Source organism: Streptomyces sp. NBC_01012, from assembly GCF_045162755.1.
Taxonomy (GTDB): domain Bacteria; phylum Actinomycetota; class Actinomycetes; order Streptomycetales; family Streptomycetaceae; genus Streptomyces.
On sequence record NZ_CP108688.1, the window covers coordinates 7,653,765 to 7,709,192 of the forward strand.

Genomic DNA, 55,428 nt, shown 5'->3' on the forward strand with positions numbered 1-55,428 from the left:
CCGGATCGGGGGCGGGGAGATTTGACGGAGTGAGTCCTCACTCATTGACGGAGTGAGGACTCACTCCGTACTCTCGGGACCATGACAGCACCCGAGGGGAATCAGACCACCACCCGCCGCCGCGCTCCCGCCATGTCGCCGGAGCAGCGTCGCGCGATGATCATCCAGACCGCGATCCCACTGGTCGCCGAGTACGGTGCCGCGGTGACGACGGCGAAGATCGCCCGTGCCGCGGGCATCGGAGAGGGCACGATCTTCCGGGTCTTCGCCGACAAGGAGGAGCTGCTGCAGGCCTGCATGGCCGAGGCGCTCTCGCCCGAGCACGCGGTCCGGGAACTCGACGCGATCGACATGGCCCAGCCGCTGCCCGACCGGCTCGCGGAGGCCGCCGAGGCGCTGCAGGCGCATATGGCCAGGATGGGCGCGATCGCCGGCTCGCTCGGGCATCGCGGCGGCGGCAAGCATCCCGGCACGGTGCGCGGCGCGGGCCGCAACGAGTCGACCATCCGTCTCCGCGCGGCACTCGCGGAGCTGCTGGAGCCCGACAGGGCCACCCTGCGCAGGCCGCCCGAGCAGATCGCCGCCCTCTTCTTCGGGCTGCTCTTCACCCAGCCGCGTACGGAGGACGAGCCCGATCTGACCTCGCAGGAGCTGGTGGAGGTCTTCCTGCACGGGGCGCTCTCGGGGGATGCAGAGTGACTGGGCGGAGAAGGCGTCTGGCGATCACGGCCCTTGCCGTCCTGGCGCCCGTCCTGGTGTGGCTGGTCGCGGACCCATTACTCGGGCACCGACTGCGGATCGCCGACGGCGAGCAGACGCTGGACATCGGCGCCGTGCCCGTGGTGATCGTCGCACTGCTCGCGTCGTTCCTCGGCTGGGCGGTGCTGGCTGTGCTGGAGCGGTACTGGATGCGGCGCGCTCGCGCCGTATGGACCGGGGCCGCCGTGGCCGTACTGGCCATGTCCTTCCTGCCGTTGACCGGCGACGGCATGGACAGCGGCACCCGGGCCGTCCTGGGCCTCTTGCACCTGGCGGTGGCGGCGGTGCTGATCCCGGGCCTGCGCGCCAAGGGTGCCGCCGTGGCGACACCGCCGGCCTCCGGCCCACCGCGAACGGCGCCAGGTGGGGTCGGCCCCTGGACGACGCGAGGGGCGCCCTGAAGCGACCGGTCTGCTACGCGGGACCTGGGGCGTGACCCCTGTTCTTGCCAACCTGCTCAGCGCGGCCCCAACTGCCTTGGAGAACCCAGCCTTTGTGGACGTGCGGTGTGGGTAGGCCGGCTCAGCTGAAGGCGCGGCGGTAGGCGTGGGGGCTGACGCCGGTGGTCTTCTTGAACCGGTCGCGGAAAGCGGTGGGCGAGCCGAATCCGACCTGGGCGCCGATGCGTTCGACGGAATGGTGCGTGGTCTCCAGGAGATGCTGTGCCTGGCGGATGCGTGCGCGGTGGAGCCACTGGAGCGGGGTGGTGCCGGTCTGTTCGCGGAAGCGCCGTATCAGGGTCCGGGTGCTCGTTCCCGCCTGAGCGGCGATGTCGGCGAGGGTGAGATCGGAGCCCAGGTTGTCCTGCAACCACGCCAGCAGCGGCTCGAGTACCGAGCCCCGAGGGGCGGGCGCGTGATCGTGGACGATGAACTGTGCTTGTCCGCCTTCGCGTTCCAGAGGCATGACGGACAGCCGGGCGGCGTCGGCTGCGACGGCTGAGCCGTAGTCACGGCGGATCATGTGCAGGCACAGGTCCAGGCCCGCGGCGGCGCCGGCGGAGGTGAGGATCTGGCCGTTGTCGACGTACAGGACGTCCGCGTCCACCTCGACGTCCGGGTGGGCAGCGGCGAGGAGGTCGGCCGCGACCCAGTGGGTCGTGGCGCGCAGGCCGTCCAGGAGACCGCTGGCGGCCAGGGGGAAGGTGCCGGAGCAGATGGAGGCGATGCGTGTGCCGTTCGCGGCGGCGGTGCGCAGCACGTCGCGGACGGCGGGATCGAGCGGAGCCGCGGGGTCGGCGGTACCGGGCACAATGATCGTGTCCGCGCCCTTGAGCCCGTCCAGCCCCCAGGGCACGCGGATGGTGAAGGTGCCGGCGTCGATCTCCGGCCGTTGGCCGCAGACGCGGATCTGGTAGCCGGGCCGCCCGTCCGGGAGGCGGGTGCGGGAGAAGACCTCGATCGGGGTGGCCAGATCGAAGGGGATCACCCGGTCCAGGGCGAGCAGGGCAATGGTGTGCATGGCCAGAAGATACCCGGCCTCTGTGGTCATGGTCCGGTCTCCAGGCCATGGATTTTCTGGTCTGGGCAGCTCAGGGGCCTGTCCAGACCGGTCCATGCGCCTGGCGATATCCCGTTGGAGGTTGTCACTAATGCCACTGTGGAGCCGGTCGGGACGCGTCTAGCGTCGGTGGCGAACCCGGCAGGGGCCGGATGTCCACCGCCCGCGAAGGAACTTCTTCATGCATGCCCAGATCGTCCTGTTCGACGGCTTCGATCCGCTCGATGTCATCGCCCCGTACGAAGTGCTGTACGCCGGCGGCACCGCCTCCGGCGGCGGCATGAGCGTGGAGCTGGTCTCCGCCGAAGGGGCGCGTGAGGTGGTCAGCGGCACCGGGGGCCTGGTGCTGCGGGCCACTGCCGCCCTGGACCCCGTACGTGCCGGCCTAATCCTGGTCCCCGGTGCCTCGGGCCGGGTGGGAGAACCCGGGGAGGTCCCCGACCACGATGCGGGAGCCGGGGAACGGCAGCAGGACGAGTTCATCCCCGTACTGCTGGGCCGCGCGCTGACAACCGAGCTTCCCGCCCTGCTGAAGGCGGCGAGGGACAACCCCGAGGTGACGCTCGGCGCGGTGTGCGGCGGCTCTCTCGTCCTGGCCATGGCCGGTCTGCTGGAGGGCCGTTACGCCACCACCCACCACATGGGCCTGGACATGCTCGATGCCACGGGCGTCCACGCGGTGAACGCCCGCGTCGTCGACGACGGCGACCTCATCACCGCGGCCGGCGTCACCTCCGGCCTCGACCTGGGCCTGTACCTGCTGGAGCGCATGCTCGGCCCCCGGATCGCCCACGCCGTCGAAGAACTGTTCGCCCATGAGCGCCGCGGCACGGTCTGGCGTCATGAAGGCCCCGTGCCCGCCGGCCTCTGACCACGCATCCCGCCCCGCACCTCCCACTTCACCCCCTCTCATTCCTAAGGAAGAACAGCACCATGGCCGCAGAAGGCGTCTGGGACCTGTCCGTCTCCACCCCGATAGGCAGGATCGAAGCCGTGATCGAACTTGCCCGGCAGGACGGTGTCCTGACCGGGACAGCACACGGGGCAGGAGAGAACGTCCCACTCAGCGACATCACCCTCGACGGTGACCGACTCACCTGGAACCAGGCCGTCACCAAGCCCCTGCGCCTGAACCTGGCCTTCGCGGTGACCATCGACGGCGACACACTGACCGGCACATCCAAGGCCGGACGCCTTCCGGCATCGAAGGTCACCGGCCGACGCCGTGCTGTCCCGGCGGTCGGGGACCACCGAGCATGACGAAACTTCTGCTCTCCCTGCACGTCCTGGCAGCGGTACTCGCCGTAGGACCGGTCACGGTCGCCGCGAGCATGTTCCCCAAGACGCTGCGTCGCGCTCACAGCGGCGCACCGGAGGACAGCGAGGCGCTCGCCGGCCTGCGCACCTTGCACCGCATCTGCCGGGTCTACGCAGGCATCGGCGTCGCGGTTCCCGTCTTCGGGTTCGCCACGGCCAGCAGCCTCGACGTCCTCGGCAGCGGATGGCTGATCACCTCGATCGTCCTGACCACCGCAGCGGCCGCCATTCTGGGCCTGCTGATCCTTCCCGCCCAGGACAACGCCCTCACCGCCGCACAGACCCCCGGGGCCGCCCCCGGCACCGGCCCCGTTGTCCACTCCGCTGCCCGACTCGCCATGCTCACCGGCGTATTCAACCTCCTGTGGGCAACCGTGACCGTTCTGATGATCGTCCGCCCCGGCTCCACCACGGGAGCGTGACCGTGCACCTTCGCCCTCTGCGCATCGCCGCACACGTCGAGCTGATCTCGTTGGCCGTCATGCTGGCCAACCTCGCCACCGCCCATCTGAAGCCCATCACCTCCTTGATGGGCCCCACCCATGGCTGCGCCTACCTGTTCGTGGTGATCGCGACCTGGCGCCTGACGCCGACCACGACCACCACCAGGGCCGTGGCCGTGATCCCTGGCATCGGGGGTCTGCTCGCACTGCGCCGGCTCAGGTTGCTCAGCCGGCGCGACGATCCCTGCGGCGGTCCTCGGACCCAGGGAGGTGACGGCGGCTCCTCCGATTACGGCGGGCACGCCGTTTCCCGGTAGCCGATGGTGTTCGCCGGGGTGAAGTCCGCGCTGCGCCCGTGCGGCTCGGCGATCCGGGCGAACGTCAGGTCCACGCCCGTAGTTCCTGCCCGCGGGGGTCGTCGAGCTGTGTCCACTGGCTGTCGATGTGCATCGTGGCGCGGCGCTCCGCGTCGTACGGGTCCCAGCCGGGGTCGCCGGTGGTGGCGAAGCGGATCCAGGTCCCGTGCATGCGTGCGGCGAGCTCCGCGGGGGGCTCTCCGGGACCGAGCAGGGCGTTCGATCCCCGCAGCTGGGGGAGCCGGGCGAGATCGAAGACGAACGGGAGCTCCACTGCATGGGTGGCGCCGAGCTCGCCGTCCAGGGCCGTCGAGCGCCAGGCGAACTCGTAGGCGAAGGTGGCGGATCCGGGGTGGGCGGCGTGCGTGTCGGCCAGGGCGCGGCTGCCCGCACCGAACAGCGCATCGCCCATGATGGCGGAGCGGAGCTCGCCGAAGGACGCGTCGGGGCGCGATCTGCGGTAGGTCTCGACGAGCTGTGCCGGGTCGGGGTGTGAGCGCGCCGCCGCGTTCGCGACGTCGTCGGCGGTCGAGGCGGCGTACTTGTCCACGGGGACCAGATAGAGATTTCCCTCCTCGGTGTTGGTTCCGATGAGCAGGTCGACACCGGCGCCGGTGCCTGCGGCCACGGAGTCGGCGGGCTGGGTGTCCAGGACCAGACTGAAGGGGCTGAGGCCGATCAGCGGATCGTGGTGTGTTCCGGTCCGCAGATCGATACCCGCGAGCTGGGAGGCGGCCTCGACCAGGCGTGCGTCCGTGATGGCGGCGAAGGCGTCGACATGGGGCTCGATGCCCAGGGCCTCGGCCGCCGCACCGGTGACGCGGGCGGCCTGTTCGGTCGTGAACGCGCCGCGACCGCTTCCGCTCTGTACGACCGCCCGCCGGAAGAGGCCCGTGGCCTCAGGGGTGGCGAGCACCCCGCCGACCACGGTCGCCCCGGCCGACTGGCCGAAGAGCGTCACGTTGTGCGGGTCACCGCCGAACGCGGCGATGTTCTCCTGGACCCAGCGCAGAGCGGCGATCACGTCCAACAGCCCGCGGTTCGCCGGGGCGCCGGGTACGTCGAGGAACCCGGTGATGCCGAGGCGGTAGTTGAGGGTGACGAGGACCACGCCGTCACGGGCGAAGGCGGAGCCCTCGTACAGGGGCGAGCGTGTCGATCCGGCGACGAATCCGCCCCCGTGGACGAACACCATGACGGGCGTGTCGCCGCTCGCCGCCTCGGGCGTCCAGACATTGACCGTGAGGTAGTCCTCCCCACGGCTCCAGCCGGTGCCGAAGTACGGGGACATGTCCACGCTTCCGAGTGCACGCTCGGACTGGGGCGCGGTGGGGCCCGGCATGGTGGCGTCCCGTACGCCGTCCCAGGGCTCGTGCGGCTGTGGCGGGGCGAACCGGGCGGCGAGGAGGGGAGGGGCGGCGTACGGGATGTTGAGGAAGGTGGTGATGCCGTCGTCCCCGCGCAGACCGCGGACGGCGCCCTGCGCGGTGGTCACGACGGAGTCGCGATGGTGGTTCATGGTGCTGCCTTCCGCGGGCCTCGGCCCTGCTCGGTATTGGACCCTGCTCGGTGCTCGGAGTCGCCGGATGCTGCGAGTACTGCTCGGTGTTCAGTCCTGCTCGGTGTACGAGGTGAAGGGGGCCCAGCCCTTGACGGCGAAGCCGCTGCCACGGCGCGCCACTTCGGCGGCGCCGTGGCCGCCCAGATGCGCGGGGACGACAAGGGCGTTGTTGTCCGCCGCCCACCCCAGGACCTTGCGACGGGTGGCGCGGGCGCCCGCGGGGTCCTCGCAGAAGCAGCTGTTGGCGTCCGGTTCGAGGATCTGCACCGGGCTGTGCAGCATGTCGCCGACGAACACCGCGCGGTCCGTCCCGGAAGTGAGAGTCAGCACGGAGGAACCGGGAGTGTGACCAGGAGCCGCGTCCAGACGCAGGCCCGCGTCGATCCGGTGGCTCTTCTCCCACAACAACGTCCGGCCGGCCTGGTGCACCGGGGCCACACTGTCCTCGAATACATTCTGATTGCCGCGACCGAGCAGTGGTTTGTGGCCGTTCTCGGGATTCCAGAAATCGAAGTCGTCCTTCGGCATCAGATATGTGGCGTTGGGAAACGTCGGTACCCAGCTCCGCCCGTCCAGACGGGTGTTCCAGCCGACGTGATCGACGTGGAGATGCGTATTGATCACGATGTCCACGTCCTCAGGCTGGACGCCGGCGCGCGCGAGATTGGCCAGAAAGTCCGTCTTCAGGTGGCTCCAGACCGGCGAGTACGGGCGTTCCTTGTGATTGCCGACGCCGGTGTCGACGAGAATGGTCCTGCCCTCGCTGCGCAGCAGCCACGTCTGGATCGCGGACTTCACGGTATTGGATCCGGAGTCCAGGAAATGCGGAGCAAGCCAGTCTGCGTCTTCTTCCCACACTCCCTTCGTACTGTCAGGGAAGAAGGTGTCGGGCGTCATTTCGACAGAACCGTAGTATTCCCGGATTCGGGTGATGGTGATGTTGCCGAGCTCGATCTGTGTCGTTGCCATCTGTTCCATCTCGATCTGTTGCATGGGGATTTCTCAAGAATCCGAAGACCTCTCCCGGAAAGATACGAGCGGCCACGAGCGCGCGGTATCCGTCATGTGACTGCACCGGCCCGTGAGCGGACCGGATGCCGGACCTGGCCCGCTTGTAGCCTGGGGGGTCGGCAAGGCGCAGAGCTCCCGCTCGACGAGCCACAATTCTCTGGAGACTCCGTGGAAGGTCACACAGGCAGCGGAATCGGCGCGGTCACGGGAGCGGAGCCGAAACAGCTGCCCGTGCCGGACGGCGAAGGGCCGATCGTCGGCCGGGCCACCGAGCTCGCACACCTCCTTCGGACCCTGGACACGGCATCACCCGACCGGTCTCTGCTGCTGCTCGGTGACATGGGCACAGGGAAGAGCGCGCTGCTGGACGTGGTGGTGGGGCGGGCCGAAGCGAGCGGCGCCCGCGTACTGCGAGCAGTCGGCAGCGAGTCGGAGTCGAGCCTGGCGTTCGCCGCCCTGCACCAGCTGCTGCGGCCGGTACGGGCCGAGACGGAAGGGCTGCCGGAGAGGCAACGGGCCGCTCTGCACAGCGCCTTCGGCACGGGGCCTGCCGCAGCGGAGGAAGCGGACCTCATGCTGATCGGTGTCGCTGTGCTGGGCCTGCTCTCGGCAGTGGCGGACCGACGGGCCGTGGTCGTGGTGCTGGACGACGCGCAGTGGTTCGATCGCTCCTCCCTGGACGCGTTGTCCTTCGTGGCCCGACGGCTGGCGGACGATCCGGTCACGATGCTGATCGCAGCCCGAGCCGGCGATCACCTGCCGGGGTTCGACCAACAGGTGCCGACGCTCACTCTGGGACCGCTTGACGAACCCGCGGCATCCCGGCTGCTCGACCTCCAGCCGCGGCGCCCGACCGCGCGGATGAGAACTCGAATCCTCGAAGAGGCCGACGGCAACCCGCTGGCGCTGACCGAACTGACCAGGGCGGTCACCGCACACGAAGCAGCCACGGGATCGCCTGGATCCCCTTCCACGGGTCCTCTGCCCCTCACGGATCGCTTGGAGCGGATTTTCGCGACCCGCCTGAACCGGCTGCCGGTCTCGACCACGCGGCCCCTGCTGCTCCTGGCCGCCATGGACACCGTCGATTCCACGCTCTCCGCCCCGGCCGTGCTGCCCAGCCCCCAGGACGGCGTATGGGCACCCGCGGAAGAGGCCGGGCTGGTGGTCCGGCGTACCGGCCAGGGACTCCGCTTCAGCCACCCGCTGGTCCGGTCCGCCGTGTACCACTCCGCGCCCGTCGCCGCCCGGTGCGAGGCCCACCTCGCCCTCGCCGAGCTCCTGCGTGACGAGCCTGACCGGCGCGCCTGGCACCGCGCCGCCGCGGCCGTACGTCCGGACGGTGACGTAGCGGCGGAACTCGACCGGACCGCCGGCCGGGCCCGCCGCCGCGGTGGCCACGCGGCAGCGGCCAAGGCCCTGCAGCGTGCCGCGGAGCTCGCACCGCTGCGCGAGGACAGTGCCCGGCTGTTGGTCGAAGCCGCCGCCGAGGCGGTACTCACCGGTGACCTCTCCTGGGCCGAGGAACTGGCCGCCGCGGTACGCGCGCGTACCGAGGACGCCTCGCTCCTCACCGAGGTCGCCGCACAGGTCGGACGGCTGGCCGCATTGACCGTGCGCCACTCCGTGGTCTTCTCCCGACTGGCCGACGCGGCCGAGGAGCTGGGGTCCGCGCAGCCTGCCACCGCGCTGGACTTCCTGGCCGGCGCCGCTGTCGTCCGCTTCTACTCCGGAGACGAGATCCAGCGCCGCCGCATCGAGGCAGTCCTGGAGCACCTCCCGGAGGGAGCGTCACAGCCATGGCCACGCGCCTGGGTACGTGCCGTGTCCGACCCCTTCGGACACAGAGCCGAGCTGCTCACCCTGCTCCCGCGGGCCGCCTCCGAGGCGCGACGCCACCCCGGCCGGCTCATGGCATACGCGATCACGGCCTGGCTGCTGGACGAGACCCCGGGCGCCGTCCGCGCCTTCGACGAAGCCTTCGACCGTTGGGGGATGCGGGGGCCGCTACCGGACGGGCTCAGCGGCGCGGCCGCCTGGAGCTATGTGGAACAAGGCCGGTGGGGGCGCGCCAGGGAAGCCTGCATCCGCAGCGGCGCGCTCGGTTCCAGGGCCGGCCTCGACCACGTCGTGGCATGTGCGGCCGCCGTGGACGCCACCGTGCTCGCCTACCAGGGGGACGTCTCCTCGGCCCGCGCACGCGCCGAGGAGGCACTCTCACTGATCGACCCGCTGGAGAGCCGTTCGGTATCGGTCTACGCCCGTCGTGCGCTCGGCGCCGCGGCCCTCGCGGAAGGCGCACACGAGGTGGCGTACCGCCAACTCCGCGCAGTCTTCACACCGGACGGCGCACCCGTGCACTACCACGCCTCGTACCCGGCCCTCGCGGATCTGGCCGCCGCCGCCGTGCGTGGCGGCCACCGTGACGAGGCCGCCACGATCGTGGAGCGGTCCGCGCACTCGCTCGGCGGCAACGCCTCGCCCCGGCTGCGCGCGCTGATCGAGCGGGCCCGGGGTCTGTTGGCCGACCCCGAGGACGCCGAGCCGCACTTCCGCGCGGCCCTGGCCGATCCGGCACTGGACCACTGGCCCTTCGAACGGGCGCAGGCCCGGCTGGACCTCGCGGAGTGGCTGCGTCGCCGTCGTCGTGTCGCGGAGGCCAGAGCACCACTCACCGAGGCACTGGAGGCCTTCCGTCGTCTGGGCGCCCGCCCGTGGATCGAACGAGCCAGGACCGAAGCGCGCGCCGCCGGCCTCGACATCACGGACTCCATCCCCGACGCACTCGCCGAACTCTCCCCGCAACAACAGCAGATCATCCGGTTCGCCGCCCGCGGACTGACCAACCGCGAGATCGGCGAGAGGCTCTTCCTCTCCCCACGCACGGTCGGCTCGCACCTCTACCGCAGTTTCCCCAAGCTGGGCATCACCGCCCGCGCCCAGCTACGCGACCTCGTCGAGGGCAGTTGTGAGGGCGAGGCCCCTGTCGCGAGGGGCGGCTGACGGCGCGTATCCCGGGCACACCCCGCCAGGGGAGGGCGTCCTGACGGTCAGTTGATGATGGGGGAGGCGATGACGACCGCGATGTCCGCGGGATCGACGGCGGTTCGGTAGATGTGGGGGGCGTCCCCGGCGAAGGCCAGCAGATCACCCGCGCTCAGATGCTGGGGGGCGTCGGCGGGGCCTGCGGTGACCTGGCCGGAGGCGACGAGAAGGTGCTCAACGGTGCCTGTCGCGTGCGGGACGCCGTTCAGTTCGGTGTCACGGGGGATGCGCAGCCGCCAGATCTCCAGACTGTTGCCGCTGCTGATCCTCCGCAGCAGCTCCCGTCCGACCTCTCCCTCCACCGCGGTGGTGCCCGGTACGAGTACCGGGCCGGGTTCGGTGTCCCGGGTCAGCAGGTCGGTCAGTGGGATCCGCAGCGCGACCGCGAGCGCGTCGAGCGTCTCGATCGTGGGGTTGCCCTTTCCGGCCTCCAGCTGCGACAGCGTCGCCTTGCTCAGACCCGCGCGCCGGGCCAGCTCCGAACCGCTCATGCCCCGCTGTTCGCGGCGTCGCCTGATCTGCACGCCCACGGCGGCCGCGGTGCTGCTGGCGGGCCGCCGGTCGCCCGGTGTGCCTGCCATCATCACAGGGGCCTGTGCGAGGCGGTGTACGAGACGCGGATACGGCCCTTCTTGACCTTCAGCGTCGGCAGCGTCACCTCCGCGAGGTCGGCGAGGCTGCGCACATGGGTCCCACCGCAGGGTGCCGCGTGCAGGGTGCCCAGATGCACGGTCCGCTGACCTTGCTCGTCCTGCTCGGCGGTGACAGGAAGGTCTTCGGCAATGGCCGCGGCGACCGTTTCGCGCAGGGCGGTGGTCAGTTCCTCCCGGCCCTGCGGGTCGGCCTGCCGGGCGTCCGCCCGGTCCGCGGTGAACTCGATCCGCGCCTGACCCGGGAAGTGGATGCTCCCCACACAGGTCCACCCCTGGGCCCGGCCCGCCGCCTCGATCAGGTGCCCGGCCGTGTGCAGTGCCGCATGGGCGGTACGCGCCGCCAGGTCGATCCGGGCCTTCACCGGCTGCCCCTCGGTGAAGACCGGCAGCGAGGTTCCCTCCGGTGCCCGAGCCACGATCAGTCCGGACTCGTGATCCCGCACCGGAACGACCTCGCTCCCGTCCAGCCAGCCCCGGTCCGCGGGCTGACCACCACCCTGAGGGTGGAACAAACAGTCCTCGACCGCTACCCACGGCGCGCCGTCCCTGCTGCCCACGGCGAGCACCTGCGTGTCGACGTGTTCCTGGTAGGTGTCCCTGAGATACGCGCTGACCTGCATTCCAGGCTCCATTTCACAAGACGTTTCGTTCATCATAACGAACGCCCTGTGTGGCCGGTCCCGACATGGTCAAAGGCACCGGGATGAAGCATTTCCCAGATCTTCCGTCACGGGCAGGCACTCCGCGAGCAGGTCGACGACATCGCGCCAGGCTCGCCGCGCGTGCTGCGGGTGGTAGCCGACGCCGGGCGGCGTGGGGTGGTCGACCGGCGGGTGGTGGAAGGCGTGCAGGGCGCCGCCGTAGACCGTGAGGCGCCAGTCGACGCCCGCGGCCTGCATCTCGGCGGTGAACGCGTTCCGTCGCGCGGGCGGCATGATCGGGTCTTCCGACCCGACCCCGGCCCACACCGGGCAGCGAATGCGCGCCGACTCGCCCGGTCGGCCCGTGGTTGTCGCGTTGACGGTCCCGATCGCGCGCAGGCTCACGCCGGCGCGCCCGAGTTCAAGCCCGACGGCGCCCCCGGTGCCGTAGCCGACGGCGGCGATCCGGTCGGGATCGGTCCGCGGTTCGACGCGCAGTACGTCGAGCGCCGCATGGCCGATGCCCCGCATCCGGTCGGGATCAGCGAGCAGCGGCAGGCAGCGGGCCAGCATCTCCTCGGGGTCGCCCAGATAGCGCCCGCCGTGAAGGTCGAAGGCCAGCGCGACATAGCCCAGTTCGGCGAGGGCATCGGCCCGGCGGCGCTCGACATCGCTGAGCCCCATGCCCTCCGGTCCGACCAGCACCGCGGGCCTGCGGCCGACACCGGCCGGGAGCGCGAGGTGCCCGGTCATCGTCAGACCATCGGCCGGATACTCGACCGTACGCGTCGAAATCGTCGTCATGGGGCTGGACTGTAGTGACGGTCGAGCCCGGTCCGGCTGGTGTTCTGCCACCGGCAGAGCAGCAGCGCGGGTATCCCTCCGAATTGTGGCGAGGGCTCACGAGAACCGTCACGCCCCTCGTTCCCGCGGCAACGTCGTCGCATGACCTGCCGAGGGAACGGCGCCGGCGGCCGACCCCCGCAGCAGGATTCCGGGGCAGCATGCCTGCCCGCAGCCCCCGGGAGCCCGAGCCGCGTTCTACCGGGCGGTGTCGTCGGGGTACGCGGCGGTCGCCTGGATCTCGACGAGGAGCTCCGGACCGGCGAGACCGCTGACCCCGATGATGGTCCAGGCAGGGTAGGGCGCCTCGATGAGGCGCTGCTTGGCCGCGAGGAAGCCGGACATGTTCTCGCGGATGTCGACGTGGTAGCTGGTCACGTCCACCAGGTCACTGAGATCGAGGTTCTCCAACCTGAGGATCTCCTCGAGACGCCGGACGGCGAGCTCGGTCTGCTCCTCGGCGGTCTCACCGGGGACGCCGTCGGGCCGGCGGCCGATCTGGCCCGAGATGAACAGGTGCCCGTGCGAACGGATCGCGGGGGCGTGGCCGAAACGCCCGAAAGCGCTGGTGGTCCCTCCGAAGACCGGGGAATTGTCGGGGACCTCTACGGGGTGGCTGGGCATGGCGGTGTGTCCTTTTCTCTGGTTCTGTGCTGACTTCGCCGACCGCGTGACCGACTGGAGGCGGGCCGGGCAGGGGTCGATCAGTTGCCCCATCGGGAGGAGCCGCAGGCGTGCTCCATCCGGGTCCGGCCGAAGGCCTCGCGTTCGCGCAGGAATTCACCGGGCAGCGCGTAACGCGGACCGTTCTTGGGGTTCTTGGCGGCTTGCGCGACGATCGCGTCGGTGAGTGAGCGGATCATCTCCAACCGTGGGTAGGCGGCGTGGACGATGTCGGCCTGCTCGTCGCCCAGGGCGTCGGCGTAGGTGTTGCCCATAGGGCCGCCGAAATCGAGCGCGACGCCTTCGCGTACGAGCACACACAGCGTGCCGCGGCGCTCAGCGATGCCCGAGGAGGTGTGCAGGGCGATGGCCTGCCAGACCTCGTCGGCGTCCGATTGCGACCGTCCGTGTTCGACGAGGAACGCGGCGGCCCGGTCGGCGCCCTCGACCTCGAACCGCTGGGTGTGCGGGCCGTCCGACGCCACGCCGAGGTCGTGCATCGTGCACGCGGCGAACAGCAGGTCGTCTTCGTAGTCCTGGCCGACGGCCAGTCCGAGATGTGCGGCCACGAGCCGGGCGAACAGGTAGGTGCGAATGCTGTGGTTGAACACCGAGGGCGATTCCACCGGTTTGATTAGCTGTAGGACAGCACCCGTGAGCGGTGTGCCGGGCAGCGCGACCAGGTCGGTGGCCGCATCGGCGGCCCCCTGGTCATGGGTTCTGCTGGTCTTGATGGGTGATCCGGTCATGTCCACCAGGCTGGCACCCGCGCCCCTGACCAGGTGAGTGGCAACCTTGACCGCTATCGATAGAATCTTGCCATGACAACACACCGAGTCGCGATCCTGGCGTTGGACGGGGTCACGCCACTCGACCTGGCGATCCCGGCGCAGATCTTCAGCACCCGCCCCGAGACCCCCTACGAGGTGACCGTCTGCGGGCCCGGCTCCAAGGTGACGACCACCGCAGGTTTCTCCCTCGTGACCGAGGGGGGCCTGGACCACCTGCGCGCAGCCGACACGGTGATCGTGCCGGGATATGAGCCGGGTGGTGAGCCGCTGGTTCGGCCGTCGGACGAGGTCCTCGACGTGCTGGTGCAGGCGCGCGAGCGGGGTCGGCGAGTGGTGTCGATCTGCACGGGCGCCTTCGCGCTGGCAGCGGCGGGCATTCTGGACGGACTGCATGCAACGACCCACTGGCAGCACATCGACGAGCTCGAACAGGACTTCCCGGCCGTCACGGTCGACCGCGACGTGCTCTACGTCGACGAGGGGGACGTGCTCACATCGGCCGGAGTGTGCTGCGGAATCGATCTGTGTCTGCACCTCGTACGGCGCGACCTGGGGGCGCTCGTGGCCAACCGGATCGCCCGAGGTCTGGTGGCCGCGCCGCACCGCGACGGCGGGCAGGCCCAGTACATCCCGGCTCCGGTCACCGTGGCCGGGGACACGTCGCTCTCCGAGACCCGGGGCTGGGCGCTGTGCCACCTCGACGAACCGCTCACGCTTCGGGACCTCGCCCGGCACGGAGGCGTCTCACCACGCACCTTCATGCGCCGATTCGGCGCGGAGACTGGTACCACGCCCCTCCAGTGGCTGCTGGGCGCCCGCCTCGGCAAGGCACGCGAACTGCTGGAGACGACGACCTACTCGGTGGACCAGGTGGCCCGGGACTGCGGCCTCGGCACAGCGGCGAACCTGCGTCTGCACTTTCGACGCACCCTCAACACCACCCCCACCGCCTACCGGCGCACCTTCACGCGCTGACACGGCTCGCTCGCCGGTTCCAGCAACGTCGGTCCGGCTCGCGGCGGTCAGGCGGCTCCCGTTGCGCCTTCCTCGCGTTCCACACCGATGACCTTGCGGTACACGCGGGCGCCGTCGCCGTGCTCGTCCATCGCGTCGTGCCAGGTCGCCCGGTTGTCCCAGGGTACGAAGTCACCGGGGTTCCAGCCGCGCTGGATGGTGCAGTTCGGCGAGGACGCGTGTCGTAGCAGACGGGCGCGCGAGCATCGGGAGGTCCTGAGCTGTCGAATCGCGGGGGAGTCGGGGCTGGTCACCCGACCACGGTGGTCGCCCGCGTCGAAGTGGGCCGGGGGGCAAGATCGCTCCGGGCGCCGCCACGGCAGGTTCGGGCGTCCGGTCGGCCGTTGCGGCGCGGGTCGGGTGTCAGTTCTCCGGCTTCGGGTGAGGCCGGCGGGTCGGGGTGTATCGGGCGAGCATGGTCTGGACGGCCTGTTCGACGGCGTCCTGGATGTCGGAAGCTGCGGGGTTCCAGTCGGTCAGCAGCATGCGGGGCCACAGGACGTAGTTGGCGATCATGCCGAGGAACTGGTTCGCGGCGCCCGCGGCGTCCGGAACATCAGCGTTGCCCGCCTCGTGCTCGGATTCCAAGTAGTGCTGAACGGAGTTGAAGTAAGGCAGCTTGCCGAGCTGGAACTGCATCCGTCCCAGTTCGGGAAAGCGGGGCAGTTCGGCGATGACGATCCGGAACAGGGCTGTCATGCCGGGCCGGCCGATCAGGTCGGCATAGCGGTGGCCGATGGTTGTCAGCCCGGAGCGCAGATCTCCCGTCCGTGGCCGCGCGGCGGCGTCGCCGGCGTCACGCTGCCATGACTCGGTGACGATGGCCTCGAAAAGGGCCGCCTTGGTGGGGAACCGCTTGAACAGGGTGGACTTCGAGACGCCGGCGGCTTCGGCGATGCGGGCCAGCGAGGTGCCGTCGTAGCCGCGTTCCAGGAACAGTTCTGTGGCCGCGGCAGTGATCGCCTCGCGCTTCTGCTGAGCGAGCCTGCGGTGGTGCTCGGAGAGTTCTGCTGCCATGCGAACAGTATGCCGCAGATCCGAGGCGAGTCACTTGACTCGCCATGATGGACCTGCTTACCGTGCAGAGGTAAGGCGAGTCGGGTGACTCGCATCCAATCTTTGGCGCCCGGACGAATTCCTGTGGTCGCGGCGCGGTGGAGGATCAGCTCATGACGATCGACAAGATCGCTTTGGTGACCGGTGCCAATCGCGGCCTCGGACGCAGTGCGGCCATCGCTCTGGCCACACGCGGGGTGCGGGTCCTGGTCACCCACCGTGGTGACGAGGCCGGGGCTGAGGAGACGCTGGAACAGGTGAAGGCGGTGGGTGGGACTGCCGCTGTTCTCCGGCTCGACATCGGCGACGTCTCCTCCTTCGCGTCCTTCACCTCCGAACTGGGCGAGTGGCTGGAGCGCTGGGGTGCTTCGCGGCTCGACATCCTGGTCAACAACGCGGGAGTGGGGATATTCGGACCGCTGGAGGACGTCACGATCGACGACTTCGACACGGTGATGGGCACCAACGTCCGGGGTACGTTCTTCCTCATCCAGTCGCTTGTGCCGCTGCTGGCCCAGGGCGGCCGCGTCATCAACGTCTCGACGTCACTGACGCGCCACACCAGCCCCGCCACCTCGGTCTACTCCGCCTCGAAGGCCGCCGTAGAAGCCTTGAGCCGTACCCTCGCCGCAGAACTCGGCCCGCGCGGAATCCGGGTCAACTCCATCGCCCCGGGACCGACCGCCACCGACTTCAACGGTGGAGCGATGCGGGACGACGCCGAGATGCGCCAGGTTCTGGCCGGACAGACCGCGCTCGGCCGTGTCGGCGAACCTGAGGAGATCGGCGATGCCATCGCCACGCTGGCCTCCGACGGACTGCGCTGGGTCACCGCTCAGCGCATCGAGGTCTCCGGCGGCGCCCTCCTCTGAGTGACCGGGCGACGGCCTGCGGAGACGCGGGCAGCGACGGCCCCGGCTCACTCCCGGCCGGGATCGTCCTCGTCCTTGTTCAGCTCGGGCGACGCGAACGAAGCTGCCTGCTTGCCATCATGGTCAGCCCTGCACCACGTTCGCCGCGGTCACGTTCTCGATCACGCGGCCGAGTTTGGCCTTGGCCCGGGTGAGGTCCTGGATGCGTGCGGCGATGCGGTCGTGTTCGACGGTGAGCTGGTCGAGCATGGCGGGGGTCGCGACTCCGGTGCTCACGCACGGCAGGAGTTCGACGACGGTGCGACTGGAGAGTCCGGCCGCGAAGAGGTCCTGGATGAGCTGGACCCGCTCCAGGGCCTCGTCGGGATAGTCGCGCTGGCCACCAGGCGTCCGTGCTGATTCCAGGAGCCGCTGTTCCTCGTAGTAGCGCAGGGCCCGCACGCTGACCCCCGACCGCCTGGCGAGCTGTCCGATGCGCATGACGCAGGTCGCTCCCTTCCCGCTCGTACCTCACATTGATGTCAGGTTTACGGTAGCAATGCCGGTGGACGCGGACAGCCCTGGGGGTCGATCGAACCGTTTTCGAAAAGCACCGAGATCGATTATGACCAGGTGGCAGACCCGGGGGCGTTCACGCGGTTCACGTGCGCACGGCAGTGGCGACTTGCACCTCACGTCAACGTCAGGTTCTAGAGTGACGGGTACCGGATGAACACGTCATTCCGACCCGTCGAAGTAAGGCAGACCACTATGCGCGCAGCCCGGTTCCACGAATACGGCGGAGCGGAGAGCCTGGTGATCGAGCAGGCCCCCGACCCCCACCCAGGCCCCGGTGAGATCCGTGTCCGCGTCGCGGCGGCCAGCGTCAACCCCATCGACTGGAAGCTGCGCGCCGGCGCCCTGCGCCAGCTGATTCCCGTGGAGCTGCCCGCCATTCCAGGGCGTGACGGTGCCGGTGTGGTCGACGAGATCGGTGACGGGGTGCAGGGGGTGAGCATCGGCGACCGGGTCTTCGGGCTGGGCGGCGTCACCGGGGCGACCGCCGAGCTGTTCATCCTCTCGGCCTGGGCACACACCCCCGCCGCGTGGAACGACGAGCAGGCCGCTGGTGCCGGCCTCGCGTCGGTGACCGCGATGCGTGGGCTCAAGGCGCTCGGCCCCCTCGATGGGCGCACTCTCCTCGTCGAGGGCGCCGCCGGAGGCGTGGGCAGCGCGGCGGTCGAGATCGCGGTGGCGCAAGGTGCAACAGCGATCGGGACGGCCAGCGAACGCAACCACGAGTTCCTCACCGCTCTCGGCGCCGTTCCCACCACCTACGGCGCCGGTCTCGCGCAGCGTCTGTCCGCTCTCGCCCCGCGCGGAGTCGACCTCGCGCTCGACACCGCGGCCTCCGGATCGCTGGACGACCTCGTCGAGATCACAGGCGACCCGAAGCGCGTCGCGACGGTCGCCGACCATGGGGGCGGGCAGCGACTGGGCACGCATGTGGTCAACGCCGAGAACGATGCCACTCTTCTGTCCGCGGCGGCGGAACTGGGCGGGCAGGGCCGCTACACACCCCGTATCGAACAGGCCTACCCCCTGGAGCGGATCGCCGACGCCCACGCGCACGCCGAGCGTGGGCGGACCCGAGGGAAGATCGTGATCTGTATCTGAACAGGCCGATCTCCGTCTTCGGCGTTCACCCGGCTGGGGCCGATGATCCGGTACGGCGGGACTTCACCGCAGCCGGGCCGAACCGTGTCGTGCGCAGAGCCCGGGATCACAGCGGCAGCTGCGATCCCGGGCTCTCGGGTGTCCGCCTCAGCGCGGCCCGCCTCAGGTGGCCACTACCGGCGGCCCGCCTCGGGTGTCGTCGCGCCGACGAGGATCACGGTGTTGCCGAAGACTTCCTCGCCCCGCCCCATCTCGGCGTGGGCCCGGGGGATTTCGTCGAGGCGCAGGACACGGCCGACCACCGGGTCTATCTTCCCGTCGCGGACCAGCTGGTTGTAGGCGATGGCCTGCTCGTCGTTCGTGCCGTGAGAGCCCTGAAGGCGCTTCTGACGAGTCCAGTGGTACCGCAGGTCGACCATGGCGTCGAAACCGGTCGTCCCCGCGCAGATGACCACCATGCCGCCAGGACGGCAGACGAAGATGCTGGTCGGGATGGTGCTGGCACCGGGGTGTTCGAACACGACGGCAGGGTCCTCGCGAGCGCCGGCGATGTCCCAGATCTTCTTGCCGAACGCGCGGGCGCCCGCGGTCCAAGCCTTCTGTCCGGCCTTGTCGTCGACCAGGGGCGGGATGCCCCAGTGGTCGAATTTCCGGCGGTTGATGTAGCCGATGGCGCCGTACTTCATGGCGTACTCGCCGCGCGCGTCGTCGGAGACGACGGCGACGGCGCGCCCGCCGGCGGCCTTGACCAGCTGGGTGGCTTGCGTACCGAGCCCGCCCGAGCCGCCCCAGACGAGGACCAGGTCACCGTCCTCGATCGTGTTGCCGTTCCAGCCCAGGAGCATCCGGTACGCCGTGGTACCCACCAGCGTGGGGGCAGCGGCCTCCGCCCAGCTGAGATGGGCGGCCTTGGGCAGTACCTGATGAGCCTGGACGCGGGCGAACTGCCCGAAGGCCCCGTAATTCGTGTCGTAGCCCCAGATCTTCGCACTCGGCGCGATCATCGGGTCCCGGCCCGCGGTCACCCACGGATCGTCCGCGTCCCACACACCGGGGTGCACGATCACCTCGTCGCCCACGGACACGTCGGTGACCGCATCCCCTACCGCGTAGACGATGCCGGACGCGTCGGAGCCGCCGATATGGAAGTCCTCGGTCTCGCCTCGCCTCTGCCGGGCGCCGACCTGGTCGACCGGGTAACCGCGGGCGGCCCAGACGTTGTTGTAGTTCACGCCCGCGGCCATGACGGCGATGAGGACCTCATGGGTGCCGATGGCCGGGGTGGGCACCACTTCGTGCTGGAAGGCGGTGAGCGGGTCGCCGTAACGGTCGGGGCGCACGACCTGGGCGTGCATCCGGGCCGGCACCTGACCCAGCGGTGGGAGGGTGCCGACATCGTGAGTCCCGGTGGTACCGGCGACGGACCGCCGTTCGTTGCTCATGGATGGTCTCCTCGGATCTGGAGGGATATGAGGGATATGGGGAGTTGAGGACTGGGAGGACGACGAGGGGCAGCCGGCTGCGTCACAGCTCGGAGGGCAGGCCGTGCGGGATCGGGTGTCAGGCTGACGGGGCGGGGGAGCGGAGGTAGCCGATGAGGGCGGCTGTTCCGGCGAGGGGGCCCAGCGCGAGGACCAGGAGCGCGGGGGTCCATGAGGCCGCGTCGGCCAGCACGGGCACGAGGTAGATCGTCACTGCGGTGGTCACGTAACCGACCCCGAGCTGCAGGGAGACGGCGCTGCCGACGAAGCGCTGGTCGACGCTCTCGGTGACCATGGCGGAGAACTGGGCGGAGTCCGCGATCACCCAGAATCCCCAGAAGGCGGCCACCACCAGCACGAGCGGCAGCGGCAGGGTGCGCACGAACGCCAGCACGACGACGGCGCTGCCCGAGCAGACAAGGCTGATCAGCGCGGACCGGGCCCGCCCGTACCGGTCGCTGATGCGGCCGCCGACGAGACAGCCCACGGCTCCCACGCCGATGCAGCCGAACGCGGCGAGGGCGGCCAGCCGCGCGCCGTTCGGCCGGTCAGCGAAGCCGTGCAGACCCGCGAGGAAGGTGCCGATCCAGGCCCACATGGCGTACAGCTCCCACATGTGCCCGGCGTAGCCGATGTTGGCGAGTACGACGCGGCGGTTGCGGCTGGCCCGCAGTGCCGCACGCAGGTGGAACGTCGACTTGGGGAAGGGATACGGCCCCGAGTTGCGCAGCAGCAAGGTCGCCAGTCCACCGGCGGCGGTCAGCACCGACGTCGCGATGATCACCACGCGCCAATCGAGCCCGCCGGTGGCCTTGATCAGTTGTGGTATCGCGGAGCCGAGCGTCAGCGCCCCGATCATGACGCCCAACGCGGTGCCGCGTCCGGTGCGGAACCAGGACGAGACCTCTTTGAGCGCCGGCGGGTAGACCGCGGCCAGGCAGGCTCCGGTCAGCGCCCGCAACAGGACGGCGACCGTGAAGCCCGGAGCCCACAGCAGCACCAGATTCATCGTCGCGGCGGTCAAAGCGCCCAGGCACATCAGGCGCCGGCCCGGAAGGGCGTCGGCGAGCCCGCTCGCGGCCAGGGCGAGGGCCCCGACCACGAAGCCCAGCTGAACCGCGATCGTCAGCAATGAGCTCTGCCCGCCGCTCAGGTTCCACAGGTCCTGCAGTTGGGGGACGACGAAGGACGCGGAGAACCAGACGCTCATCGACAGGAACGTGGCCAGGGCGATCAGGGTGAGCGCGGTGGCCGGCCTGGTCGTCCCGGTGGAGTGGAGCGGCGTGCTCGTGGTCGGGGAATTCATGTCTCGGGGCTCCCGGTTCAGCTGCGGCGGGCGTTGAGCCGGCGGACGTGGCCCAGTGCGGTGATGGCCCGGTCGACGGTCTCGATCACCGCAACACCAGCACTGGCCGCCTCGGCGCGCAAGGCGCGTACCAGGGTGTCCTGTTCGGCGCTGTAGCTGCTGCGCAGCACCAGTACGACGGGGACCGGACCACGGTCGGCGACGCTGATGTCACGGGCCATGTCGGTGAGCATCGCCGCGGCGTCGCTGCCGTGCTTCATGTCGTAGACGGTGCCCATGTCGGTATAGGCGACGATGCAGTCGACGGCCGGGTCCGCGGCGACGGCCTCGACGAGTCGGCCCATGATGCCGGCGCCGCTGTCGTCGACCATGGACCAGGTGGGGATGTCGATCGGGTTGTGCAGGCTGCTACCGGGCGCGTCGTAGCGGGACAGGGACCGGTCGGTGGACCCGGCGAACGGCGGGATGACCAGGCCGCTCTCATGGGCGGTGTCCGCGCCGACCACGGCGACGCCGCCGCCGGTGCCCAGCAGGCCGAGCCCCGGCCCGGTGAACCCGGGCGCGAACTGGGCGAGCAGCAGGGTGTCCATGAGCTCGTCGAGGCTGCTGACGAGGACCACGCCGGCGTCGGCGGCCGCGTCGCGCAGCAGTTGCGGGTCGCCGGCCAGCGCGCCGGTGTGAGAGGCGGCGGCGGCTCCGCCGACTGCGCTGCGGCCGCCCTTGAAGAGGATGACGGGTGTGCTCATGGTGGCTGCAAGGGCGAAGAAGTCGCGGGCGTCGCTGTCGTCCTCGAGGTAGAACGCGGCCACGGTCGTGTCGGGGTCGGCCTCGCAGAAGGCGAGCAGCTCGGAGGGGGACACGTCGTGGCAGTTGCCCACCGAGCTGACGAAGCTGAAGCGCAGCCCGAGTTCGTTGCCGCGGCGCACCACGTCGCCCGCGTAGGTGCCGGACTGCGAGACGACGGCGATGGTGCCCTTCTCCGTGGAGGAGGCGTCCCGGCCGATCATCGTCAGCCGGGAGTAGGGGGTGTAGTGGCCGATGCAGTTGGGGCCCAGCACCCGCAGCTCGGTGCCGGCCACCGCCTGCGCGAGGTCGGTGGTGCCGGCGGTCAGTACGTGCGCCGTCTTGACCCCTCGGCCGGCGAGGTCGGTGAGGGCCTGGGGGACAGCGGCGGCCGGCAGGGCGACCACCGCGCGGTCGACGCCTTCGGGCAGTTCGGCGATCGAGGATACGGCCGCGTGTCCCAGGATGGTGTCGGCGGAGCGGCTCACCGGGTGGAGCGCTCCGGTGAATCCCTGGTCCACCGCGGTGCGCACAGCGCGGTGGCCCATTTTCTCGGGGTGCGCGGAGGCGCCGACGACCGCCATGGACGTGGGGTAGACAGCGGGCTTCAACTGCCGATACAGCGTCGCGGGGTCGGGCAGCGGCGCCCTGACATCGACGCCGTCGGGCCGAGCCACGGCCCGCGCGTCGACGGCGACGATGGATGTGGGGCCGACGACGACGGGGTTGAGGTCGATCTGGTCGACCGGTTCGGACAGCAGCAGCCCGTGGGCACCGCCGACGCGCACCAGCAGATCGGCGAGCTGTTCGTGTCCGGCGGGGAAGCGGCGGCGCAGGACGCTCCCGATGCGTGTGCGACCGATGAGGCGCAGGGCCCCGTCGCGGTCCAGTGGGGCTTGGGCGAAGGCGACATCGCCGAGGGCCTCGACGTCGACGCCACCGGATCCGACCATGACGACGGGCCCGAAGCCGGGATCGTGCAGGGCGCCGACGACCACTTCGGGCCCGGCGTCGACCATGGGTTCCACGGTGACGCCCCTGGGCGTGAATCCGCGGGCCCGCTGCACGGTGAACAACTGCTTGACGGCGGCTTCGGCGGCGTCGGGGGCGATGTCGAGCAGGACGCCACCGGCCTTGCTCTTGTGAACCACGCCGTCGGCCACCAACTTGATCGCCAGCGGTTTGCCGAGACGCTCGGCGATCTCACCGGCCGCTACGGGGGTGTCGGCGAAGACGACGGGGTTGGCGGGTATCCCGTACCTGATGGCGAGGTCGCGGACGACGTCCTCGCGCAGTCTCCGGTCGGAGGTCGGGGGCAGGCCGGTCATGGTCACGCGAGCACCTTCTCGATCTCGGTGTGCAGGCGCGTGGGACGGTCGGGATAGACGGCCGGGCGCCGCTCCAGGAACGACCGCACGCCCTCGTCGCCGTCGGGCAGGGAGCGGACCACAGCGGCCAGTTGCGACTCGACCGCGCGGCCGGCGTCGCTGCCGTGGTGCAGGGTGTGGGAGAGCCCGGCCTTGACCGCCGTGACCACGGAAGGAGACACGGCGGCGATCTGTCCGGCCAGTTCGAGGGCTCCGTCCAGGGCCTGATCGCCGTCGTGGAGGGCGGTGACGAAACCGTGGCGTTCGGCCTCCTGCGCGGTGAAGGGCGCGGCGGTGGCCAGCCAGCGGTAGGCGATCGAGTAGCCGACAAGGTCGAGGAGCCGGCTGAGCTGCCCGCCGACCGGGACGAGACCGATCGCGGCACCCACGCCGCAGAACCGGGCGCCCGGGGTCGCCACCCGAAGGTCGCAGTTGAGGGCGAGGATGAAGCCGGCCGCATAGGCGGGGCCGTCGATCGCGCCGATGACCGGGGTGAGGATCTCCGAGGGGCGGGAGAAGGCGGCGTTGGCCACCGGGTCACCGGCGGTCGCGGGGTTGTCCAAGACCTCTTGGAGGTCGTGGCCGGAGGAGAAGTAGCCATCGGTGCCGGTGACCACGATCGCACGCACGGTGGGGTCGGCGTCGGCCCGATCGAGCTCGTGGAGCAGCGCCGTGGTCATGACGCCGTTGAAAGCGTTGCGCTTGCTCGGGTTGTCGATGGTCAGGATGCGGGTCGCGCCCTTGTCGGACACGTGGATGCCGGATGCCATGAGCAGGCTCCTGTCTGGCGTGGGTGGGTTGGTTCAGCCGGTGCTCCGGCCGGCGGGCTCGCCGACCGGGGCCATCTGTTCGGTGGGGGCCGGCTGCTCGGGGGCGCGGAACATCCGCGCGAGCAGGCTTCCGGCCGTGACGATCACGCTGTTGAGGACGAGTGCGGAGATGGCGATGTAGAGGGGACTGGACAGGAAGAACGGAGTGGCGGTCGACCCGCCGAAGGGGCCGCCGGTGGGGGACTCGACGCCATAGGCCGCCCATGTGCCGTAGGCGACACCGACCAGCAGGCCGGTCATCAAGGCGTACGTGCTGGCGAACCGCTTGGTGAACAGGCCGAGCAGCACGGTGGGCAGGGTCTGCAGGATCCAGATCCCGCCCAGCAGCTGGAAGTTGACCGCTGCGTTCGCGTCGAGGGTGAGGACGAAGGCCAGCGCGCCGGCCTTCACCAGTACCGACACGACTTTGGAGACGAGCGTCTCGCTCCTGGCCGTGACCGGACGGCGGCTGTAGGTCCGGTATATGTTGCGGCTCACGAGGTTCCCGGCGGCAATCGCCATGATCGCGGCCGGGACCAGGGCACTCATCGCGATCGCAGCGAAGGCGACACCGGTCAGCCAGGACGGGAACATCTCGGACAGCAACTGCGGCACCGCGTACTGGGGATTGCCGTCGCGCGGGGTGATGCCGGCGGCGAGCGCCATGATGCCCAGCAGCGCCACGAGGCCCAGCAGCACGGTGTAGAGCGGGAGCAGGGACATGTTGCGGCGTACCGTCCTGGCGCCGCGTGAGGCGAAGACGCCGGTGATGGCGTGCGGGTAGAGGAAGAACGCCATGCCCGATCCCAGCGCGAGTGTCATGTAGACGGTCGGGTCCACGGCGACGGCGGGATCGCCGGTCTTCGGGGTGGTGGGTTTGTCGGCCAGGGCCTTGGACGCCGCGTCGAAGATGCTGTCGAAGCCGCCGAGCCTGATCGGAATATAGATCACGGCGGCGATGACGACGATGTAGACCAGGGCGTCCTTGACGAAGGCGATCAGGGCGGGGGCGCGGAGCCCCGACGAGTAGGTGTAGGCGGCCAGGACGCCGAAGGCGAGCAGCAGCGGAAGGTCCCGCATGAACCAGTTCCCGGCTGCCGAGCCTCCGATGCCCATCGCGCCCAGGACGACTTCCAGGCCGACCAGCTGCAGAGCCAGATACGGCATCGTGGCGAGCAGCCCGGTGATGGTGATGGCGAGGCTGAGAGGCTTGGACCGGAAGCGGTCGCTGACGAAGTCGGTGAGGGTGACATAGCCGTTCTTGTGCGCCAGCGACACGAGCTTCGGCAGGAACAGGAACCCGAGCGCGTACAGCACCACGGCGTTCGGGATCGCGTAGAAGCCGAAGGCGCCCATGCTGAACAGCGCGGCCGGGATGGCGATGAGGGTGTACGCGCTGTAGAGATCCCCGCCCAGCAGCACCCAGGTGATCAGCGGACCGAAGGTACGCCCGCCCAGCGCCCACTCGTCGAGCCGGTCGCCGTCGGCGGCCCGGCGCCATCGGCTGGCCACGAAGCCCATGACCGTGACGAGCAGCAGCAGGGCCAGAAAGACGGAGAAGGTGACCGCGTCGAAGTTCATGCCGCTGCCTCCGCCTCGTCCGTGTCGCCTGAGTAGAGGAGCCGGTAGGCGGTGCTCGTGGCGATCGCCGTGCAGATCGCCATGGACATCTGGAACCAGTAGAAGAACGGAATGCCGATGAGGGCCGGGCCACTCCGCTGGTACAGGGGAACAGCGAGAGAGAGGACCACGGGTATGAGGATCAGCAGTCCGCTCACTGCGAGTCGCAGCGGGCGAGCGGCTCGCACGGGAGGAGACTCCCGGTTTTCGCCCATCATGGACTCTCCTTCTGAGTCGGGAGGGATGCGAGGGGCGCGAGCGAGCAGGAAGGCATGGTGGCTGGTCACGCCAGGTGGGGTCCTGCACGCCGCGCTGTCACCGGCCTCATGCGGCCGGATGGTGAACAGGACGTGGGCGGCACGCTAGGAGCGCTGCGAGATCCACGACATACGAGAATCCGAGAAGTTCCCCGCCGCGGTGTCGGAGTTCCTACGAACGGCCGGTGGCTAGAGCGGGGGAGCGGTGTCCCACAGGCGCACGCCGAGAGCCAGTAGCAACAGGTCGTCCACGGCCATGGGATCGCGGTGGGTCAGGGTGCGGATGCGTCGCAGCCGGTAGACGACGGTGTTGGGGTTGACCGTGAGCTCGGCGGCCGCCCTGGTCAGGTTGAAGTTGGCGTTGACGTAAGCACGCAGTGTGGCCAGGAGCTCGGCGTTCTTGTGCTCGTCGTAGTCGACGAGCGGCCGGACCGTCTCCTCCAGAAGGGCGTCGATGTGCCGGGTCGAGCGCAGGATCTGGTCGAGCAGCACATCGGCGAAGCGGATGGCCCGCCCCGGTCGGCGGATGGAGAAGCCCAGCTCCGCGGCTTCGTGGGCCTCGGTGTAGGAACGTCGTACGCCGGCAACTCCCTCGGCGATACGGCCGATGCCCACCGTCCAGGCGGGTTCGTAGGCCGCCAGGTCGTGACAGGCGGCTTCGATGCGGGCGCCGTCCTCGCCGTAGTCGAGCACACAGATGCACACGATCTCGTGGTCACGCGGTCCGGTGAGGAAGGACCGGGTCAGCGGCACGAACTGGTCGCGCACGGCCAGTACGGCGGCCTGCACGCCGGCCAGCGGATGGTCGCGGTCGGGTACCCGCACCACGACGACCATCAGCCGGCCGCGCAGGCTGGTCCCCAGCACCGCGGCCTGGCGACGGGCGCGCTCACTGACCGGATCACCGGTCAGCACGGTCTCCAGCACATCCGTACGCAGCGCCTGCCCGTCGACGGAGGCGACGGTGGATTCGTGGATGTAGGCGCGTGACAGGTCGTTGGAGACGCGGTCCAGGTACTCCATCATGGCGTCGGCGGCATCGATGGACAGCTGCTTGCCGATCGCGTCATCGCCCGCGAACTCGGCCATGGTGCGCCAGATCCGTGTCCCCCACAGCCGATAGGTGCGAAGCAGGGACGGCAGACTGACGTGCTGGTGCACGCGGCGCGCCGCCGACCGGCGGATCCACTGGATGTCCTCGTCCGGCACGGCGAAACCGCCCGCGAAGGTGTCGACGAGGTACTCGATGTTCTGTACGGCGGCGTCGGTGACATCCCGGATCAGGACCGACTCCGGGAGCTCCCGGTACTCGGCCATCACCGCGGTGTACTCGTCGACCAAGCTGGTGCACAGCTCGTGGCGGCGTGCCCGTAGCTGCTCCAGAACGGTGGCCAGACGCGCCGCGTAGGCGGCCTCGTCGCGGCCGGCGTGCGACTCGATGGGCATGCTCACCACCCTCACAGATAGACGGACGCTGATCCACCAGGGATTACGGGACAGCCCTGAGGCGCGGGAACCGCGGGAAACGAGCCCCTCGCTCTCGTAGAGAACGAGAGAGACCACAGCGAAACTTCTCGGACTCTCTCATGACTCGGCTCACATGCCGGACCTAGCGTTCCCACTGTCCCGAAGCCCGCGCTCGGCGACGCCACCGTCCCGCCCGACAGCGAGGAGGTGCCGCCCACCCGCCCGAAGCCACCTTCCGGGGCCTGCCCGACACCCATGGAACCGACGTATAGGGGTTCGCCATGTCCGACATGTCCCACGCACCGGATCCGGTCCTCAGGACCGCCGACGACGCCACGTTCATCCAGGCCGAGCGCCAGGGCCCTGTAGCGATCGTCCGCCTGGACCGCCCCGAGGCACTCAACGCCTTGTGCGACCAGCTCACCCGCGAACTGTCGGAGGTCCTCGATGCCATCGAGGCCGACGACTCGGTCGGGGCCGTGGTCCTGACCGGCAGCGAGAAGGCCTTCGCCGCCGGAGCCGACATCAAGGAGATGCGGCCCAAGGGCTTCTCCGACGTCTTTCTGGAGGACTTCATCACCTCCTCGTGGGAGCGCGCATCAACCCTGCGAAAGCCGATCATCGCCGCGGTCAGCGGCTACGCCCTGGGCGGCGGAGCTGAGCTCGCGATGATGTGCGACTTCGTCATCGCCGCCGAAAGCGCGAAGTTCGGCCAGCCGGAGATCGGCATCGGCGTCCTTCCCGGAGCGGGCGGCACACAGCGCCTGGCGCGTTCGGTCGGCAAGGCCAAGGCGATGGACATGGTGCTCACCGGCCGCACCATCGACGCCTGGGAGGCGGAGCGCATCGGCCTCGTCGCCCGCGTCGTACCGACCCACTCGTTGATGCAGGCCGCAGGCGAAGCCGCGACAAAAATCGCGGGCTTCTCCCGCCCGGCTGTCCTGATGGCCAAGGAGAGCGTCAACCGTGCCTTCGAAACCCCCTTGTCCGAGGGTCTGCGCTTCGAACGCCGCATGTTCCACGCGGCCTTCGCCACCGAGGGGCAGAGCGAGGGCATGGCCGCCTTCCTCGACAAGCGCGACGCCGAGTACACCCACCGCTGAGACAGGAGCAGGCCATGAGCAGCGCAACGACCGAAGCCGTCTTCACCTTCGCGCAACCGCGTGACCTACGCGTCGGCGGCGGCGCCCTGGCCCGCATCGGCGAGGTCATGACCGCCATCGGGGCCACCAGGCCGCTCATCGTCACCGACGCGTTCCTGGTGAGCACAGGCCTCGCCGAGCAGACAGCGGCCCTGCTGCGCGAGGCCGGCTGCACGCCGAGCGTGTTCTCCGGGACGATCCCCGACCCGACGACAGACTCCCTGGTCAAGGGCCTGGAGGCGATCCGCGCCGACGACAGCGACGCCCTCGTCGGCCTGGGCGGCGGCAGCCCGATGGACACCGCCAAGGCGCTGGCCCTGCTCAGCGTGCAGGGCGGCAGGATGAGCGACTACAAGGCGCCCCGGCAGAACACCGCCGTGACCCTGCCGGTCGTGGCCGTCCCGACCACCGCGGGCAGCGGCTCGGAAGCCACCCAGTTCACGATCATCACCGACAGCGGCTCCGACGAGAAGATGCTGTGCACCGGCCGCTCGTTCCTTCCCACCGCCGCGATCATCGACTTCGAACTGACGATGTCCATGCCGTCGCGCCTCACCGCCGACACCGGCATCGACGCACTCACCCACGCTGTCGAGGCCTATGTCAGCAAGCGCGCCAACCCGCTCTCCGACGCCCTCGCCCTCACGGCGATCTCCACCATCGCGGACAACCTGCGCCGCGCCGTGGACAACGGCGATGACCGTCCGGCACGGGCGGCCATGATGCGGGCCGCCACCCAGGCGGGCATCGCCTTCTCCAACTCCAGCGTCGCCCTCGTCCACGGCATGAGCCGACCCATCGGCGCCCATTTCCACGTCGCGCACGGCCTGTCCAACGCCATGCTCTTCCCCGCGGTCACCGCCTTCTCCGCGTTCTCCGACACGGCCGCCACCGCCCGATACGCCGACTGCGCCCGCGCCTTCGGCGCCGCCACGGCCGGCGACAGCGACGACACGGCCGCCGGCGCACTCGTCGAGGCGATCCGCCGACTGTGCGGCGACCTCGAGGTGCCCACGCCACACGAGTTCGGCATCGACGAAGCGCACTGGAACCGTCTCATCCCGCTCATGGCCGAACAGGCCCTGGCCTCCGGATCTCCCGCCAACAACCCGCGCGTGCCCTCCGCCGAGGAGATCGCACAGCTTTACACCCAGATCTACCGCTGAGGGAGTCGACCCCATGACCACGACCATCGAACACTGGATCGACGGACAGAGCACCGCGGGCACCTCCACCCGCCGCGGTGACGTCTTCAACCCCGCTACCGGCGCCCTGTCCGGTCAGGTCGCCTACGCCGGCACCGGCGACGTGCACGCCGCGGTCACGGCCGCCGCCCAGGCCTTCCCCGCCTGGTCCAGCACCCCGCCGCACGTCCGCGCCCGTGTCCTGTTCCGCTTCCGGGACCTGGTGGAGAGCAACCGCGACCGGCTCGCCGAGATCATCACCGCCGAACACGGCAAGGTGTTCAACGACGCCCAGGGCGAGGTGACCCGCGGAATGGAAGTCGTCGAATTCGCCTGCGGCATCCCGCAGATGCTCAAGGGTGAGTTCTCCGAGAACGTCGGACGCACCGTCGACGCCGTCACCCTGCGCCAGCCACTCGGTGTGGTGGCCGGCATCTCCCCGTTCAACTTTCCGGCCATGGTGCCCCTGTGGATGTTCCCGGTCGCGCTGGCCTGTGGAAACACCTTCGTCATGAAGCCCTCCGAGAAGGACCCCACCCTCAGCAACGAGCTCGCCCTGCTCCTGGCGGAAGCCGGTCTGCCGGACGGTGTCTTCAACGTCGTCCACGGCGACAAGGCAGCCGTGGAGGCCCTGCTGGAGGACCCGCGCGTCGAGGCTGTCAGCTTCGTCGGCTCCACTCCCATCGCCGAACACATCCACAGGACCGCCACGGCCAACGGCAAGCGCGTACAGGCCCTGGGCGGCGCCAAGAACCACATGGTCGTCATGCCCGACGCCGACCTCGACCAGGCCGTCGCCGCCCTGATGGGAGCCGCCTACGGATCGGCCGGCGAACGCTGCATGGCCATATCGGTCGCCGTCCCCGTCGGTGAGCGGACCGCGCAGCGCCTGCGCGAGCGCGTGGTCAAGGCCCTGGCCGAGCTGAAGGTCGGCTCCGGCATGAGCGACGGCGTCGAGATGGGACCCCTGGTCACCGCAGCCCACCGCGACAAGGTCGCGGGCTACCTCGACATCGGCACACAGGAAGGCGCGGAACTCGTCGTCGACGGCCGCCGGAACGACATCGAGAACGCCGGAGACGGCTTCTTCCTGGGCGGCTCGCTCTTCGACCACGTCACACCCACCATGCGGATCTACCTCGAGGAGATCTTCGGCCCCGTCCTGTCCCTCGTGCGGGCCGACTCCTTCGCCCAGGCCCTCACCCTCGTCAACGAGCACGAGTTCGGCAACGGCACCGCGATCTTCACCCGCGACGGCAACACCGCCCGCACCTATCTCGCCCAGGTCAAGGCCGGGATGGTCGGCATCAACGTGCCCATCCCCGTACCCATGGCCTTCCACTCCTTCGGCGGCTGGAAGCGCTCACTCTTCGGCGACCACCACATTCACGGCCCCGAAGGCGTGCGCTTCTACACCCGCAACAAGACCGCCACCACCCGCTGGCCCAGCGACGCCGCCGTGACCACCGAATTCGCCATGCCCACCCATGGCTGAGCCGGCGCCCCACGCGCCGAACGGAGTGCGCACCGAAATCGACGGCACCCTCGGCCGCATCATCCTCGACCGCCCCAAGGCCCTCAACGCCCTGACCCTGGACATGGTCCGGCACCTGGAAACCACGCTGCTCGCCTGGCAAGGCGAAACGCTCACCGCGGTCACCATCGAGAGCTTCGACAAGCGGGCCTTCTGTGCCGGCGGCGACATCCGTACCGTCCGCCAGAACACCTGCGACGGCCGGCAGCAGCCGAACCTTGACTTCTTCGCCACCGAATACCGCGTCAACGCTCTGCTCGCCGACTATCCGCACCCCGTCGTGTCCCTGATCGACGGGATCTGTCTGGGCGGCGGCATGGGGCTGTCCGTCCACGGCCCCTTCCGCGTCGTCACCGAAGCCGCGGTGCTGGCCATGCCGGAAACCTCCATCGGCTTCTTCCCCGATGTGGGGGCCACCCACTTCCTGCCCCGCCTGCCGGGCGCGATGGGCATGTACCTCGCCCTGACCGGCGCACGTATCAACGCAGCCGACGCCCTCGCCCTCGGATTGGCCACGCACTTCTGCACCTCGGCCCGGCTCGCTGAGATCCCCGACCTGCTGCGCACCCGTGGACACCGCAGCGTCGACCAGGTCCTGAACACCATCTGCTCCCCACCATCCGTCAACGCCGAACTCACCCACCACCGCACCGCCGTCGACGACGTCTTCGCAGCCGACGGGATCCGAACGATCCGGCAGAGGCTGCATGCCGCGAACGATCCCTGGCTGCACGAGCAGGCACACGCCCTGGACGCGGTCTCCTGGCAGAGCCTGATGCTCACCTTCGACCTGATCAGCCGGGGCAAAGAGCGCAACCTGGCCACGTGCCTGACCGCCGAACTGCGCGCCGCCCTGCACACAGCGGCCACTGCCGACTTCGTCGAGGGAGTCCGTGCGGCACTCGTCGACAAGGACCGCTCGCCCCGTTGGGCCGACGCACCCGCATACCAGGGCGTCGACCAGGACGGTGCACCGTCCTGGCACCCCGCACTCGACCTGGTCCCCACCGCGCGAACCGCAACTCCCTGGCAACCGGCCACCCCAACCACCACCTGACGAGACGCCCGGACCGGGCGGCCGACCGGTCCGGGCGTTCCAGCCCCACCCACACCCCGAGGAGAACCACATGGCCCAGGCCACCAACACGCTCAACGGAGTCGACCGCGATGCCCTCAAGGGCACCCTCGACGCAGTCCGACACGACCCGCACCTTGCGAAGGTCTCGTTCACCCTCGGCGCGGACTGGCGGGGAGGCTGCCGCCAGCGCGCCGTCACCGGAACCACACGGCAGGCCGGAGCCACGATCGACAGCCGCACCGCCCGCGACACCCTCGCCCACGAGGTCCGCGTCTCCACCAACCTCGCCTGACGGCACCCGGTTTCGACCGTTGGCTCTTCCTGAACCCCTCCGTGCTGGGCCCAACCCAGGGAGCAACATGAATGACGCAGAGTTCATCCACCTCGACATCCGTGAGTCGATCGCCTGGATCCGGATCGAGCAACCCGAGAAGCTCAACGCACTGTCGGTCGAAGTCATGCGGGAACTCTCCGATGCGCTCGACGTTGTCGATCAGGACGACGAGGTGCGTGTCGTGGTCGTTCAAGGTGACGATCGGGCCTTCAGCGTCGGCTACGACATCGCCCAGGAAGTGGCGATGGGTGTCGCCACCGCCGAGCAGTGGTACGGCGGTCTGGAAGCCAACATCGCTCTGACAATGAAGGTGTGGGGCCTGAACAAGCCCGTCATCGGCGCCGTCTCCGGCTGGTGCCTGGCGGGCGGCTGCGAACTCGCCATGGCCTGCGACCTCATCGTCTGCACCGATGACGCGCAGTTCGGAGAACCCGAGATCCGCTTCGGATCCGGCCCGGTCACCCTTCTCATGCCGTTCCTCATCGGGCAGAAGGCGACCAACGAACTCCTCTACACCGGCGACACGATCGATGCCCACCGGGCCAAGGAACTGGGCCTGGTCAACCACGTCGTCGCGTGGGAAGACCTGGACGGCAACGTCGAACGGCTCGCCCGGAAGATCGCTTTGACACCGCTTCCGATCCTGCGATACACCAAGCGGGCCCTCACACGGGCATACACGGCGATGGGGCTCCAGACGGCCGTGGACGACAACCACGCCATCGCGGCCGTCCTCAACTCGGCCGTCACCCCCGAGCGCGCAGAGTTCACCGAAATCGTCGCGAGCAAGGGACTCAAGGCGGCCCTGGCCTGGCGCGACGCACGGTTCGCGCAGGTCGACGCCCGTTGAACGGCAAGGAGAGCCCTTCCACGAAGACCGGTACCACGTCGACGTGTGCGCGGACATGAGATCCCCTGACCAGACAGATCTCGCGACCGTGAAGAAGGCTCCGCGAAGGTGGGCGATCGTCGGGGTCTCGTACCGGGGGCCCTCAGCACTCGAACGTCCGTCAAAGCGGTATGCAACGACGGTACGCCCGGCGTTGCGGACCCGGCCGTGGGTGTGGGAGACATGCTTCTTGTCGCCGGTGTCGATCGAGGTCGAAACGTCGGTTCGGGCCCGTCCCGAGTGGCGCACGCACGCACCCTCGGGACGGGCCCTCAGCCGACCACGGGCCCAATCAGCCCGCGCAGAGCTTCACGTTCACCGTGGACCGCGATGGCCTTCTTCGTGAGGCCGCCCAGAAGGAAGGCGGCCTTGTCGTGGCCGATGGCGGTGGCGGCTGTGGCGGCGGGGCTCCGCGAATCTTTCTCGGTAAAGGTTCGTGACGGTTCGTGATCTTCGGTCAGGGTGTTACTGGTCAACGCGGTGAAGCCCTGGGTTCCGGAACGTGATCTTCGCAGACCTGTTCCTACCAGGGGCTTCTCGCGTGTCTGATGCCGGATCAAGCCCGTCTGATGGCCTGGCCGGCCAGGGGAAGATCGCGGATCTGTCGGACGGGCGGCACGGCCAATACTCTGAGTCCCGTCCGCACTATCTGGGAGAGTCATGACAAGTAGGTTCACCGAGTTGGTCGTTGAGTGCCACGATCCGGAGAGGCTCGCGGCCTTCTGGTGCGAGGTTCTGGACTTCAAGGTGATCGACCGGAGCGAGGGCAAGGTCGAGATCGGCTCCTGGATACCGACCATCGAGGATGTTCGAGCCCGCCAGATGCCGCCCACCTTGGTGTTCATCCAGGTGCCCGAGGACAAGACTGTGAAAAACCGGCTTCACCTCGACGTCAGCCCGATCGACGGCAGCACCGAGGTAGAGGTGACCAGATTGCTCGGCCTCGGCGCCACCAAGACGGACGTGGGCCAGGGCCCAGACCGAAACTGGGTAGTCATGGCAGACCCCGAGGGCAACGAGTTCGACGTCCTACGCACCCTGGCACCGCAGACCTAGGCACTGTTTCTCGGATCGCGGGCCTCAGGCGGGAATGAGGCCGTGGGGGTCGATGATGAACTTCTGGGACACTCCCGTATCGAAGGTCGCGTAGGCGTCGGGGGCGTCGTCGAGGCCGATCACCTTCGTGTTGAGCATGGCGCTCAAGTAGGGCATGCGATCCCACAGGATCGCCATCATCAGCTCGCGGTTGTAGTGCATGATCGGTGCCTGCCCGCCGGAGATCCGCGGCGACTTGATCCACGCCTTGCCGAAGTCGATCGGGTACGTACCCTCTTGCTCCGCCTTCGACTTCGCGAGCGGGTCGGCGCCGTATACGCCGATGACTCCGGTGGCTCCACCCGCGCGGGTGGCGTCGAGCACCTGGTTGATGGCGTAGGCCGGGTCCATGTCCTCGGCCTCGCGGCCGATGCCGTGCGCCTCGGTGCCGACATAGTCGACTGCGCAGTCGACCATGGGTTCGCCCAGGATGGCCTCGATCTGGTCGGTGAGCGCTGCGTCCTGGCTCAGATCGACCGTCTCGCAGCCGTTCTTCTTCACCAGCTCCAGGCGGTCCTTGTGGTAATCGCCGACGATGATGCAGGACGCCCCGAGGAGGCGCGCCGCTGCTGCGCCGCAGCGGCCGACCGGGCCGGCGCCGGCGATGTACACGGTCGAGCCCGGCTTGGCACCGGCCTCCATGAGACCGTGAAACGCGGTGGGCAGGATGTCCGAGAGCAGCGCCAGGTCACGGATCTTCGACATGGCCTGGTCCCTGTCCGGGAAGCGCAGAAGCTGGAAGTCGGCGTACGGGACGAACAGGTACTCGGCCTGGCCGCCGGTCCAGTCGCCCAGGTTGAAGCCGTACGCTCCGCAGGACACCTTGGGGTTTGCGTTCTCGCAGACGTCGGTCCGGCGCGCCCTGCAGTTGCGGCATCGGCCGCAGGCCACGTTGAACGGGACGGAGACGAGGTCGCCCTCACTGAGGAACTCGACGTCGGGGCCGATCTCGATGACCTCCCCGGTCATCTCGTGCCCCATCACCATGCCCTGGGGCACCGGGAAGGACCCGCGGTAGATGTGCAGGTCGCTCCCGCAGATGTTGGTGGCGACGATCCTGAGGATGACTCCGTGCGGGGCCTTCTTCCCGTTCGGCATCTGAAGCTTCGGGAAGTCCAGGGACTCAACGCGCATGTCTTTCGGGTTCTGGAACGTGACGGCGCGGTTGCTGCTTGCCATGACGATCTCCTCTGCTGATCCACGGGGCCTCGGCCGTGGGAGTGCCGGATGTCATTTCGGTGGCTTGCGACTTCTCCCGATCAGGCGGGTTGCGGTGCGTTGGCGAAGCGTTCGACGATCGCCTTGCAGAAGGCGGGAAGGTCCTGCGGGCCGCGGCTGGAGATCAGCTGGCGGTCGATCACGACCTCCTCGTCGACGACCTCGGCGCCAGCGTTGCGCAGGTCAGTCCGAATGCTGGGCCAAGAGGTGAGGCGGCGACCGTGCAGCACGCCAGCCTCTGCCAGGGTCCAGGGTCCGTGGCAGATGGTGGCAACGGGCTTCCCGGTCTCCACGAACTCCCTCACGAAGGCGACGGCGTCGGGGTCGGTGCGCAGCTGGTCGGGGTTCATGGTGCCGCCGGGCAGCAGGAGCGCATCGTAGTCACCCACACGGGCGTCGGCGACCTTCTTGTCCACGGTAAAGGTTCCGGCCGGGTCGATGTCCATCTGGCGCGCGTTGATCTCGCCGGTGTGGAGGGACAGGAGTTCAGCCTGCCCTCCAGCGCCCAGCAGTGCGCCGAGAGGCTCTTCGAGCTCGACGCGCTCAACGCCGTCCGTGGCCAGGATGGCGACCTTCCTGCCGTGTAGTTCGTTGGTCATGGTGCGTGGTTCCTTCCGGTGGTCGGCGGGGGACCGGTTCGGGTCCGTTCTGTCGCCGCTCAGCTGCCGTCGAGGTGGAGGAGGACCTTGGTCCAGCCGTCCTCTCGGTGGCCGAAGGTGCTGGTAGGCCTGCGGCGCCTGGTCCAGCGACAGCTCCTGGGAGACGATCCAGGACAGCTTGGCCTTGCCCTGCTCAATCAGCCCGCACAGCTGCCGGTTGTACGCCTTGACGTTGGCCTGGCCCGTCCCCACGGTCTGGTGGGCACATCACCGTGGACGGAGTGCCGCACGAAAAGGCCTCAAGAACCCCAGTGTCCCACCCCCGCAAGACATGTCAAACGGGTTGAATCACCATGCGTGGCCGGTGACGTGCCGGAACCCGGCAGGCGCTGAGGCATGCCCGGCCCACGCCAAACCACTACCGGTCACTTGGTCGTCGGCCCGTCGTCGCACATCGCAAGGCACGATGCCCACGGGTACGCACTTCGACGTCGTCGTACTGGCGCGAGTCCGGCGGGTACACGGCCGCCGTGCGTGCCTCCCCGCTGGGCCTGCGCACCGCCGCCGTCGACGCCAAGTACCGGGGCAGAGTACCGATGACGATCGTCTACGGCCTGGCTTATGGCCACTGGGCTGATCCACGTCGCCCCGCGGGCAGAGCCTGCTCTACGCGGGCTGCTTCTCCACGACGACATCGAGCTGCTCGATCGTGGGCTCCTCGAAGAGCTCACCCGTGTTCTCACCGAGCGCTTTCGCGACCGCACCCGACAGATGCGCCTGGCGCCCGTCGTCGTCGGGAAAGGCATCGAAGATCCCGAACGACGAGGGTCCGAACTGGATTCCGAACCACCTGACGGTCTTGGGCTCCCCCTCGACGATCGACAGCCCTTGGTTCAAGAAGTCGCGGACGTCGTCCTCTCTGCCGGGCAGTGCTTCGAGGCGTACCAGAAGCGCTTTGCTGACCTGCGTTGCCATCTTGGGTCTCCTCTGCCTTTACTCGGTTCGCGTTGTCGATGATCGGAACGCCGCTACGACCGCCTCGCCGACCGTCTGACACTGCTCGCCGCTCGCCGCATCACTCCTACCGCTTGAATCTTTGGCCGTTGTGGCGGAGCGGGATGCCGCTAACGAAGATCATCATCCAGCCCTGGTTGGAGACCTGGACGCCGTAGAAACTCCTCACCGGACTGTCGAAGACACGCGCTGTGAAGGCCTTGATCGCCGCCGTGGAACCGTTTGATCTATCTACCGTCACCTGGGGTCGCATCACGCGCAAACGCAGACGCGGGTGGGGTGTTAGCGCCAGGCTGGCTGTATGGGCCGTGGTGATCTGACGAATGCGGAGTGGGACCGGCTGGTGTCGTTCTTACCTCCTGGTGGTGCGCGTGGTGGTAGGTGGAGCGACCACCGCCGGGTGATCAACGGGGTTCTCTACCGAGTGCGGACCGGTGTCCAGTGGCGGGATCTGCCCGAGCGGTTCGGACCCTGGGAGACGGTCTACAAACGGCATCGCCGCTGGTCAGCCGATGGAACGTGGCAGATGCTGTTGTCCCGCATCCAGACAGCCGAGGATGCCGAAGGCGGTATCGACTGGGACGTGTCGGTGGACTCCACAGCAGTACGAGCCCACCAGCACGCCGCCGGCGCGAGGAAGGCGTCCCCGGCCGCCGTTCCTCAAAAGGGGGCCGTGCGAGGGACGAACCAGGTCGATCCGGTACTGCGGAAACTAGCCGCCCGTCTGGAGGAGGTGGTCAGATCGGGGAGTGTCTGGGACGTTCCCGCGGAGGATTCACCACCAAGATCCACCTCGCCGCCGACGGACGATGCCGACCCCTCGCCCTCGTCCTGACACCCGGACACTACGGTGACGGACCCCAGCTCGAGCGGGTCCTGGAACAGGTTTCGGTGCCGCGAACCGGAGTCGGACGGCCCCGCAACCGGCCCGACCGTGTCCTTGCGGACAAGGCCTACACGTCCCGACGTAACCGCCGCTACCTGCGACGACGCGGCATCCCGCACACGATTCCCGAACGTCTCGACCAGCAGGGACACCGCAAGAACCGAGGGTCCCGAGGCGGGCGGCCCACCGGTTTCGACAGCGAGCGCTACAAGAAACGCAACACCGTCGAACGCACCATCAACCGCCTCAAGAGCTTCCGCGCCGTCGCTACCCGCTACGAGAAACGCGCCTACATCTACCTCGGCACCGTCACGCTCGCAGCCCTCGTCATCTGGCTCCGAACGTGATTCGAGAAACAGTGCCTAGGTGTATTGACCCGCAGCGTTGTTCACTCGGCTGATCGGGGGTTGGCCTCCGAGTGCGGTGTGGCAGCGGTGGTGGTTGTAGGTGTGGAGGAAGTCTGCCAGGGCTGTGGTCCGTTCGTCATTTGACGTGTAGGGCCGTTGGTAGGCCCATTCGTCGGCGAGGGTGCGGTTGAAGCGTTCGACTTTGCCGTTGGTCTGGGGCCGGTAGGGGCGGGTGAGTTTGCTGGTCGCGCCGAGTTCGGCCAGGGCGGCCTTCCAGGCCAGGCCCTTGCGGTAGGCCCAGGCGTTGTCCGTGAGGACTCGTTCGATGCGGGTGATGCCCTGACTGTGGAAGAAGGCGGCCGCGCGGGTGAGGAAGCCCGCGCAGGTCGCGACTTTCTCGTCCGGGTGGATCTCGCTGTAGGCCAGGCGGGAGTGGTCGTCCACGGCGGAGTGGACGTAGTCGAAGCCCATCTGGCTGCGGGTGGCCCGGCCGGCCTGGCGGCCCAGGACCTTGTGGCCGCCGCCGTCGGGGATCCGGCCGAGCTTTTTGACGTCGACGTGGATGAGTTCGCCGGGCCGTTCACGTTCGTAGCGGCGGATCACCGTGCCGGTCGGCCGGTCGAGCCAGGCCAGCCGATGGAGTCCCTGGCGGGTCAGGATCCGGTGGACCGTCGAGGCCGGGAGGCCCAGGATCGGGCCGATCCTGGCCGGTCCCAGTTTGCGGGACCGCCGCAGGTCGCAGACCTGCGCCTCGATGGCGGCCGGAGTCCGGTGCGGTGTCGTGAGTGGGCTGCTGGAGCGGTCGTGCAGGCCAACCTCGCCTTCGGCCCGCCACCGCCGCATCCATTTGTGGGCCGTGGCCCGCGATATGCCCATCTCGGCTGCGACATGGGCGACCGGGCGGCCCGAGCAGACCCGCTCGACCAGCAGGCGCCTACCGAAAACGGTCAGCCGGGCATTACGGTGGGACACGAAGACCTCCGTGCGGTGAGTTCCTAGACAGCTCCCACCACACCGGAGGTCTTCGTCATGTTCAAGACCCACTGAGTGTCAACAACGCTCGTGATCAATACACCTAGGCCGCTGGCACCCGTACCCGTCACACACCGCAACCGCTACGTTGCCGAGAAGACCTCAGTTCCTCTTCAAAAGGCGTGCAGCCGGAAGGCCGCTCTTCGTACGTCATCGCGTTCCTTCCATGAGCTGCTGCGGTGAAGGGCCGGCAGGTGCGGGGACTGGCTTCTGAGCCGTTCGATGCCGCGGGCGAGTTGGGAACGGACAGTGCTCGGCAAGATCTTCCGGTCGGCCGCTGTCTTTCACCAGGGCGCCAACCGCCCTTCAGCGTCAGCTGCCTTCGGCTGCCATGGAGTCGAAGGTCTCCCGTATGAGCCGGTCGATGGTGCCGGGCTGCCCGGTCATCGAGTCGAAGCGGTCGGCGAGCAGCCACAGCACGAAGCTGTGCACCAGGGCCTCCTCCTGCGGGATCTGCCCGAACCGGTCGCGCCACTCCACCGTGTCCATGCCCATCGCCGCAGCCATGAGGACCCCCGTGACCATCGGCACCTGAGCCGGGTCAGCCATCTCGAACGTGGGAAGCCGACGGATGACAGCAGGGATCAGATCGCTGAGCGGATCCAGACGGTCCGCACCGGTCCCGCGCTCGGCGATCAGGTATCCGGTCAGTACACCCACCAGAAAGACCGTGCCCCGGGACACCTCCTCGCGCCCGTAGGCCTCCACCGCGGCCTGAACCCGCTCCTCCGCCTGCCGGCGCTCCTCAGGAGACGTTCGCTTCTCCAGCACCCGGTACGAATCCCACGCCGCACGGATCGCCTCATCCGCGACCACACCATCATTCGTCATACCCCGACCGTAACGAGTCGGGCCTTGACCTTGGATCCCGAACACGGGTCATGCGGCTGGTGTCAGTGTGGTTGGCGTGCATGATCGATCCAGCGAGACTGCCTCGGGTCCGGACGGCGGCCGCCAGCTCAGCGGTGACGAGGTCGGTCCGCATGTGGTCGGCGATCGCCCAACTGTCCAGAGTCTCGAAACGAGGTCGATGACGGTCGCCAGATGACGGATGCCGTCGTGAAGGATGTGACCGAACAACATCGCTGTCGTGAGGCGCGGCCCAGCGTAATTGGGGGCATAAGCCGCCCCTGGGTAGCAGATATGTCCACAATGGGAGCTTTTTTGTGACTGGAAGTGCATGTGCTCGAGTGGGTGGTGGTGTGGTCTGGGGCCGCTAGGCGGGGTGGCGCGGGCTTGGGGCGGCCCGGGCGTGCTGCTTGCGCTCGCTCGCGCGGCCAAGGACCTCGAAGACGGCCGACGCACCTCCCGCCCCGAGCTCCTGCTCTTCCTCACCTGGGGCGACCTGTAGGACTGCGCAGGAAACGATCCGGCCGGATGTGACATCCAGCCACGCGTCGACCTGAGGCAACGTCAAGATCGCGGACGACTCCACCCCGCCCCACCCCGCGACAGACAGCAACGGTGAGCCCGTCCCGACCTCGGCGGACTGTCATGGATCAACATTCACCCCGACGGAATCTCCACCGCATAGCCGGCCTCGCACCCCGGGCGCGGCGCTCTGACATCCAAGGTGCCCCCCTGACCAGGCGGGTGCGGGTCAGCTCCCGTACCGCTCCTTGTCCATTTCGGCCATGAGTGCCTGGTGGCTCCGCCGGACGTGTTCGCGCATCACGCGTTCCGCGCCGTCCCCGTCCTTCGCCCGGATGAGGTCGAGCACGTGGTGGTGCTCGTGGTCGGACTCGCTGAGTCGGCCCGGTTGCGCCAGGGACGTACGGACCAGACGCGCGTAGGCCAGTTGATTCATCAGGGTGCGGTAGTGAGCCTGCAGTTTCGAGTTGTCGGCTCCCACGACGATCAGGTCGTGGAACTCGTGAACGAGTTCCTCGTACCGCTCGGGATCACCCTTGCGGACGGCCTCATCGGCTGCTCGCATGGCGGCGTCGAGTTGTTCGACCTCGGGGACGTTGCCCCGGAGGGCGAGCAGCCGGGCCGCCGCCCCCTCGAACAGCTCCTTCATCTGGAACAGCTCGGTGATCTCCCGGCGCGACGGCACCGCGACGAATGTGCCGACCCGTGGGCGCACCTCCACCAGGCCCTCGATCTGCAACTGCTTGAGTGCCTCGCGAATGGGGGTGCGGCTGACGCCGAAGTTCTGCGACAGAGCCATTTCGGAGAGGCTGGAGCCAGGCGGCAGCTCACCGCTGATGATCATCTGACGCAGCTCTTCGGCGACCTTGGCCTGCATGCTGGTCTGCTGCAGCGGCGACCTTGTCGACCCAGTGGGTTCTTGCATGGCACATGAACCTAGTGGGAGGTGCTGCAGGCCGTCAATCCTTCCTCCGACGTGTTCCTATGGCGTGACGACTGCCATGCAAGATGCCGGAAGATTCCTGGGACCCGTGCTCGTCTCCGTTCAGCGGCGGATCGTCACGGACCAGGTGGGAGCGTCCGTCGCCGCGGGACGCTCCCACCTACGGGCAGGGGCGGCTGCCCTGCCCCGCCCTGCCCGTACTCGCGCCCGCCCTGCCCGTACTCGCGCCGGTCTCACCGGAAGGCGGGCAGGACTTCCTTGATGAACAGTTCCAGCGAGGCCCGCTTCTCCTCGTGCGGCAGGCTGTTGTCGATCCAGAAGCTGTACTCGTCGACGCCGAGTTCTTCGTAGCCACGCAGCCGCTCGACGACCTCGGCGGCTGTCCCGATCATCGCGGTGGTGCGCAGGGCCTCCGGGGCGAACTCGGGCCGGTCGGCGAACTTTTCCTCCGGGCTGGGATCGAGGAAGCCGTTGGAGGGGGTGGCCTTGTTGCCGAACCAGGCGTCGAACGTCCGGTAGAACCGGTTGATCGCCTCCGCTGCCGGCCGCCAGCCATCCGGCTCCTCCGGCGCGTGGATGTGGGTGTGCCGCAGGACCATCAGATCGGGGCGGGGCACCTCGGGATGGTTCGCCACCGCGGTGTCGAATTTGGCCTTGAGGGCGGCGACCTCCTCGTCGCCCTTCATGAGCGGGGTGACCATGACGTTGCAGCCCTGGGCGACGGCGAAGTCGTGCGAGGCCGGGTCGCGTGCGGCTATCCACATCGGCGGGGTGGGCTGCTGGACCGGCTTGGGCACGCTGGTGGAGGTGGGGAACTGCCAGATCTCGCCGTCGTGCGCGTAGTCGCCCTGCCAGAGCTTGCGGACGGCTGGGACGAGCTCGCGGAGGTGCTTGCCACCGTCGGCGGCGGCAAGCCCGTCCGCCAGCCGGTCGAATTCGATTTGGTAGGCACCCCGGGCGATGCCGACCTCCATGCGTCCGTTGCTGATGACGTCGAGCAGCGCGGTCTCTCCGGCGGCCCGGAGCGGGTGCCAGAACGGCGCGATGATGGTGCCCGCGCCCAGGCGGACGGTCGAGGTCTTCGCCGCGAGGTGCGCGAGGATCGGCATCGGGCTGGGGGAGATCGTGTACTCCATTGCGTGATGCTCGCCGACCCACACGGTGCTGAACCCGCCGGCCTCGGCCATCAGGGCCAGTTCGGTGAGGTTCTCGAAGAGTTCCCTGTGGCTGGTTTCCTCGTCCCAGCGCTCCATGTGCACGAACAGCGAAAACCTCATGTCAGCTCCATGTCTGTGGCGGTGGTGAAGGCGGCCGGGTGGCCGACGTCCGTGCCGCCCTGGCGGGCGTCTGCGGGGGCGGCAGGATCCATGGCGGCGGCAGGCTCCACGGCGGCGGAACCGTCCGCGGGCAGGGACCGTGTCTCGGCGATGGTCACGTCGCCGGTGGCCCAGTGGGTGTGGGGTACTTCGTGGACGGTGACGCGGATGTGTTCGGGCCGGGTGTCCACGGTGCGCAGCACGGCCGCGTGGACCTCGTGCAGCATGTTCCGGATCTGCTGCGGGGTGCGGCCCTTCGCGATCGTGACGGCTATCTGTGGCATCTCAGCTCCTCATCGTGAACGGATCGGACACAGGCTCCTCGCTCGTGTTGATCCAGATGCTCTTGAGGCGGGTGTATTCCCTGATCGCCTCGGTGCCGTGCTCCACGCCGACACCGCTGGTCTTGAAGCCCTGGCGCGGGGACATCGGCGACATGGCGCGGTAGGTATTGACCCAGACCGTTCCGGCTTCCAGGCGTGCGGCCACCCGGTGGGCCCGCGCAAGGTTCGTGGTCCAGACGCCCGCCGCCAGGCCGTATTCGGTGTCGTTGGCCAGACGGACGGCCTCCTCCTCGGTGTCGAAGGGCATGACCGCCACGACCGGGCCGAAGATCTCCTCGCGGACGACGCGCATGCTGTTGTCGACGTCCACCAGGACGGTGGGCTCGTAGAAGTAGCCACCGAGTCCGCCGTCGGTGGCCGCGCCGCCGGTCAGGACCCGTGCACCTTCACTGCGGCCGAGGTCGACGTAGCGGGCGACCTTGTCGCGCTGGGCCTCGAAGGCAAGCGGGCCGAGCTCGGTCGTGTCGTCGAGCGGGTCACCGATGCGTATGGTTTTGGCTCGTGCGCAGACGCGCTCGAGGAGCTCGTCGTAGACGGAGCGGTGCGCGAAGACCCGGCTTCCCGCGATGCAGGTCTGTCCGGCGGCCGCGAAGACGCCGGCGACGACTCCCATGGCCGCGTTCGCCACGTCCGCGTCCTCGAAGACGATGTTGGGGGATTTCCCGCCGAGTTCGAGGGTCGAGCCGATGAAGCGGCTCGCGGTGGCCGCGGCGATCCGCGATCCGGTGGCGGTGGAGCCGGTGAACGAGATCTTGGCCAGGCCCTGGTGATCGACCAGGGCCTGGCCGGCCTCGGGTCCGAATCCGGTGACGACGTTCACCACGCCGGGCGGGAACCCCGCCTCCAGGGCCAGCTCGGCGAGGCGGAGCCCGGTGGCCGATGTGTACTCGGAGGGCTTTATCACCACGGTGTTGCCGGCGCACAGCGCGGGGGCCAGCTTGCTGGTGGTCAGCGTCAGCGGGGAGTTCCAGGGCGTGATCGCGCCGACGACACCGAGGGGTTCCCGTGCCGTGTAGTTCAGCACCCTGCGGTCCGAGGCCGGGATGGTCGAGCCGTGGATCTTGTCGGCCAGACCGGCGTAGTAGTGGTAGTACTCCGGCAGTGTGGTCAGCTGGCCGCGCATCTCCCGCAGCAGTTTGCCGTTGTCCCGGGACTCCATCAGGGCCAGTTCGCCGGCGTTCTCGGCGATGAGGTCGCCTAGACGGCGCAGCAGGTGCCCGCGCCGGGTCTGGCTCATGTCGCGCCAGCGCGGGTCCTCGAAAGCGGCCTGTGCGGCGGTGACAGCCCGGTCGATGTCGGCGGCCGTGCCCCGAGCCGCCCGGTAGAGCCCGCGCCGGGTCGCCGGGTCGGTGCTGTCGAAGTACTGGCCCTCGGCCGGCTCCACCCATGTGCCGCCGATGAAGTGCTGCCAGGTGGGAAGTTGTTCCGTGGGCTCAGACACGTGAGCTCTCCTCGATGAACGTGGTGAGTGTCTCGGCGAATTCCGCCGGGTACTGGACAGGCAGCATGTGCCGTGCCCCGGGGACGATCACCGCTCGGCACGAGGGCAGCGCCGCGGCCAGCCGGTGCGTCATGCCGGGGGTCGACCCGGGGTCGTCCTGGCCGGTCAGGGCCAGCGAGGGAACGGCGATGTCCGGCAGATGCGGGGCGAGTTCGGCGTCTGCCGTGGCGAACACCCGGTAGCAGCCGAGGAAGGACCTGACGTCATTGGCGTACAGGGTGTCCCTGGTCCGTTTCACCGATGCGGCCGGTAGGCCGGTGCCCGCGTACCAGCGTTCAAGGGATGCCTCCGCGGACGCTCTGAAGTCGGCCTCCGCCGTACGCAACCGGGCCTGGACCGTGGCCCGTTCCTCCGGTGTTCGCCGGCACACGGAGCTGACGGAGGTCAAGGTCCGCACCAGCTCCGGCCGGTGCAGCGCCAGGTGCTGGGCCACCAGCGCGCCGAGTGAGAACCCGACCAGGTGGGAGCCGGCCGGGATCCCGTCGGCCACCCCGTCGGCCAGGTCGCCGAGCGTGACCCCGGCGTCCACCGGCGGGCGGGCGCCGTGACCCGGCAGGTCGGGGGTGAGTAGGGTGAACCGGTCGGCAAGGAGCGCGGCGACGGGTTCCCACATCGTGCGGTCGAGCCCCACGCCGTGCAGCAGTACAAGGGGCGGCCTGCTCATGGGCGGCGGCCTACTGCTCGGTCGACAGCGCGGCGAGCCGCGACTGCGGCCGGCCCTGGGCCGCCGCGGCGAGGCCGATGACGATCTCGTCCGCCCCCGGCCCGTCCGGGACGCGTACCTCGATGCTCTGGTGGTGCGAGCGGACCGTCGCGTCGGTGATGTGCTTGAGCGGGATGTCGAAGGTACCTCCGGCGGCCGCCCGCTTCTCCACCGCGGGGAGCAGGGTGGTGGCGTTCGCCGCCTTGCGGAAGTGGTCACCGAACTTCAGCGTATGGATGAGCGCGCTGCCGTGCTCGACCTCTCCGTCGAGGCCGACGATCGCGGCCTTGCCGTACGCCTCGACCGGGGCGCCGAGCGCCTCCACCACGCGTGGCGCCAGCAGCGCGCCGAGTTGCGGCGCCACTTCGTCGATGCCCGGGAGCAGGTCCGTCACGAAGTCCTGTCCCGCCCACGGGTTCTCGATCACGGCCAGCACCACCGCGGTGCGCGCGACCGGGGTGACGGGCCGGCCTCCCTCCGTGTGGACGTCTTCGGCGTAGGTGATGATCTTGCGGATGTTCATCGGGTCTTCTCCAGATCTTCGAGGCGGACTACGGGGTCGGAGCGGCGGTCCCCGATACGGGCGTTGGGGCGTGGGCCGGACGCGGCGGCGGCGACCACGACGATCTCGTCGGGACGGGGCGCGTCGGGCACGCGGATCTGCACCGTCTGGTAATGCGAGCGGGTGGCGGCGGCGGTCTTGTGCCACAGCGGGACGGTCAGCGCCTCGCCCGCCACCAGGCGGTCGTCGCTGAACACGATGATCGAGGTGCCCTCGGTCAACTCCCGCAGCACATTGCCGAAGTACGGGGTGTGGATCAGTGCGCCGCCGTGCTCCATCTCGCCGTCGAGGCCGACGACGGCGGCCTTGCCGAACGCCTCGACGTGCTCCACGCCACCGAGCATCTCGATCAGACGGCCGGTCAGCATGCGGCCGAGGCCCGGTGCGACGGACTCCACGTCGGGCTGCAGGTCGGCGACGAATCCGCGGCCGGCCCACGGATTGCGGATCACCGCCGCGGCCGCGACCCGGCGTACCGGAGTCGCCACCGGACGGCCCAGTTCCAACAGGACCTCGTCGACGACGGTCACGACCTTGCGCAGGCCGGTCATGCGGCGGACCCCGGCATGTACTCAGCGACGCAAAGCACATACCCCCGGCGGCACGCCACCGGCGCGTCGCCGCCCCGTCGCCAGGCATCTCCGGGACTGCGGAGGAGCCAGTGTCGCATTCTTTGCCTCTTCGTTCGCTGCTGTGCCATGCCAGTGAGGCTAGGAGTCCACTTAGGAGCCCGTCAAGGGGAGGCTTCGGAATATCGGTTTGACCGCTGCATTAGCTGACGTAGGAAAGGTTCTGGCGAATATCGCTCATGGCATTGACAGCGCCGCACCCTCTTCCTAGCGTCCTGTGCCATGCAAGAGCCGCAGACCGAGGGAAACGTCATGTCCCGCACCTATGACTCCGCCGACCACACCGCGACCATCGCCCCGACCGACAGGTCCGTACGCCTTCGAGCCGCATGGACCGCTGCGTGGGACCAGGGCGACGTCGCAGCCCTGGACGACCTGCTGAGCCCGTCCTACGTACGTCTCCGCGGACCGCAGGGCATCGAGCAGAGCCGAGAAGGGTTCAAGGAGAGCATCCGCGCCGTGCGCGAAGCGTTCCCCGAGCTGCGCACCGAGATCGAGGATCTCGTCGAGGAAGGCGACCGCCTCGCCGTGCGCTGGCGCAGTACAGGCCGGCACACCGGCCCCTTCCTGGGCGTGCCGCCCACCGGCAGGCCCATCGAGGTATCGGGGTCCACGTTCGCCCGTTTCGACGGGGACAGCATCGTCGAGGAGCGCGTGACCTTCGACTCCCGGCAGCTCCTGGAGGCACTGGGGATCATCACCACCACGCAGGGGACCGCCGTCGAGCCCGAGCTGGTGCGCGGGGTGCACCGTAAGTTCATCACCGGTGTCACCGTGGTGACCACCACCGATGACGAAGGCGCCCCCCGGGGCCTTGCGGTCAACGCATTCTCCAGCATCTCGCTCGACCCGCCCATGGTCCTGGTCTGTGTCCAGCGCAGTTCGTCGACGCACCCCGTGCTCCATCGGGCGAGTCACCTGGGTGTCAACATCCTCGCCGCCGACCAGCTCAACGTGGCCAAGGTGTTCGCGGGCAAGAGCCCGGACAAGTTCGACCGGATCGAGTGGAGCCCCGGCGAACACGGCGCTCCACTGATCGAAGGCTCCAGCGCACAGCTCGAAGTGGAGATCGGCGAGCGCATCGAGGCGGGCAGCCACACCGTCTTCACCGGGCGGGTGGTCTCCGCCGCCCACGACGAGCGGGCCCCGCTGGTCTACAGCGGTGGGGGCTTCTTCGACATCTCGAAGACGGCGCCGCTCCCGTGGTGACCGTCACCGGCCACCGCCGCCCGGGCCCCCGGCCCCACATCCTGCAGTCCTACGTCCTGCGGAGCACACCATGACCAACGACGCCCAGGAACCCGCCTACGGCACGTCGCTCACCAAGGTCGAGCCCTTCGGCGTCGACCACATCCCGGACGGCGAACGGCATGGCAAGCCGAGCTCCCAGTTCTTCGTCTGGTTCGCCGCGGGCCTCAATTTCCCCGTCATCGTCCTCGGCTTCGGCGCGGCCAGGTTCGGGCTCAGCTTCCCCGTCGCCGTGTGCACCATCATCGCGGGGGCCGGCGCGGGCTCCGTACTGATGGCCGTGATGTCACAGATGGGCGTACGCCTCGGTGTGCCCCAGCAGATCCAGGCCCGCGGACCCCTCGGCTTCTTCGGCAACTTCGTGCCGGTCGCCTACATCAACGTCTTCTCAGGAGTCGGCTGGGCCGCGGTCACCGTCATCCTCGGCGGAAAGGCGTTCGCGGAACTGTCCCACTGGCCGTTCTGGCTCTGCGCCGCCCTGCTCACCGCCGTCGAACTGGTCGTAGCCGTCTTCGGTTACAACATGATTAACTTTCTGCAGCGGGCGCTCACCTACGTCCTCACGCCACTGTTCGTGCTGATCACCGTAGTGGCCGTGGTGCGCGGTGGCAGCCTCTTCGCCGCCAACCCGCAGGCGAGCGGCTACATAGGCTCCGTCGGCGGCTCCGTGACCCTCGGGGGCTGGTTCCTCGCATTCCTCGTGGCCTGGGCTCCCTTCGCCTCGGACTACTCCCGATATCTGCCCGACACCCCCCAGGTGGTCCGGCGAACAGCCTGGTACACCGGTCTCGGCAACTTCGCCACCATCTGCTGGCTCGGTATCCTGGGCGTGATCGTCGGAGGCTCGGCGTCCGGTACGGACACCATCGCCGCGCTGCACGAGCTGGCGGGCCCGTTCGCCGTACCGGCTCTCATCGCAGTCGGTTTGTCCGCCCTGGCCCAGAACTTCCTCAACGTCTACGGCGGGGCGATCTCGGTACAGACCCTGAAGGTCCCGGTGACCCGCTCCCAGGCGGTGGCCGCGATCTGCGTACTCGCCTACGTCATCAGCCTGTGGGGCGCGACCGGGGTCGAGGACAAGTTCAAGGTCTTCCTGAACCTGACCGCGTACTTCATCGCACCGTTCGCCACCGTGCTGCTGCTCGACTTCTATCTGGGCGGACGCGGCGACGCGAGCCGGATCTCCGAGCTCTACGACCGTTCCAGAGTCCTCGACTGGGGTCTGGTGGCCTGGGCCGGTGGAGTCGCGGCCTCCGTGCCCTTCTGGCAGTCGACCCTCTACACCGGCCCCTTCGCCGCGGCTCACCCGGGCGCGGGCGATCTGAGCATGTTCGTCGCGGCCGGGGCCACGGCTGTGCTCTATCTGCTCACCTACCGGCTGAAACCGCTCTGGCTGCGGCCCGCTGCTGCCACGGCGCCGGCTACCACAGAGCAGCCGGAGCACCCGGCGGACCTCGCCGAACTCACCTGAAACCGCTGCGAGGTCAGGCCACCGCCCGAACCCCTGGCCGGCCCTACGTACACCGGAAGCGGCAGCCGACCGACACGGGACCCACTGCTGCGGACTACCCACCCCAGGACCGTCAGGGCAATGACGCAGCACTGATCAACGAGCGGAACGACACCAGCTGGTCCGGGCGCGCGGCGCCGCACGAATACCGCCCGCCCGGCGCCCGGACCAGCGCGGAATCCGGGTCGCCCGGTGGCGGCCCCGTTCGGCGGTGCCGTTCGTCGGGCGATTCTTCTCCCGGTGCCCGGCGAGCTCGCCTGGTCCACCTGGCAGTTCCGGAAGCGCCGGGTGTACGGAGAGCCCGCCGCCGTGACGCAGTCAGGACCTCTCGTCTGGATCATGCCGGGCTCGCGGGGTCTGGTGCGCGTCTCCCAAGCTCTCGGCTTCGCTCGAGCAGGGGAGGCCCCAATCGCTCCGCGTCGCCTCAATCCTCCGCCTTGCAGTTGCACGCACCGGACCCCGCTCCCTGATCCGGCCTGATCCGAACGGAAGACGCTACTAGGCCGGCCCCTCGCGTGTGCCCTTGCGCGGGCCGACGGATACCGCCACGGTGGGCGGGCGGACGGGCTGTTGACCGACAGGACGCCGCCGTACTGCGACAGGAGCCGGTGTGACCGCATTGTCTGTTCTGCCTCATGCCCTGCACGGCGACGGCCCGCACAAGGTGATCGCGGTACACGGCTGGTTCGCCGACCGCTCCGCGTACGACCCGGTGCTGCCGGACCTCGATGCCGGTTCGTTCCAGTACGCGGTGGTGGACCTTCGGGGATACGGCGAGGCCAGGCACGCGGACGGTGCGTACACCACGGCCGAGGGCGCAGCGGACGTGCTCGCGCTGGCCGACCGGCTCGGCTGGGAGCGGTTCTCCCTGGTCGGCCACTCGATGGGCGGCTCCGTCATCCAGCGGACACTGGCCGCCGCGCCACACCGGGTACGCAGAATCGTGGGGGTGTCGCCCGTCCCCGCGTCCGGTCTGCCGCTGCCGCCCGAACAGTGGGAGCTGTTCGCCGGGGCGGCGCAGAGCCCGGACAACCGCCGCGTCATCCTCGACATCACCACCGGAGGCCGACGGCCGGCGGCCTGGCTGGACCGGATGGTGCGTCGCTCCGTCGAGTGCAGCGACGCCAAGGCGTTCCGCACCTGGCTGGACTCCTGGGCAGGCGAGGGCTTCCACGGCACGGTCGACGGTTCGCCCGTCCCCGCCCTGGCCGTGGTGGGGGCGCTGGACCCCGCTCTCTCCGCCGACCTGCAACGGACCACCTGGATGCGCTGGTTCCCGCGCGCCGAACTGGTCGAGCTGCCCTCGTGCGGCCACTACGCGATGGACGAGGCACCGCTCGATCTGATCCGGGTGATGGAGGACTTCCTGCGGGCGGACACGAAGGACGGCGAGGTACAGGCGTGAACGTGCCCGATGTGTTCGACCCGAGGTGCTACGGCAAGGGCATCCCGCACGACCGCTACCGCACTCTGCGTGACCACCACCCCGTCGCCTGGCAGGACGAGCCGGAGGTGCTCGGCTGGCCGGCGGGCCCCGGCTTCTGGGCGGTCACCCGGCACGACGACACCGTACGCGTGCTGAAGGACTCCTCGACGTACTCCTCATACCTCGGAGCCACCCAGATCCGCGACCCGGACCCCGCCGACCTGCCGTTCATCCGCCGCATGATGCTCAACCAGGACCCTCCGCACCACCGGCGGCTGCGCGTACGGATCAGCCGTGCCTTCACCCCGAAGCGCGTGGACCGCTTCGAGACCGTCGTACGTGAACGGGCCCGCGCCCTGCTCACCCGTGCCGTCACCGAAGCGCGCGCCGGCGACGGCACCTGCGACATGGTCACCCAGGTCACCGACGACTACGCCCTGCTCAACCTCGCCGACCTCCTGGGCGTACCGGACTCCGACCGCGCACTCCTCCTGCACTGGACACGACGCGTCATCGGATACCAGGACCCGGACGAGGCAGTAACGCCGACACTCGGCCCGGACAACGAACCGGTCAACCCACGCTCCCCGGCGGCACTGCGTGACATGTTCGACTACGCGCACGCCCTGGCGGCCCACAAGCGGGAACACCCCGCCGACGACGTGATCACGGCCCTGGCCACCGATCCCGAACTGACCGCGCCGGACCTGGAGATGTTCTTCTTCCTGCTGGTGGTCGCCGGCAACGACACAGTACGCAGTGCGGCCCCCGGCGGCCTGAACCTCCTGGCCGAGCACCCCGAGGCCTACGCCCGCCTGCGCGGCGGCGACGTGGGATTCCCCACCGCAGTGGAGGAACTGCTACGGCGCCACCCACCGGTACTGACCTTCCGTCGCACGGCGACCCAGGACACGGACCTGGCCGGTGTGCGCATCGGCGCCGGCGACAAGGTGGTCGTCTTCCACGCCTCCGCCAACCACGACGAGCGCGCCTTCCCCGACCCGTTCGCCCTGGATCTCGCCCGCTCACCGAACCCGCACGTCTCGTTCGGTGATGGCCCACACGTCTGCCTCGGCGCGCACTTCGCGCGCCTGCAACTGCGCGCACTGTACGAGGAGGCCTGCCGCGCACTCCCGCCCGGCCCGCTCGGGCCCGCGGCTCCACCACGCCGCCTGGTGTCGAACTTCATCAACGGACTGAAGTCGCTGCCGCTGCGAGTGGCAGATGCGTGACACCGGCTCTCACCGAGGTTCCCTGTCCGGATGCATTGGTACGGTCGGCTGTGGTGGCCGAAGCCAGGGCTGCACCGGTCCGACCGTGGACCGGCTGTGGCAGCTCGGTCCCAACGACACCGCCTGGTGGACGCACACCTGGCGACGCGAGGCGCGCCCGGGCCCACCCCGGGCCACCAAGCAGACGGTGAGCCGGTCGGCCGTGAAAGCCTCCTGCACGTGCAGGCGCGGCACCGTTGGTGCCGGCGTCCCGGCGGGACACCGGCACCAACCCCGGAGGCCCCTCCGGTCTCGCGGCCGGAACACGAGACCGAACCCGGTGACTGTCCTCCAAGGACGTGTCGTTCCCGACGCAGCCGGGGCCCATCTCTCCCTTCAGGAGCGTCACCAGGGCTTCAGTACGCCGACTCCTCGGTGCCCGCCTCCCGTGCGCGAGGTGGTGAGTCAGGCGACACAGATCCCCGGCACGGCCTGAGCCCGGAAGAGATGCGGGCTGGCGACGAGGCCGGCCGGATACAGCTCACGCGCGGCCGCGCGTACGCTCTCGTCGAGGCGGGCCGCGCGGTAGTGGGCCGTTGACTCCCAGACAGCGTGGTTGAGGAACGTGCCGCTGCCGGCGATTCCGCGGTACAGCTGAGTCGAGATGAAACCCGGCTGCTTCTTCATTGCGGCGGCGTCGGTCGACCAGGCCACCAACAGCTGGTCCGCGTCCTCCGGAGCGACGCGCAGGACGTTGACGAGGACGACCGGGCCGCCATCCTCCTCAAGCTGGTCAGCGAGTGTCACGTGAGAGTCCAGCTCGGTGAACTTCGGCATGATGGTTTTCCTTTCCGAAAGGGGGCGAGTGGCCTTGTCGGGCCTGCCCGGCGGTCGGTCGAGCCGTGGCCCCCCCCGCCGCTCGGCCGACCGCTGCGGCAAGGAACGGACCTTGAAGGGCGGGCAGCTGACAGCTCGGTTACGACAGGTCCGGCAGCTTCCCGCGCGCCGCGAGTTCCTCGGCGAGCAGTGGGTTTACGTGCTCGGCGTCGAGCCCTCCACTGCCGTAAGGGCGTGTGATGATCTCCAGGTCGTGACCGCTGGGGTCGTAGAAGTAGACGCCGCGGCCGTCGTCGAGACGATTGACAGCGTTCGGGACCCTGTGCAGGGGATCCGCCCAGTGCTCAAGGCCCTGCTCCCTCACGCGGGCGATGATCACGTCGAACTCTGCTTCGCTGACCAGGAAGGCGTAGTGCTGGGCCATGATGGCGCGGTCGGTGGTCATGAAGTCAAAGGTGATGTCAGGACTGACCCGCACCATGACGAAGTGCCCCAGCTTCACCGGCGGCTCGAAGCCCAGCATGTCGGTGAGGAAGCGGGCGGACGCCTCGGCGTCGCGGGACCAGACGATCTGATGGTTCAAAACGCTCATGCGTCGAGTGTGGACCAGGCTCTTTCCACGCTACGCGTGCCGGACGATTTCGCTCGATAACATCTAGGGGAGCTGCCTGAGGAATATAAACTTTCATGATGGATCTCGTGGATGAGAAAATCCTCCAATGCCTCATGCTTGACGGACGGGCCTCGATGCGACGGATCGCCGAGGTGGTCGGGGTGTCGGAGCAGACCGCGACGCGTCGCTATCGCGCCATGCGCGAGGCAGGTGTGCTCAGGGTTCTCGTCAGCGAGGCAGCCGCCGCTGCCAGCCGCCGGCTCTGGCTGCTGCGGCTGCGGTGCCGTCCCGCTGCCGTCCCACGCTTGGGAACCGTGCTCGCCGCGCGCGACGACGTTTCCTGGGTGGCGTTGCACTCGGGCGGCGCTGAGCTGATGTGCACCACGTCCTTGCCGGCCGATGCCGCCTGTGGCACAGGAGTACTGCCGCAGATCTCGCACACGGCAGAAGTTCTCTCCTTCACCACGCACCTGGTACTGCACTCGTACTCCGGTGGTCCCGCCGAGTGGTCCGGCTTCGATGAGCCGCTCGGCGATGCCGCGAAACGACATCTCCTGCAAGGGCACACTCCGCGTCGGCGAATGGTGACGCACAGTCCGGTACCCCCCGAAGACCGCGATCTCCTCGAGGCGCTGCGCGGGGATGGCAGAGCCACCGTGTCAGCGCTCTCCCGCACCCTCAACTGGCCGCAATCACGGGTCAGAGGGCGCCTTCAGGCGCTCCTGGACAGCGGTGCGGTCTCCGTGGACGTCGACGTGATGCTCGAAGCGTTCGGCTACCGCACTTCGGCTACGTTGTTCCTGCAGGTCTCGCCGGACCGCATCGCCGCGGTCTGCGAGACGCTGTCCACGCATCCGCAGACCAGCTGGGTCGCCGCGGTCACAGGTTCCGCGAACATCGTGGCTGCGGTGACCTGTCGCGACAGCAACGACCTTTTCACCTACGTCACCGAGCGGCTGGGCGGCGTGCCAGGAGTCATGCACGTCGAGATCGTTCCGCTGCTCAGCAGAGTGAAGCAGGCCGCCACGCGCGTGGTCGGTGGTCGTCTCGTCCAGTGACCGTTGTGCCCTGCGGAGTCGTGGACGGCGGAACCAGGGCGGGTAGGCGAACGCGCTCTCCACGACCCAGCGGTGAGTGCCCAGACTGAAGTCGCCACGTGTTGATGGCTCGGCAAGGGGGATGCGACAGCACACGCCGGCCGAGATCCAGCGCTTCAACGCTGGGTCGCCGGACGGACCGGTGGCCGGGAAGGCGTACGAATGCCGGAGAAAGGCGTGTGGGGCGATTACGCGGAAACCAGGACGGACGCGGACCTTGGTTCCGGTCAGTCCTCCTCCGCGAGGACGGGCCCCTGCGTAAGGCCATCCATCACGAGGTCTGACGCCCTGACCATTGGCTCGGACAACAGCAGCCGAGAGCAGGGCAGAATCCTTTGTCCGTTCCGCAGCACGAGGCGTGCCCTCAGCCATGAGCTGAGGGCACGCCTCGATCCCACTTCGCTCCGTCGTCCGGGTGCTCAGGCTGCGTCGCCCGTGGGGCCGTCCGTACGGGACAGGTGGGCCACGCACAGGGAGGGGGCGACGAACGGCTC

At 69.1% G+C, this 55,428-nt stretch carries 57 protein-coding genes and 2 pseudogenes (1 of these 59 cut by a window edge); 24 read left to right on the forward strand and 35 right to left on the reverse strand.

The genetic code is table 11. The features are described from left to right. Positions 1 to 156 precede the first annotated feature (156 nt). Both OG623_RS34220 and OG623_RS34225 read left to right on the forward strand, forming a co-directional pair. Entirely contained in the window at positions 157 to 699 is a 543-nt protein-coding gene (locus tag OG623_RS34220) for a TetR/AcrR family transcriptional regulator (RefSeq protein WP_406152122.1), read from the forward strand. Further along, positions 696 to 1,160, forward strand: a complete 465-nt coding sequence (locus OG623_RS34225; RefSeq protein ID WP_406151522.1) for a DUF6069 family protein — start codon at positions 696 to 698, stop codon at positions 1,158 to 1,160. The genes OG623_RS34220 and OG623_RS34225 overlap by 4 nt, the downstream gene beginning before the upstream one ends. 121 nt (positions 1,161 to 1,281) lie before the next feature. Here OG623_RS34225 and OG623_RS34230 read toward each other — a convergent pair whose 3' ends face one another. Next, complete coding sequence (locus tag OG623_RS34230) at positions 1,282 to 2,220, reverse strand: GlxA family transcriptional regulator (protein WP_406152124.1); 939 nt, start codon at positions 2,218 to 2,220, stop codon at positions 1,282 to 1,284. A 220-nt stretch (positions 2,221 to 2,440) separates the two neighbouring features. Between OG623_RS34230 and OG623_RS34235 the strand changes: the two genes are divergently transcribed. The 4 genes from OG623_RS34235 (at position 2,441) to OG623_RS34250 (ending at position 4,336) form a co-directional block, all read left to right on the forward strand. Next, positions 2,441 to 3,130, forward strand: coding sequence for a DJ-1/PfpI family protein (locus OG623_RS34235; RefSeq protein WP_406151523.1), 690 nt, complete (start codon positions 2,441 to 2,443; stop codon positions 3,128 to 3,130). Between the two features lie 62 nt (positions 3,131 to 3,192). Further along, positions 3,193 to 3,519 (forward strand): hypothetical protein, encoded by a 327-nt coding sequence (locus tag OG623_RS34240; protein WP_406151524.1) that lies wholly within the window; start codon positions 3,193 to 3,195, stop codon positions 3,517 to 3,519. Next, entirely contained in the window at positions 3,516 to 3,998 is a 483-nt protein-coding gene (locus tag OG623_RS34245) for a DUF2269 family protein (RefSeq protein WP_406151526.1), read from the forward strand. Before OG623_RS34240 ends, OG623_RS34245 begins: the two co-directional genes overlap by 4 nt. Positions 3,999 to 4,000: 2 nt before the next feature. After that, positions 4,001 to 4,336 (forward strand): hypothetical protein, encoded by a 336-nt coding sequence (locus OG623_RS34250; RefSeq protein WP_406151528.1) that lies wholly within the window; start codon positions 4,001 to 4,003, stop codon positions 4,334 to 4,336. A 64-nt stretch (positions 4,337 to 4,400) separates the two neighbouring features. On the opposite strand, the gene OG623_RS34255 is transcribed toward OG623_RS34250, so the two are convergent. Then, the gene (locus tag OG623_RS34255; protein WP_406151530.1) at positions 4,401 to 5,894 is read right to left on the reverse strand and encodes a carboxylesterase/lipase family protein; all 1,494 of its coding nucleotides are present in this window, start codon (positions 5,892 to 5,894) and stop codon (positions 4,401 to 4,403) included. 90 nt (positions 5,895 to 5,984) lie between these two features. Continuing rightward, complete coding sequence (locus OG623_RS34260; protein WP_406151531.1) at positions 5,985 to 6,929, reverse strand: MBL fold metallo-hydrolase; 945 nt, start codon at positions 6,927 to 6,929, stop codon at positions 5,985 to 5,987. Positions 6,930 to 7,115: 186 nt separating this feature from the next. On the opposite strand from OG623_RS34260, the gene OG623_RS34265 reads away from it, so the two are divergent. Then, complete coding sequence (locus OG623_RS34265; RefSeq protein WP_406151533.1) at positions 7,116 to 9,950, forward strand: AAA family ATPase; 2,835 nt, start codon at positions 7,116 to 7,118, stop codon at positions 9,948 to 9,950. A gap of 47 nt (positions 9,951 to 9,997) precedes the next feature. On the opposite strand, the gene OG623_RS34270 is transcribed toward OG623_RS34265, so the two are convergent. From OG623_RS34270 to OG623_RS34290, 5 genes are all read right to left on the reverse strand, one after another. After that, entirely contained in the window at positions 9,998 to 10,576 is a 579-nt protein-coding gene (locus OG623_RS34270; RefSeq protein ID WP_406151535.1) for a helix-turn-helix domain-containing protein, read from the reverse strand. Further along, positions 10,576 to 11,265, reverse strand: coding sequence for a metal-dependent hydrolase (locus OG623_RS34275; protein ID WP_406151536.1), 690 nt, complete (start codon positions 11,263 to 11,265; stop codon positions 10,576 to 10,578). The genes OG623_RS34270 and OG623_RS34275 overlap by 1 nt, the downstream gene beginning before the upstream one ends. 69 nt (positions 11,266 to 11,334) lie before the next feature. Further along, positions 11,335 to 12,090 carry a dienelactone hydrolase family protein gene (locus OG623_RS34280; protein WP_406151538.1) on the reverse strand — a complete coding sequence of 252 codons (756 nt, stop codon included), beginning with the start codon at positions 12,088 to 12,090 and terminating at the stop codon, positions 11,335 to 11,337. Positions 12,091 to 12,327: 237 nt separating this feature from the next. Next, on the reverse strand, positions 12,328 to 12,753 hold the full coding sequence (locus tag OG623_RS34285) for a RidA family protein (protein ID WP_406151539.1): 426 nt from the start codon (positions 12,751 to 12,753) through the stop codon (positions 12,328 to 12,330). Positions 12,754 to 12,833: 80 nt separating this feature from the next. Continuing rightward, positions 12,834 to 13,541: an HD domain-containing protein gene (locus OG623_RS34290; protein ID WP_406151541.1), complete on the reverse strand. Its 708-nt coding sequence runs from the start codon at positions 13,539 to 13,541 to the stop codon at positions 12,834 to 12,836. A gap of 72 nt (positions 13,542 to 13,613) precedes the next feature. Here OG623_RS34290 and OG623_RS34295 point away from each other — a divergent pair, with 72 nt between their 5' ends. Further along, entirely contained in the window at positions 13,614 to 14,558 is a 945-nt protein-coding gene (locus OG623_RS34295) for a GlxA family transcriptional regulator (RefSeq protein ID WP_406151543.1), read from the forward strand. Between the two features lie 47 nt (positions 14,559 to 14,605). Here the strand turns inward: OG623_RS34295 and OG623_RS34300 are convergent, their stop codons facing one another. Continuing rightward, entirely contained in the window at positions 14,606 to 14,851 is a 246-nt protein-coding gene (locus tag OG623_RS34300) for a TauD/TfdA family dioxygenase (protein WP_406151545.1), read from the reverse strand. Positions 14,852 to 14,960: 109 nt separating this feature from the next. Beyond that, positions 14,961 to 15,614 (reverse strand): TetR/AcrR family transcriptional regulator, encoded by a 654-nt coding sequence (locus OG623_RS34305; protein WP_406151546.1) that lies wholly within the window; start codon positions 15,612 to 15,614, stop codon positions 14,961 to 14,963. A gap of 152 nt (positions 15,615 to 15,766) precedes the next feature. Between OG623_RS34305 and OG623_RS34310 the strand changes: the two genes are divergently transcribed. Next, positions 15,767 to 16,525, forward strand: a complete 759-nt coding sequence (locus OG623_RS34310) for an SDR family NAD(P)-dependent oxidoreductase (RefSeq protein WP_406151548.1) — start codon at positions 15,767 to 15,769, stop codon at positions 16,523 to 16,525. 123 nt (positions 16,526 to 16,648) lie between these two features. Here OG623_RS34310 and OG623_RS34315 read toward each other — a convergent pair whose 3' ends face one another. Continuing rightward, positions 16,649 to 17,005: a MerR family transcriptional regulator gene (locus OG623_RS34315; RefSeq protein ID WP_406151549.1), complete on the reverse strand. Its 357-nt coding sequence runs from the start codon at positions 17,003 to 17,005 to the stop codon at positions 16,649 to 16,651. A gap of 270 nt (positions 17,006 to 17,275) precedes the next feature. Here OG623_RS34315 and OG623_RS34320 point away from each other — a divergent pair, with 270 nt between their 5' ends. Next, positions 17,276 to 18,181, forward strand: a complete 906-nt coding sequence (locus tag OG623_RS34320) for an NADP-dependent oxidoreductase (RefSeq protein WP_406151551.1) — start codon at positions 17,276 to 17,278, stop codon at positions 18,179 to 18,181. A 173-nt stretch (positions 18,182 to 18,354) separates the two neighbouring features. Here the strand turns inward: OG623_RS34320 and ccrA are convergent, their stop codons facing one another. From ccrA to OG623_RS34355, 7 genes are all read right to left on the reverse strand, one after another. Continuing rightward, on the reverse strand, positions 18,355 to 19,623 hold the full coding sequence (gene ccrA / locus OG623_RS34325; protein WP_406151552.1) for a crotonyl-CoA carboxylase/reductase: 1,269 nt from the start codon (positions 19,621 to 19,623) through the stop codon (positions 18,355 to 18,357). Positions 19,624 to 19,741: 118 nt separating this feature from the next. Then, a complete protein-coding gene (locus OG623_RS34330) occupies positions 19,742 to 20,968 on the reverse strand; it encodes a nitrate/nitrite transporter (RefSeq protein ID WP_406151554.1) in 1,227 nt (408 codons plus the stop codon). Between the two features lie 17 nt (positions 20,969 to 20,985). Then, on the reverse strand, positions 20,986 to 23,079 hold the full coding sequence (locus OG623_RS34335; RefSeq protein ID WP_406152126.1) for an acetate--CoA ligase family protein: 2,094 nt from the start codon (positions 23,077 to 23,079) through the stop codon (positions 20,986 to 20,988). A 2-nt stretch (positions 23,080 to 23,081) separates the two neighbouring features. After that, positions 23,082 to 23,888, reverse strand: coding sequence for an enoyl-CoA hydratase/isomerase family protein (locus tag OG623_RS34340; protein ID WP_406151556.1), 807 nt, complete (start codon positions 23,886 to 23,888; stop codon positions 23,082 to 23,084). Positions 23,889 to 23,921: 33 nt separating this feature from the next. Beyond that, positions 23,922 to 25,508, reverse strand: coding sequence for a monocarboxylate uptake permease MctP (mctP, locus tag OG623_RS34345; RefSeq protein WP_406151558.1), 1,587 nt, complete (start codon positions 25,506 to 25,508; stop codon positions 23,922 to 23,924). Then, positions 25,505 to 25,765 (reverse strand): DUF3311 domain-containing protein, encoded by a 261-nt coding sequence (locus OG623_RS34350; protein WP_406151559.1) that lies wholly within the window; start codon positions 25,763 to 25,765, stop codon positions 25,505 to 25,507. Before OG623_RS34350 ends, mctP begins: the two co-directional genes overlap by 4 nt. A 228-nt stretch (positions 25,766 to 25,993) precedes the next feature. Further along, positions 25,994 to 27,250, reverse strand: a complete 1,257-nt coding sequence (locus tag OG623_RS34355; RefSeq protein ID WP_406151561.1) for a PucR family transcriptional regulator — start codon at positions 27,248 to 27,250, stop codon at positions 25,994 to 25,996. A 302-nt stretch (positions 27,251 to 27,552) separates the two neighbouring features. Here OG623_RS34355 and OG623_RS34360 point away from each other — a divergent pair, with 302 nt between their 5' ends. The 6 genes from OG623_RS34360 (at position 27,553) to OG623_RS34385 (ending at position 33,393) form a co-directional block, all read left to right on the forward strand. Further along, a complete protein-coding gene (locus OG623_RS34360; RefSeq protein ID WP_406151563.1) occupies positions 27,553 to 28,374 on the forward strand; it encodes an enoyl-CoA hydratase in 822 nt (273 codons plus the stop codon). A gap of 14 nt (positions 28,375 to 28,388) precedes the next feature. Then, entirely contained in the window at positions 28,389 to 29,579 is a 1,191-nt protein-coding gene (locus tag OG623_RS34365; protein ID WP_406151565.1) for an iron-containing alcohol dehydrogenase, read from the forward strand. 13 nt (positions 29,580 to 29,592) lie between these two features. Further along, positions 29,593 to 31,092, forward strand: a complete 1,500-nt coding sequence (locus tag OG623_RS34370; RefSeq protein WP_406151566.1) for a CoA-acylating methylmalonate-semialdehyde dehydrogenase — start codon at positions 29,593 to 29,595, stop codon at positions 31,090 to 31,092. Then, complete coding sequence (locus OG623_RS34375) at positions 31,085 to 32,188, forward strand: enoyl-CoA hydratase/isomerase family protein (protein WP_406151568.1); 1,104 nt, start codon at positions 31,085 to 31,087, stop codon at positions 32,186 to 32,188. Before OG623_RS34370 ends, OG623_RS34375 begins: the two co-directional genes overlap by 8 nt. A 70-nt stretch (positions 32,189 to 32,258) precedes the next feature. Next, the gene (locus OG623_RS34380; protein ID WP_406151570.1) at positions 32,259 to 32,501 is read left to right on the forward strand and encodes a hypothetical protein; all 243 of its coding nucleotides are present in this window, start codon (positions 32,259 to 32,261) and stop codon (positions 32,499 to 32,501) included. 67 nt (positions 32,502 to 32,568) lie between these two features. After that, entirely contained in the window at positions 32,569 to 33,393 is an 825-nt protein-coding gene (locus OG623_RS34385; protein WP_406151571.1) for an enoyl-CoA hydratase/isomerase family protein, read from the forward strand. A 311-nt stretch (positions 33,394 to 33,704) separates the two neighbouring features. Here the strand turns inward: OG623_RS34385 and OG623_RS34390 are convergent, their stop codons facing one another. Continuing rightward, positions 33,705 to 33,908: a hypothetical protein gene (locus OG623_RS34390; RefSeq protein ID WP_406151572.1), complete on the reverse strand. Its 204-nt coding sequence runs from the start codon at positions 33,906 to 33,908 to the stop codon at positions 33,705 to 33,707. Positions 33,909 to 34,092: 184 nt separating this feature from the next. On the opposite strand from OG623_RS34390, the gene OG623_RS34395 reads away from it, so the two are divergent. Continuing rightward, the gene (locus OG623_RS34395; protein WP_406151573.1) at positions 34,093 to 34,488 is read left to right on the forward strand and encodes a VOC family protein; all 396 of its coding nucleotides are present in this window, start codon (positions 34,093 to 34,095) and stop codon (positions 34,486 to 34,488) included. Between the two features lie 24 nt (positions 34,489 to 34,512). On the opposite strand, the gene OG623_RS34400 is transcribed toward OG623_RS34395, so the two are convergent. The 3 genes from OG623_RS34400 to OG623_RS34410 all read right to left on the reverse strand — a co-directional run bounded on the left by OG623_RS34400 (position 34,513) and on the right by OG623_RS34410 (position 37,319). After that, complete coding sequence (locus tag OG623_RS34400) at positions 34,513 to 35,706, reverse strand: alcohol dehydrogenase catalytic domain-containing protein (RefSeq protein WP_031043910.1); 1,194 nt, start codon at positions 35,704 to 35,706, stop codon at positions 34,513 to 34,515. A gap of 80 nt (positions 35,707 to 35,786) precedes the next feature. Beyond that, the gene (locus OG623_RS34405; protein ID WP_031043905.1) at positions 35,787 to 36,344 is read right to left on the reverse strand and encodes a type 1 glutamine amidotransferase domain-containing protein; all 558 of its coding nucleotides are present in this window, start codon (positions 36,342 to 36,344) and stop codon (positions 35,787 to 35,789) included. 666 nt (positions 36,345 to 37,010) lie between these two features. Next, a complete protein-coding gene (locus OG623_RS34410) occupies positions 37,011 to 37,319 on the reverse strand; it encodes a putative quinol monooxygenase (protein WP_031043901.1) in 309 nt (102 codons plus the stop codon). 340 nt (positions 37,320 to 37,659) lie between these two features. On the opposite strand from OG623_RS34410, the gene OG623_RS34415 reads away from it, so the two are divergent. Then, positions 37,660 to 38,591 (forward strand): IS5 family transposase gene (locus tag OG623_RS34415; RefSeq protein ID WP_406151575.1). Its coding sequence is split into 2 segments (ribosomal slippage): positions 37,660 to 38,058 and positions 38,061 to 38,591, totalling 930 coding nucleotides; the frame shifts between segments, so codons are not numbered across the junction. Positions 38,592 to 38,606: 15 nt separating this feature from the next. Here OG623_RS34415 and OG623_RS34420 read toward each other — a convergent pair. The 3 genes and pseudogenes from OG623_RS34420 to OG623_RS34430 all read right to left on the reverse strand — a co-directional run. After that, complete coding sequence (locus OG623_RS34420; protein ID WP_406146123.1) at positions 38,607 to 39,563, reverse strand: IS481 family transposase; 957 nt, start codon at positions 39,561 to 39,563, stop codon at positions 38,607 to 38,609. A gap of 372 nt (positions 39,564 to 39,935) precedes the next feature. After that, on the reverse strand, positions 39,936 to 40,454 hold the full coding sequence (locus tag OG623_RS34425; RefSeq protein ID WP_406151576.1) for a hypothetical protein: 519 nt from the start codon (positions 40,452 to 40,454) through the stop codon (positions 39,936 to 39,938). A gap of 67 nt (positions 40,455 to 40,521) precedes the next feature. Next, a pseudogene (locus OG623_RS34430) lies at positions 40,522 to 40,670 on the reverse strand (IS3 family transposase); the annotation flags it as partial. Positions 40,671 to 40,863: 193 nt separating this feature from the next. Between OG623_RS34430 and OG623_RS34435 the strand changes: the two are divergent. Next, positions 40,864 to 41,157: pseudogene (locus tag OG623_RS34435) on the forward strand (DNA helicase); the annotation flags it as partial. 66 nt (positions 41,158 to 41,223) lie between these two features. Here OG623_RS34435 and OG623_RS34440 read toward each other — a convergent pair. The 7 genes from OG623_RS34440 to OG623_RS34470 all read right to left on the reverse strand — a co-directional run bounded on the left by OG623_RS34440 (position 41,224) and on the right by OG623_RS34470 (position 46,914). After that, positions 41,224 to 41,919, reverse strand: a complete 696-nt coding sequence (locus OG623_RS34440) for a GntR family transcriptional regulator (RefSeq protein ID WP_406151577.1) — start codon at positions 41,917 to 41,919, stop codon at positions 41,224 to 41,226. Positions 41,920 to 42,170: 251 nt separating this feature from the next. After that, complete coding sequence (locus tag OG623_RS34445) at positions 42,171 to 43,214, reverse strand: LLM class flavin-dependent oxidoreductase (protein WP_406151579.1); 1,044 nt, start codon at positions 43,212 to 43,214, stop codon at positions 42,171 to 42,173. After that, on the reverse strand, positions 43,211 to 43,537 hold the full coding sequence (locus OG623_RS34450; protein WP_406151580.1) for a 4-oxalocrotonate tautomerase family protein: 327 nt from the start codon (positions 43,535 to 43,537) through the stop codon (positions 43,211 to 43,213). Before OG623_RS34450 ends, OG623_RS34445 begins: the two co-directional genes overlap by 4 nt. Before the next feature lies 1 nt (position 43,538). Then, on the reverse strand, positions 43,539 to 45,038 hold the full coding sequence (locus tag OG623_RS34455; protein WP_406151582.1) for an aldehyde dehydrogenase: 1,500 nt from the start codon (positions 45,036 to 45,038) through the stop codon (positions 43,539 to 43,541). Continuing rightward, entirely contained in the window at positions 45,031 to 45,762 is a 732-nt protein-coding gene (locus tag OG623_RS34460; protein WP_406151584.1) for an alpha/beta fold hydrolase, read from the reverse strand. Before OG623_RS34460 ends, OG623_RS34455 begins: the two co-directional genes overlap by 8 nt. A gap of 10 nt (positions 45,763 to 45,772) precedes the next feature. Continuing rightward, positions 45,773 to 46,324 carry an amino acid synthesis family protein gene (locus tag OG623_RS34465; protein ID WP_406151586.1) on the reverse strand — a complete coding sequence of 184 codons (552 nt, stop codon included), beginning with the start codon at positions 46,322 to 46,324 and terminating at the stop codon, positions 45,773 to 45,775. Further along, on the reverse strand, positions 46,321 to 46,914 hold the full coding sequence (locus OG623_RS34470) for an amino acid synthesis family protein (protein ID WP_406151588.1): 594 nt from the start codon (positions 46,912 to 46,914) through the stop codon (positions 46,321 to 46,323). Before OG623_RS34470 ends, OG623_RS34465 begins: the two co-directional genes overlap by 4 nt. Before the next feature lie 330 nt (positions 46,915 to 47,244). Between OG623_RS34470 and OG623_RS34475 the strand changes: the two genes are divergently transcribed. The 4 genes from OG623_RS34475 to OG623_RS34490 all read left to right on the forward strand — a co-directional run bounded on the left by OG623_RS34475 (position 47,245) and on the right by OG623_RS34490 (position 52,408). Then, complete coding sequence (locus tag OG623_RS34475; RefSeq protein WP_406151590.1) at positions 47,245 to 48,201, forward strand: flavin reductase; 957 nt, start codon at positions 47,245 to 47,247, stop codon at positions 48,199 to 48,201. Positions 48,202 to 48,271: 70 nt separating this feature from the next. Beyond that, positions 48,272 to 49,711: a purine-cytosine permease family protein gene (locus OG623_RS34480; RefSeq protein ID WP_406151592.1), complete on the forward strand. Its 1,440-nt coding sequence runs from the start codon at positions 48,272 to 48,274 to the stop codon at positions 49,709 to 49,711. A gap of 649 nt (positions 49,712 to 50,360) precedes the next feature. Beyond that, positions 50,361 to 51,155 (forward strand): alpha/beta fold hydrolase, encoded by a 795-nt coding sequence (locus tag OG623_RS34485; protein ID WP_406151594.1) that lies wholly within the window; start codon positions 50,361 to 50,363, stop codon positions 51,153 to 51,155. Beyond that, entirely contained in the window at positions 51,152 to 52,408 is a 1,257-nt protein-coding gene (locus OG623_RS34490) for a cytochrome P450 (protein ID WP_406151596.1), read from the forward strand. Before OG623_RS34485 ends, OG623_RS34490 begins: the two co-directional genes overlap by 4 nt. A gap of 444 nt (positions 52,409 to 52,852) precedes the next feature. On the opposite strand, the gene OG623_RS34495 is transcribed toward OG623_RS34490, so the two are convergent. After that, on the reverse strand, positions 52,853 to 53,224 hold the full coding sequence (locus OG623_RS34495) for an antibiotic biosynthesis monooxygenase family protein (RefSeq protein ID WP_406151598.1): 372 nt from the start codon (positions 53,222 to 53,224) through the stop codon (positions 52,853 to 52,855). Positions 53,225 to 53,363: 139 nt separating this feature from the next. After that, positions 53,364 to 53,816, reverse strand: a complete 453-nt coding sequence (locus tag OG623_RS34500) for a VOC family protein (RefSeq protein ID WP_406151600.1) — start codon at positions 53,814 to 53,816, stop codon at positions 53,364 to 53,366. Between the two features lie 95 nt (positions 53,817 to 53,911). Here OG623_RS34500 and OG623_RS34505 point away from each other — a divergent pair, with 95 nt between their 5' ends. Then, a complete protein-coding gene (locus tag OG623_RS34505) occupies positions 53,912 to 54,895 on the forward strand; it encodes an Lrp/AsnC family transcriptional regulator (RefSeq protein WP_406151601.1) in 984 nt (327 codons plus the stop codon). Positions 54,896 to 55,353: 458 nt separating this feature from the next. Here the strand turns inward: OG623_RS34505 and OG623_RS34510 are convergent, their stop codons facing one another. Continuing rightward, positions 55,354 to 55,428: the end of a helix-turn-helix transcriptional regulator gene (locus tag OG623_RS34510; RefSeq protein ID WP_406151603.1), read on the reverse strand. The gene runs 687 nt beyond the window's last position; 75 of the gene's 762 nt are visible here — the last part of the coding sequence; the start codon falls outside the window, past its right edge; it ends in the stop codon at positions 55,354 to 55,356.

Coding starts and splice junctions, on each gene's coding strand:
- OG623_RS34220 (WP_406152122.1), top strand. CDS start 157: ATGATCATCCAGACCGCGATCCCACTGGTCGCCGAGTACGGTGCCGCG.
- OG623_RS34230 (WP_406152124.1), bottom strand. CDS start 2,220: ATGCACACCATTGCCCTGCTCGCCCTGGACCGGGTGATCCCCTTCGAT.
- OG623_RS34235 (WP_406151523.1), top strand. CDS start 2,441: ATGCATGCCCAGATCGTCCTGTTCGACGGCTTCGATCCGCTCGATGTC.
- OG623_RS34240 (WP_406151524.1), top strand. CDS start 3,193: ATGGCCGCAGAAGGCGTCTGGGACCTGTCCGTCTCCACCCCGATAGGC.
- OG623_RS34245 (WP_406151526.1), top strand. CDS start 3,516: ATGACGAAACTTCTGCTCTCCCTGCACGTCCTGGCAGCGGTACTCGCC.
- OG623_RS34255 (WP_406151530.1), bottom strand. CDS start 5,894: ATGAACCACCATCGCGACTCCGTCGTGACCACCGCGCAGGGCGCCGTC.
- OG623_RS34260 (WP_406151531.1), bottom strand. CDS start 6,929: ATGCAACAGATCGAGATGGAACAGATGGCAACGACACAGATCGAGCTC.
- OG623_RS34270 (WP_406151535.1), bottom strand. CDS start 10,576: ATGATGGCAGGCACACCGGGCGACCGGCGGCCCGCCAGCAGCACCGCG.
- OG623_RS34275 (WP_406151536.1), bottom strand. CDS start 11,265: ATGCAGGTCAGCGCGTATCTCAGGGACACCTACCAGGAACACGTCGAC.
- OG623_RS34280 (WP_406151538.1), bottom strand. CDS start 12,090: ATGACGACGATTTCGACGCGTACGGTCGAGTATCCGGCCGATGGTCTG.
- OG623_RS34285 (WP_406151539.1), bottom strand. CDS start 12,753: ATGCCCAGCCACCCCGTAGAGGTCCCCGACAATTCCCCGGTCTTCGGA.
- OG623_RS34290 (WP_406151541.1), bottom strand. CDS start 13,541: ATGACCGGATCACCCATCAAGACCAGCAGAACCCATGACCAGGGGGCC.
- OG623_RS34295 (WP_406151543.1), top strand. CDS start 13,614: ATGACAACACACCGAGTCGCGATCCTGGCGTTGGACGGGGTCACGCCA.
- OG623_RS34305 (WP_406151546.1), bottom strand. CDS start 15,614: ATGGCAGCAGAACTCTCCGAGCACCACCGCAGGCTCGCTCAGCAGAAG.
- OG623_RS34310 (WP_406151548.1), top strand. CDS start 15,767: ATGACGATCGACAAGATCGCTTTGGTGACCGGTGCCAATCGCGGCCTC.
- OG623_RS34315 (WP_406151549.1), bottom strand. CDS start 17,005: ATGCGCATCGGACAGCTCGCCAGGCGGTCGGGGGTCAGCGTGCGGGCC.
- OG623_RS34320 (WP_406151551.1), top strand. CDS start 17,276: ATGCGCGCAGCCCGGTTCCACGAATACGGCGGAGCGGAGAGCCTGGTG.
- ccrA (WP_406151552.1), bottom strand. CDS start 19,623: ATGAGCAACGAACGGCGGTCCGTCGCCGGTACCACCGGGACTCACGAT.
- OG623_RS34330 (WP_406151554.1), bottom strand. CDS start 20,968: ATGAATTCCCCGACCACGAGCACGCCGCTCCACTCCACCGGGACGACC.
- OG623_RS34335 (WP_406152126.1), bottom strand. CDS start 23,079: ATGACCGGCCTGCCCCCGACCTCCGACCGGAGACTGCGCGAGGACGTC.
- OG623_RS34340 (WP_406151556.1), bottom strand. CDS start 23,888: ATGGCATCCGGCATCCACGTGTCCGACAAGGGCGCGACCCGCATCCTG.
- mctP (WP_406151558.1), bottom strand. CDS start 25,508: ATGAACTTCGACGCGGTCACCTTCTCCGTCTTTCTGGCCCTGCTGCTG.
- OG623_RS34350 (WP_406151559.1), bottom strand. CDS start 25,765: ATGATGGGCGAAAACCGGGAGTCTCCTCCCGTGCGAGCCGCTCGCCCG.
- OG623_RS34355 (WP_406151561.1), bottom strand. CDS start 27,250: ATGCCCATCGAGTCGCACGCCGGCCGCGACGAGGCCGCCTACGCGGCG.
- OG623_RS34360 (WP_406151563.1), top strand. CDS start 27,553: ATGTCCGACATGTCCCACGCACCGGATCCGGTCCTCAGGACCGCCGAC.
- OG623_RS34365 (WP_406151565.1), top strand. CDS start 28,389: ATGAGCAGCGCAACGACCGAAGCCGTCTTCACCTTCGCGCAACCGCGT.
- OG623_RS34370 (WP_406151566.1), top strand. CDS start 29,593: ATGACCACGACCATCGAACACTGGATCGACGGACAGAGCACCGCGGGC.
- OG623_RS34375 (WP_406151568.1), top strand. CDS start 31,085: ATGGCTGAGCCGGCGCCCCACGCGCCGAACGGAGTGCGCACCGAAATC.
- OG623_RS34380 (WP_406151570.1), top strand. CDS start 32,259: ATGGCCCAGGCCACCAACACGCTCAACGGAGTCGACCGCGATGCCCTC.
- OG623_RS34385 (WP_406151571.1), top strand. CDS start 32,569: ATGAATGACGCAGAGTTCATCCACCTCGACATCCGTGAGTCGATCGCC.
- OG623_RS34395 (WP_406151573.1), top strand. CDS start 34,093: ATGACAAGTAGGTTCACCGAGTTGGTCGTTGAGTGCCACGATCCGGAG.
- OG623_RS34400 (WP_031043910.1), bottom strand. CDS start 35,706: ATGGCAAGCAGCAACCGCGCCGTCACGTTCCAGAACCCGAAAGACATG.
- OG623_RS34405 (WP_031043905.1), bottom strand. CDS start 36,344: ATGACCAACGAACTACACGGCAGGAAGGTCGCCATCCTGGCCACGGAC.
- OG623_RS34410 (WP_031043901.1), bottom strand. CDS start 37,319: ATGGCAACGCAGGTCAGCAAAGCGCTTCTGGTACGCCTCGAAGCACTG.
- OG623_RS34425 (WP_406151576.1), bottom strand. CDS start 40,454: ATGACGAATGATGGTGTGGTCGCGGATGAGGCGATCCGTGCGGCGTGG.
- OG623_RS34440 (WP_406151577.1), bottom strand. CDS start 41,919: ATGCAAGAACCCACTGGGTCGACAAGGTCGCCGCTGCAGCAGACCAGC.
- OG623_RS34445 (WP_406151579.1), bottom strand. CDS start 43,214: ATGAGGTTTTCGCTGTTCGTGCACATGGAGCGCTGGGACGAGGAAACC.
- OG623_RS34450 (WP_406151580.1), bottom strand. CDS start 43,537: ATGCCACAGATAGCCGTCACGATCGCGAAGGGCCGCACCCCGCAGCAG.
- OG623_RS34460 (WP_406151584.1), bottom strand. CDS start 45,762: ATGAGCAGGCCGCCCCTTGTACTGCTGCACGGCGTGGGGCTCGACCGC.
- OG623_RS34465 (WP_406151586.1), bottom strand. CDS start 46,324: ATGAACATCCGCAAGATCATCACCTACGCCGAAGACGTCCACACGGAG.
- OG623_RS34470 (WP_406151588.1), bottom strand. CDS start 46,914: ATGACCGGCCTGCGCAAGGTCGTGACCGTCGTCGACGAGGTCCTGTTG.
- OG623_RS34475 (WP_406151590.1), top strand. CDS start 47,245: ATGTCCCGCACCTATGACTCCGCCGACCACACCGCGACCATCGCCCCG.
- OG623_RS34480 (WP_406151592.1), top strand. CDS start 48,272: ATGACCAACGACGCCCAGGAACCCGCCTACGGCACGTCGCTCACCAAG.
- OG623_RS34495 (WP_406151598.1), bottom strand. CDS start 53,224: ATGCCGAAGTTCACCGAGCTGGACTCTCACGTGACACTCGCTGACCAG.
- OG623_RS34500 (WP_406151600.1), bottom strand. CDS start 53,816: ATGAGCGTTTTGAACCATCAGATCGTCTGGTCCCGCGACGCCGAGGCG.
- OG623_RS34505 (WP_406151601.1), top strand. CDS start 53,912: ATGATGGATCTCGTGGATGAGAAAATCCTCCAATGCCTCATGCTTGAC.